The organism is Pseudomonas sp. C11 (assembly GCF_034683865.1).
Lineage (GTDB): Bacteria > Pseudomonadota > Gammaproteobacteria > Pseudomonadales > Pseudomonadaceae > Aquipseudomonas.
In genome coordinates this window covers 280,269-334,115 of sequence record NZ_JAWIIP010000005.1, presented here as the reverse complement: position 1 = coordinate 334,115, position 53,847 = coordinate 280,269, and the positions used below count along the sequence as shown (strand labels likewise).

General features: G+C 64.6%; 55 protein-coding genes (1 of these 55 cut by a window edge). 40 read left to right on the top strand and 15 right to left on the bottom strand.

The window, feature by feature from the left end; all coding sequences use genetic code 11:
* Nucleotides 1-420 precede the first annotated feature (420 nt).
* The 15 genes from VC352_RS11085 to VC352_RS11015 all read left to right on the top strand — a co-directional run bounded on the left by VC352_RS11085 (nucleotide 421) and on the right by VC352_RS11015 (nucleotide 15,821).
* Complete coding sequence (locus tag VC352_RS11085) at nucleotides 421-1,389, top strand: phosphate ABC transporter substrate-binding protein PstS (protein WP_322979612.1); 969 nt, start codon at nucleotides 421-423, stop codon at nucleotides 1,387-1,389.
* Nucleotides 1,390-1,565: 176 nt separating this feature from the next.
* The gene (locus VC352_RS11080; protein ID WP_322979611.1) at nucleotides 1,566-3,845 is read left to right on the top strand and encodes an ABC transporter permease subunit; all 2,280 of its coding nucleotides are present in this window, start codon (nucleotides 1,566-1,568) and stop codon (nucleotides 3,843-3,845) included.
* Nucleotides 3,846-3,861: 16 nt separating this feature from the next.
* Nucleotides 3,862-5,544, top strand: coding sequence for a phosphate ABC transporter permease PstA (gene pstA / locus VC352_RS11075; RefSeq protein ID WP_322979610.1), 1,683 nt, complete (start codon nucleotides 3,862-3,864; stop codon nucleotides 5,542-5,544).
* Nucleotides 5,545-5,633: 89 nt separating this feature from the next.
* Nucleotides 5,634-6,467 (top strand): phosphate ABC transporter ATP-binding protein PstB, encoded by an 834-nt coding sequence (gene pstB / locus VC352_RS11070; RefSeq protein ID WP_322979609.1) that lies wholly within the window; start codon nucleotides 5,634-5,636, stop codon nucleotides 6,465-6,467.
* A 115-nt stretch (nucleotides 6,468-6,582) separates the two neighbouring features.
* Nucleotides 6,583-7,308 carry a phosphate signaling complex protein PhoU gene (gene phoU, locus VC352_RS11065; RefSeq protein WP_322979608.1) on the top strand — a complete coding sequence of 242 codons (726 nt, stop codon included), beginning with the start codon at nucleotides 6,583-6,585 and terminating at the stop codon, nucleotides 7,306-7,308.
* 134 nt (nucleotides 7,309-7,442) lie between these two features.
* Entirely contained in the window at nucleotides 7,443-8,357 is a 915-nt protein-coding gene (locus tag VC352_RS11060; RefSeq protein ID WP_322979607.1) for a response regulator, read from the top strand.
* Nucleotides 8,358-8,505: 148 nt separating this feature from the next.
* Entirely contained in the window at nucleotides 8,506-9,402 is an 897-nt protein-coding gene (locus VC352_RS11055) for a peptidoglycan DD-metalloendopeptidase family protein (RefSeq protein ID WP_322979606.1), read from the top strand.
* A 238-nt stretch (nucleotides 9,403-9,640) separates the two neighbouring features.
* The gene (gene fliD, locus VC352_RS11050) at nucleotides 9,641-10,936 is read left to right on the top strand and encodes a flagellar filament capping protein FliD (RefSeq protein WP_322979605.1); all 1,296 of its coding nucleotides are present in this window, start codon (nucleotides 9,641-9,643) and stop codon (nucleotides 10,934-10,936) included.
* Entirely contained in the window at nucleotides 10,936-11,334 is a 399-nt protein-coding gene (fliS, locus tag VC352_RS11045; RefSeq protein ID WP_322979604.1) for a flagellar export chaperone FliS, read from the top strand. Before fliD ends, fliS begins: the two co-directional genes overlap by 1 nt.
* The gene (locus tag VC352_RS11040) at nucleotides 11,318-11,635 is read left to right on the top strand and encodes a hypothetical protein (RefSeq protein ID WP_322979603.1); all 318 of its coding nucleotides are present in this window, start codon (nucleotides 11,318-11,320) and stop codon (nucleotides 11,633-11,635) included. Before fliS ends, VC352_RS11040 begins: the two co-directional genes overlap by 17 nt.
* 12 nt (nucleotides 11,636-11,647) lie before the next feature.
* Nucleotides 11,648-12,733, top strand: coding sequence for a flagellar hook-length control protein FliK (locus VC352_RS11035; RefSeq protein ID WP_322979602.1), 1,086 nt, complete (start codon nucleotides 11,648-11,650; stop codon nucleotides 12,731-12,733).
* A 26-nt stretch (nucleotides 12,734-12,759) separates the two neighbouring features.
* Entirely contained in the window at nucleotides 12,760-13,230 is a 471-nt protein-coding gene (locus VC352_RS11030; RefSeq protein ID WP_322979601.1) for a flagellar basal body-associated FliL family protein, read from the top strand.
* 44 nt (nucleotides 13,231-13,274) lie between these two features.
* Nucleotides 13,275-14,009 (top strand): FliA/WhiG family RNA polymerase sigma factor, encoded by a 735-nt coding sequence (locus VC352_RS11025; protein ID WP_322979600.1) that lies wholly within the window; start codon nucleotides 13,275-13,277, stop codon nucleotides 14,007-14,009.
* Between the two features lies 1 nt (nucleotide 14,010).
* Nucleotides 14,011-14,883 (top strand): flagellar motor stator protein MotA, encoded by an 873-nt coding sequence (motA, locus tag VC352_RS11020; RefSeq protein ID WP_322979599.1) that lies wholly within the window; start codon nucleotides 14,011-14,013, stop codon nucleotides 14,881-14,883.
* Nucleotides 14,880-15,821, top strand: coding sequence for an OmpA family protein (locus VC352_RS11015; protein ID WP_322979598.1), 942 nt, complete (start codon nucleotides 14,880-14,882; stop codon nucleotides 15,819-15,821). The genes motA and VC352_RS11015 overlap by 4 nt, the downstream gene beginning before the upstream one ends.
* 7 nt (nucleotides 15,822-15,828) lie before the next feature.
* Here VC352_RS11015 and VC352_RS11010 read toward each other — a convergent pair whose 3' ends face one another.
* The 12 genes from VC352_RS11010 to glcD all read right to left on the bottom strand — a co-directional run bounded on the left by VC352_RS11010 (nucleotide 15,829) and on the right by glcD (nucleotide 29,528).
* Nucleotides 15,829-16,302, bottom strand: a complete 474-nt coding sequence (locus VC352_RS11010; protein WP_416340145.1) for a hypothetical protein — start codon at nucleotides 16,300-16,302, stop codon at nucleotides 15,829-15,831.
* A complete protein-coding gene (locus tag VC352_RS11005) occupies nucleotides 16,302-17,135 on the bottom strand; it encodes a winged helix-turn-helix domain-containing protein (protein WP_322979596.1) in 834 nt (277 codons plus the stop codon). Before VC352_RS11005 ends, VC352_RS11010 begins: the two co-directional genes overlap by 1 nt.
* Before the next feature lie 297 nt (nucleotides 17,136-17,432).
* A complete protein-coding gene (gene lafA / locus VC352_RS11000; protein WP_322979595.1) occupies nucleotides 17,433-18,344 on the bottom strand; it encodes a lateral flagellin LafA in 912 nt (303 codons plus the stop codon).
* A gap of 139 nt (nucleotides 18,345-18,483) precedes the next feature.
* On the bottom strand, nucleotides 18,484-19,320 hold the full coding sequence (lafA, locus tag VC352_RS10995) for a lateral flagellin LafA (protein ID WP_322979594.1): 837 nt from the start codon (nucleotides 19,318-19,320) through the stop codon (nucleotides 18,484-18,486).
* Nucleotides 19,321-19,454: 134 nt separating this feature from the next.
* Nucleotides 19,455-20,294, bottom strand: a complete 840-nt coding sequence (gene lafA, locus VC352_RS10990) for a lateral flagellin LafA (RefSeq protein ID WP_322979593.1) — start codon at nucleotides 20,292-20,294, stop codon at nucleotides 19,455-19,457.
* Nucleotides 20,295-20,512: 218 nt separating this feature from the next.
* Complete coding sequence (locus tag VC352_RS10985) at nucleotides 20,513-20,680, bottom strand: rubredoxin (RefSeq protein WP_003242223.1); 168 nt, start codon at nucleotides 20,678-20,680, stop codon at nucleotides 20,513-20,515.
* A 113-nt stretch (nucleotides 20,681-20,793) separates the two neighbouring features.
* Entirely contained in the window at nucleotides 20,794-22,494 is a 1,701-nt protein-coding gene (locus VC352_RS10980; protein WP_322979592.1) for an L-lactate permease, read from the bottom strand.
* A gap of 293 nt (nucleotides 22,495-22,787) precedes the next feature.
* Nucleotides 22,788-24,965 carry a malate synthase G gene (locus VC352_RS10975; RefSeq protein ID WP_322979591.1) on the bottom strand — a complete coding sequence of 726 codons (2,178 nt, stop codon included), beginning with the start codon at nucleotides 24,963-24,965 and terminating at the stop codon, nucleotides 22,788-22,790.
* 127 nt (nucleotides 24,966-25,092) lie between these two features.
* Nucleotides 25,093-25,491, bottom strand: a complete 399-nt coding sequence (locus VC352_RS10970) for a heme-binding protein (protein ID WP_322979590.1) — start codon at nucleotides 25,489-25,491, stop codon at nucleotides 25,093-25,095.
* Nucleotides 25,492-25,752: 261 nt separating this feature from the next.
* The gene (gene glcF / locus VC352_RS10965) at nucleotides 25,753-26,970 is read right to left on the bottom strand and encodes a glycolate oxidase subunit GlcF (protein ID WP_322979589.1); all 1,218 of its coding nucleotides are present in this window, start codon (nucleotides 26,968-26,970) and stop codon (nucleotides 25,753-25,755) included.
* Nucleotides 26,971-26,973: 3 nt separating this feature from the next.
* Complete coding sequence (gene glcE / locus VC352_RS10960) at nucleotides 26,974-28,029, bottom strand: glycolate oxidase subunit GlcE (RefSeq protein ID WP_322979588.1); 1,056 nt, start codon at nucleotides 28,027-28,029, stop codon at nucleotides 26,974-26,976.
* Nucleotides 28,029-29,528 (bottom strand): glycolate oxidase subunit GlcD, encoded by a 1,500-nt coding sequence (gene glcD, locus VC352_RS10955; RefSeq protein ID WP_322979587.1) that lies wholly within the window; start codon nucleotides 29,526-29,528, stop codon nucleotides 28,029-28,031. Before glcD ends, glcE begins: the two co-directional genes overlap by 1 nt.
* A gap of 238 nt (nucleotides 29,529-29,766) precedes the next feature.
* On the opposite strand from glcD, the gene glcC reads away from it, so the two are divergent.
* Nucleotides 29,767-30,540 carry a transcriptional regulator GlcC gene (gene glcC, locus VC352_RS10950; protein ID WP_322979586.1) on the top strand — a complete coding sequence of 258 codons (774 nt, stop codon included), beginning with the start codon at nucleotides 29,767-29,769 and terminating at the stop codon, nucleotides 30,538-30,540.
* Between the two features lie 323 nt (nucleotides 30,541-30,863).
* Here the strand turns inward: glcC and flgA are convergent, their stop codons facing one another.
* Complete coding sequence (gene flgA / locus VC352_RS10945; protein WP_322979585.1) at nucleotides 30,864-31,673, bottom strand: flagellar basal body P-ring formation chaperone FlgA; 810 nt, start codon at nucleotides 31,671-31,673, stop codon at nucleotides 30,864-30,866.
* A gap of 74 nt (nucleotides 31,674-31,747) precedes the next feature.
* On the opposite strand from flgA, the gene VC352_RS10940 reads away from it, so the two are divergent.
* From VC352_RS10940 to madM, 23 genes are all read left to right on the top strand, one after another.
* Nucleotides 31,748-32,101: a flagellar basal body protein gene (locus tag VC352_RS10940; RefSeq protein WP_322979584.1), complete on the top strand. Its 354-nt coding sequence runs from the start codon at nucleotides 31,748-31,750 to the stop codon at nucleotides 32,099-32,101.
* A 2-nt stretch (nucleotides 32,102-32,103) separates the two neighbouring features.
* Nucleotides 32,104-32,532 (top strand): flagellar basal body rod protein FlgC, encoded by a 429-nt coding sequence (gene flgC / locus VC352_RS10935; RefSeq protein ID WP_322979583.1) that lies wholly within the window; start codon nucleotides 32,104-32,106, stop codon nucleotides 32,530-32,532.
* Nucleotides 32,532-33,209, top strand: coding sequence for a flagellar hook assembly protein FlgD (flgD, locus tag VC352_RS10930; RefSeq protein ID WP_322979582.1), 678 nt, complete (start codon nucleotides 32,532-32,534; stop codon nucleotides 33,207-33,209). The genes flgC and flgD overlap by 1 nt, the downstream gene beginning before the upstream one ends.
* A gap of 35 nt (nucleotides 33,210-33,244) precedes the next feature.
* Complete coding sequence (gene flgE, locus VC352_RS10925; protein ID WP_322979581.1) at nucleotides 33,245-34,432, top strand: flagellar hook protein FlgE; 1,188 nt, start codon at nucleotides 33,245-33,247, stop codon at nucleotides 34,430-34,432.
* Between the two features lie 9 nt (nucleotides 34,433-34,441).
* Nucleotides 34,442-35,173: a flagellar basal body rod protein FlgF gene (locus tag VC352_RS10920; RefSeq protein ID WP_322979580.1), complete on the top strand. Its 732-nt coding sequence runs from the start codon at nucleotides 34,442-34,444 to the stop codon at nucleotides 35,171-35,173.
* A gap of 161 nt (nucleotides 35,174-35,334) precedes the next feature.
* On the top strand, nucleotides 35,335-36,120 hold the full coding sequence (gene flgG, locus VC352_RS10915) for a flagellar basal-body rod protein FlgG (protein WP_322979579.1): 786 nt from the start codon (nucleotides 35,335-35,337) through the stop codon (nucleotides 36,118-36,120).
* 5 nt (nucleotides 36,121-36,125) lie between these two features.
* Nucleotides 36,126-36,788 carry a flagellar basal body L-ring protein FlgH gene (gene flgH, locus VC352_RS10910; RefSeq protein WP_322979578.1) on the top strand — a complete coding sequence of 221 codons (663 nt, stop codon included), beginning with the start codon at nucleotides 36,126-36,128 and terminating at the stop codon, nucleotides 36,786-36,788.
* A 12-nt stretch (nucleotides 36,789-36,800) separates the two neighbouring features.
* Nucleotides 36,801-37,895: a flagellar basal body P-ring protein FlgI gene (locus VC352_RS10905; protein ID WP_322979577.1), complete on the top strand. Its 1,095-nt coding sequence runs from the start codon at nucleotides 36,801-36,803 to the stop codon at nucleotides 37,893-37,895.
* A 3-nt stretch (nucleotides 37,896-37,898) separates the two neighbouring features.
* Nucleotides 37,899-39,056, top strand: coding sequence for a transglycosylase SLT domain-containing protein (locus tag VC352_RS10900; RefSeq protein WP_322979576.1), 1,158 nt, complete (start codon nucleotides 37,899-37,901; stop codon nucleotides 39,054-39,056).
* Nucleotides 39,053-40,420 carry a flagellar hook-associated protein FlgK gene (flgK, locus tag VC352_RS10895; RefSeq protein WP_322979575.1) on the top strand — a complete coding sequence of 456 codons (1,368 nt, stop codon included), beginning with the start codon at nucleotides 39,053-39,055 and terminating at the stop codon, nucleotides 40,418-40,420. The genes VC352_RS10900 and flgK overlap by 4 nt, the downstream gene beginning before the upstream one ends.
* Nucleotides 40,421-40,446: 26 nt before the next feature.
* On the top strand, nucleotides 40,447-41,361 hold the full coding sequence (gene flgL / locus VC352_RS10890) for a flagellar hook-associated protein FlgL (protein ID WP_322979620.1): 915 nt from the start codon (nucleotides 40,447-40,449) through the stop codon (nucleotides 41,359-41,361).
* 13 nt (nucleotides 41,362-41,374) lie between these two features.
* A complete protein-coding gene (locus VC352_RS10885; protein ID WP_322979619.1) occupies nucleotides 41,375-42,409 on the top strand; it encodes a hypothetical protein in 1,035 nt (344 codons plus the stop codon).
* A 293-nt stretch (nucleotides 42,410-42,702) separates the two neighbouring features.
* Nucleotides 42,703-43,485 (top strand): type IV pili methyl-accepting chemotaxis transducer N-terminal domain-containing protein, encoded by a 783-nt coding sequence (locus VC352_RS10880; protein ID WP_322979574.1) that lies wholly within the window; start codon nucleotides 42,703-42,705, stop codon nucleotides 43,483-43,485.
* Between the two features lie 78 nt (nucleotides 43,486-43,563).
* Nucleotides 43,564-44,535, top strand: coding sequence for a sensor domain-containing diguanylate cyclase (locus VC352_RS10875; RefSeq protein ID WP_322979573.1), 972 nt, complete (start codon nucleotides 43,564-43,566; stop codon nucleotides 44,533-44,535).
* A 105-nt stretch (nucleotides 44,536-44,640) separates the two neighbouring features.
* The gene (gene mdcA, locus VC352_RS10870; protein WP_322979572.1) at nucleotides 44,641-46,302 is read left to right on the top strand and encodes a malonate decarboxylase subunit alpha; all 1,662 of its coding nucleotides are present in this window, start codon (nucleotides 44,641-44,643) and stop codon (nucleotides 46,300-46,302) included.
* Nucleotides 46,302-47,180, top strand: coding sequence for a triphosphoribosyl-dephospho-CoA synthase (locus tag VC352_RS10865; protein ID WP_322979571.1), 879 nt, complete (start codon nucleotides 46,302-46,304; stop codon nucleotides 47,178-47,180). The genes mdcA and VC352_RS10865 overlap by 1 nt, the downstream gene beginning before the upstream one ends.
* Nucleotide 47,181: 1 nt before the next feature.
* Nucleotides 47,182-47,481, top strand: coding sequence for a malonate decarboxylase subunit delta (locus VC352_RS10860; protein WP_322979570.1), 300 nt, complete (start codon nucleotides 47,182-47,184; stop codon nucleotides 47,479-47,481).
* Nucleotides 47,474-48,325, top strand: coding sequence for a biotin-independent malonate decarboxylase subunit beta (locus VC352_RS10855; RefSeq protein WP_322979569.1), 852 nt, complete (start codon nucleotides 47,474-47,476; stop codon nucleotides 48,323-48,325). Before VC352_RS10860 ends, VC352_RS10855 begins: the two co-directional genes overlap by 8 nt.
* A 2-nt stretch (nucleotides 48,326-48,327) precedes the next feature.
* Nucleotides 48,328-49,134, top strand: coding sequence for a biotin-independent malonate decarboxylase subunit gamma (gene mdcE / locus VC352_RS10850; RefSeq protein WP_322979568.1), 807 nt, complete (start codon nucleotides 48,328-48,330; stop codon nucleotides 49,132-49,134).
* A 78-nt stretch (nucleotides 49,135-49,212) separates the two neighbouring features.
* Nucleotides 49,213-49,848, top strand: coding sequence for a malonate decarboxylase holo-ACP synthase (locus VC352_RS10845; RefSeq protein WP_322979567.1), 636 nt, complete (start codon nucleotides 49,213-49,215; stop codon nucleotides 49,846-49,848).
* Nucleotides 49,845-50,771 (top strand): malonate decarboxylase subunit epsilon, encoded by a 927-nt coding sequence (mdcH, locus tag VC352_RS10840; RefSeq protein ID WP_322979566.1) that lies wholly within the window; start codon nucleotides 49,845-49,847, stop codon nucleotides 50,769-50,771. Before VC352_RS10845 ends, mdcH begins: the two co-directional genes overlap by 4 nt.
* A gap of 62 nt (nucleotides 50,772-50,833) precedes the next feature.
* The gene (madL, locus tag VC352_RS10835) at nucleotides 50,834-51,235 is read left to right on the top strand and encodes a malonate transporter subunit MadL (RefSeq protein WP_322979565.1); all 402 of its coding nucleotides are present in this window, start codon (nucleotides 50,834-50,836) and stop codon (nucleotides 51,233-51,235) included.
* Nucleotides 51,236-51,240: 5 nt separating this feature from the next.
* Complete coding sequence (gene madM, locus VC352_RS10830) at nucleotides 51,241-52,005, top strand: malonate transporter subunit MadM (protein ID WP_322979564.1); 765 nt, start codon at nucleotides 51,241-51,243, stop codon at nucleotides 52,003-52,005.
* A gap of 82 nt (nucleotides 52,006-52,087) precedes the next feature.
* Here madM and VC352_RS10825 read toward each other — a convergent pair whose 3' ends face one another.
* Nucleotides 52,088-52,999: a LysR substrate-binding domain-containing protein gene (locus tag VC352_RS10825; protein ID WP_322979563.1), complete on the bottom strand. Its 912-nt coding sequence runs from the start codon at nucleotides 52,997-52,999 to the stop codon at nucleotides 52,088-52,090.
* Nucleotides 53,000-53,167: 168 nt separating this feature from the next.
* On the opposite strand from VC352_RS10825, the gene VC352_RS10820 reads away from it, so the two are divergent.
* Nucleotides 53,168-53,773, top strand: a complete 606-nt coding sequence (locus VC352_RS10820) for a glutathione S-transferase (RefSeq protein ID WP_322979562.1) — start codon at nucleotides 53,168-53,170, stop codon at nucleotides 53,771-53,773.
* Nucleotides 53,774-53,782: 9 nt separating this feature from the next.
* Here VC352_RS10820 and VC352_RS25420 read toward each other — a convergent pair whose 3' ends face one another.
* On the bottom strand, nucleotides 53,783-53,847 hold the end of the coding sequence (locus VC352_RS25420; RefSeq protein ID WP_416340144.1) for a methyl-accepting chemotaxis protein. 799 nt of this gene lie beyond the right edge of the window; 65 of the gene's 864 nt are visible here — the last part of the coding sequence; the start codon falls outside the window, past its right edge; its stop codon occupies nucleotides 53,783-53,785.

The window sequence follows — 53,847 nt, the reverse complement described above, 5'->3', positions numbered from 1 at the left end:
GAGGAGTCCTCTGCCAGGTTAAAAACTGTTACCCATGTGCTTGAACCGATTTGTCACCTATGTGGGTGAGTCGTACCGCCAAGACCTTTTGCCTTCTTTTGTGGCGTTTGACAAAAGAAGGTCGCCGGGAGGCGAAACGGGAGCCATCAGCAGAACACCGATAAGCGGCCTAAACACCGAAAATAACAGCACATCCCTACAAACTTGCCAGCCCGGTATCAAACAAGCCGCCCCTCAAAGAAAGGTGCGCTTTTCATTCAAGCTTCCTACAAACCTACATCAAGCAACCCACCACCACCCACCTCATCCACAAACCCAGCGACGTTCATCTAACTGTCACATTGGTTTCATAGAGTGTTCACAAGGCCTGCTGATACTTGGGCCCGTTCCATCCAACACTAATCCTGCTAGGAGCAAGGCATGAAACTGAAGCGTTTGATGGCGGCCCTGACGTTCGCCGCTACCGGCGTAGGCGCCGTAACCGCAATGGCTGCCATCGACCCGGCTCTGCCGACCTATGAAAAGACTTCCGGTGTATCGGGTAACCTGTCCAGCGTCGGTTCCGACACCCTGGCCAACCTGATGACCCTGTGGGCAGAGGACTACAAGAAGCTCTACCCCAACGTGAACATCCAGATTCAGGCCGCTGGTTCCTCCACCGCGCCACCCGCTCTGACCGAAGGTACCTCCAACCTCGGCCCGATGAGCCGCAAGATGAAGGACAACGAGCTGCAGGCCTTCGAAGAGAAGTACGGCTACAAGCCGACCGCCATCCCGGTCGCCATCGACGCCCTGGCCGTGTTCGTGCACAAGGACAACCCGATCAAGCAGCTGACCATGCAACAGGTCGATGCCATCTTCTCCAGCACCCGTCTGTGCGGTGAAGCCAAGGAAATCAAAACCTGGGGCGACGCTGGCCTGACCGGTGACTGGGCGGCCAAGCCGATCCAGCTGTTCGGTCGTAACTCGGTATCCGGCACCTACGGTTACTTCAAGGAAGAAGCCCTGTGCAAAGGTGACTTCCGCTCCAACGTCAACGAGCAGCCGGGTTCGGCTTCCGTGGTGCAGTCGATCTCCAGCACCGTCAACGCCATCGGTTACTCGGGTATCGGTTACCGCACTGCCAGCGTTCGCGCCGTTGCCCTGGTGAACAAGAAGGGTGAGGTCGAAGAGGCTACCGAAGCCAACGCCCTGTCCGGCAAGTACCCGCTGTCGCGCTTCCTCTACGTCTACGTCAACAAGGCGCCGAACAAGCCGCTGGATCCGCTGGAGGCCGAGTTCGTGAAGATGGTGCTGTCCAAGCAAGGCCAGGAAATCGTGGTCAAGGATGGCTACATCCCGCTGCCGTCGAAAGTGGTCGAGAAGACCAAGAAAGAACTGGGCCTGTAATTCAGCCCGGCAGGGCGCTGGCAGCGATGTCATGCGCCCTGTACGACACGCCCGCGACTCCTGTGAGTCGTGGGCGTTGTCGCGTCACTGCGCTGTAATTTTTCTGTCATACAAGCCCGATAGAGTGAAGCACCTCACAATGTGCGGGCGATGTCCGCCGTGCCCGAGACCTCCTCATGAATGACCTGGCCAATAACCGCATGAGCGCTTCCGATAGCCACCGGATCGACTTCGATACCCCCGTCCTGAAACGCAAGCGCCGGATTCGTGCGCTCAAGGATCGCGCCGCGCGCTGGTACGTTTCCATTGGTGGTCTGGCCGTACTGGCCTGCATCACCCTGATCTTCTTCTACCTCGCCTACGTCGTGGCGCCGATGTTCGCCGGTGCCGACATGGAGGCGCGCAAGGTTCAGCAGCCGGCCTGGCTGGCCGAGCAGGGCGAGCCGCTGATGCTGGCGCTCGAAGAGCAGAACAAGGTCGCCATGCGCCTGTCGCGCAGCGGCCAGGTGCAGTTCTTCATGCTCAAGGATGGTGCGGCGCTCAAGGCCATGCAGATCCAGTTGCCGGCAGGCGTCAGCATCGTCTCCCATGCCGAGGATCAACCCGGTAGCCATCGTGCCGTACTGGGCCTGTCCAACGGTCAGGTGCTGGTGTTCCAGGTTGCCTACAAGGTGACCTACCCGAACAACGTCAAGACCATCGAGCCGCAGATCCAGTACCCCTTCGGCGAGGCGCCGATCAGCCTCGACAGCCAAGGGCGTGCCATCGAACACGTGGCTATGAGCGAGAACGGCGAAAGCCTGATGCTCAGCGGCTCGGTCGGCGCCGAACTGCAACTGCTGAACATCAGCCGCGAAGAGAACATGATGACCGATGAGGTCACGCTCGAGGAAACGCGCATCGATCTGCCGCAGATCGCCGAGCCGATCAAGGCCATGGTCATCGACCCGCGTCAGCAGTGGCTGTTCGTGGTCAACGGCAAGGCCACGGTCGATGTCTTCGACCTGCGCAGCAAGTCGCTCAATGGCCGCTACACGCTGCTGCAGGGCGACGCCGAAGTGAGCACGGTCAATCCGTTGCTCGGCGGTATCTCGCTGATGATCGGTGACACTCGAGGCGGCATCGCCCAGTGGTTCATGGTGCGCGACGCCGACGGCAAGTCCGTGCTGACCCGCATCCGTGACTTCAAGCTGGGCAACGCCGCGATTACCCAGATCATCCCCGAAGAGCGCCGCAAGGGCTTCATTGCGCTGGATGCCGAGGGCCGCATGGGCATCTTCCACAGCACCGCACACCGCACCCTGCTGACCGAGAAGATCGCCGACGGCGCCAGCATCGGCGCTCTGTCGCCGCGTGCCAACCGCCTGCTGGTGGAGTCGGACGGCAAGCTGCAGCGCTTCTACATCGACAACCCGCACCCGGAAATCTCCTGGAGCGCGCTGTGGGGCAAGGTCTGGTACGAGAGCTATGACGAGCCCAAGCAGGTCTGGCAGTCGACTTCGGCCAACGGCGACTTCGAGCCCAAGCTGAGCCTGGCGCCGCTGACCTTCGGCACGCTGAAAGCCGCCTTCTACGCCATGCTCCTGGCCGCCCCGCTGGCTATTTGCGCGGCGATCTACACCGCCTACTTCATGGCCCCGGCCATGCGCCGCAAGGTCAAGCCGGTGATCGAGCTGATGGAAGCGCTGCCGACGGTGATCCTCGGCTTCTTCGCCGGCCTGTTCCTGGCACCCTACGTCGAAGGCCATCTGCCGGGCATCTTCAGCCTGCTGTTGCTGACCCCGGTCGGCGTGCTGCTGGCCGCCTATGGCTGGAGCCGCCTGCCGGAGCGCATCCGCCTGATCATCCCGGATGGCTGGGAAGCCGCGCTGTTGATCCCGGTGATCCTGCTGGTCGGTACCGGTTCGCTGGGCATGAGCGGTCACCTGGAGAACTGGTTCTTCGGCGGCGACATGCGCCACTGGATCAACCACGAACTGGGCATCAACTTCGACCAGCGCAACGCTCTGGTGGTCGGCCTGGCCATGGGCTTCGCGGTGATCCCGAACATCTACTCGATCGCCGAAGACGCCGTGTTCAGCGTACCCAAGAGCCTGACCTTCGGCTCCCTGGCCCTCGGTGCCACGCCCTGGCAGACCCTGACCCGTGTGGTGATCCTCACCGCCAGCCCGGGCATCTTCTCGGCGCTGATGATCGGCCTGGGCCGCGCCGTCGGCGAGACCATGATCGTGCTGATGGCCACCGGCAACACGCCGATCATGGACATGAACATCTTCGAGGGTCTGCGCACGCTGGCCGCCAACGTCGCGGTGGAAATGCCCGAGTCCGAGGTGGGCAGCACCCACTACCGCGTGCTGTTCCTCTCCGCGCTGGTGCTGCTGAGCTTCACCTTCGTGATGAATACCTTGGCGGAGCTGATCCGTAACCGTCTGCGCAAGAAATACGCGTCGCTCTGAGAACTGGGGAAGACAGATGTCCTTGAAAAGCAAAGAGCAAAACTTCGCCACCTGGTTCAAGGGTGGCTCGCCCTGGGTGTGGATGACCGCCAGCGGCGTGTCGATCGCGGTGATCGTCACCATCGGCCTGCTCGCCGTGATCGCCGTGCGCGGCCTCGCTCACTTCTGGCCGGCCGACGTGATCGAAGCCACGTATCAGGTGCCGGGCGAAGCGCCGCGCGTGATGGCGGGCGAGCTGGTGCAGGAAGAGCTGGTGCCGCGTGCGCGTCTGGCCGATGCCGGCCTGCCGGTGGACGTCAACGGCGGCGAGTTCCTTACCCGTGAGTTGTTCAAGGTGGGTAACCGCGAAGTCTACGGTGCCGACTTCAGCTGGGTCGTCGCCGAGTGGATGAAGGATCTGCGCACGCCGCAGGCGCTGCTGGTGCTCGAGCGCCGTGAGTGGGGCAACTTCTACGGCTACCTGCTCGAGGTCAAGGAAAGCGGCCAGGTGGTGGCCCAGGGCGATGCCGCCTGGGCCGAGCTGCAGCAGCGCATCGCCCGTGTCGATGGCCTGCAGAGCAAGCTGGCCGCGTTGCAGAAGAGCGATATCGGCAGCATCAACCACGGTCTCGAACAGCTGCGCCTGCAGGCGCGCCGACTGGAATTGGGCGGTAAGCTGGACGCCGCCGCACAGGCCGACATGGACGCCCGTCGTGCCGAACTCGATGCGCAGTACAAGGTGCTCGAAGGCCAACTGGTCGACCTCAACCAGCAACTGGCGCGCGACAGCATCCGGGTCAAGACCGTCGATGGTCGTGAGCAGGACATCGCCCTGAGCAAGGTGGTGCGGGCCTACCAGCCCAATGCCATGGGCACCGGCGCCAAGCTCGGCTTCTATTTCGCCAAACTGTGGGAGTTCGTCAGCGACGAGCCACGCGAGGCCAACACCGAGGGCGGCATCTTCCCGGCCATCTTCGGCACCGTGATGATGACCCTGATCATGGCCGTGATCGTCACCCCGTTCGGCGTGCTGGCGGCCATCTACCTGCGTGAGTACGCCAAGCAGGGCACCCTGACGCGCATCATCCGTATCGCCGTGAACAACCTGGCGGGCGTTCCGGCCATCGTCTACGGCGTGTTCGGCCTGGGCTTCTTCGTTTACGTGCTGGGTGGCTCGATCGACCGCCTGTTCTTCCCCGAAGCGGCGCCGGCGCCGACCTTCGGCACGCCAGGCTTGCTGTGGGCTTCGTTGACCCTGGCGATCCTCGCCGTGCCGGTGGTGATCGTCGCCACCGAGGAAGGTCTGGCACGTATCCCCCGCGCCCTGCGCGAAGGTTCGCTGGCGCTCGGGGCAACCAAGGCCGAGACGCTGTGGAAAGTGGTGCTGCCGATGGCCAGCCCGGCGATGATGACCGGCATGATCCTCGCCGTGGCCCGTGCCGCTGGCGAAGTGGCGCCGCTGATGCTGGTCGGCGTGGTCAAGCTGGCGCCGAGCCTGCCGGTCGATGCCAACTACCCGTATCTGCACCTGGATCAGAAGATCATGCACCTGGGCTTCCACATCTACGACGTCGGCTTCCAGAGCCCCAACGTCGAGGCCGCCCGCCCGCTGGTGTACGCCACCGCGTTGCTGCTGGTGCTGGTGATCGTCCTGCTCAACCTGAGCGCCGTCTTCATCCGTAACCACCTGCGCGAGAAGTACAAGGCGCTGGATCACTAATTCTGCTGCAGGCCGCACGCTGCAGGCGTCAGGCACAAGCCGACCTGCAGCCTGCCGCTTGAAGCCTAGGGCCTCCGAAGGAGACTGTTATGCAACACGAAGTACACACCCACGGTATCGACATGGCCGCTCTTGGCCGCCAGAAGCAGGGCCTGAAACTGGCCGACGAGACCGTCGCCCTGGAAGTGCCCGGCCTGAACCTGTTCTACGGCGACAAGCAGGCGCTATTCGACGTGTCGATGAACATTCCCAAGCAGCGCGTCACCGCCTTCATCGGCCCGTCGGGCTGCGGCAAGTCGACCCTGCTGCGTACCTTCAACCGCATGAACGACCTGGTCGATGGCTGCCGCGTCGACGGCGAGATCCTCCTCGACGGGCAGGACATCTACCAGAAGGGCGTGGACGTCGCCGAACTGCGTCGTCGCGTCGGCATGGTGTTCCAGAAGCCCAACCCCTTCCCCAAGAGCATCTACGAGAACGTGGTCTACGGCCTGCGCATCCAGGGCGTGAACCAGAAGCGTGTGCTCGACGAGACCGTCGAGTGGGCCCTGAAGAGCGCGGCGCTGTGGGACGAAGTGAAGGATCGCCTGCATGACTCGGCACTGGGCCTGTCCGGCGGTCAGCAGCAGCGTCTGGTGATCGCCCGTACCGTGGCGGTGCAGCCCGAAGTGCTGCTGCTCGACGAACCCTGCTCGGCGCTCGATCCGATCTCCACGCTGAAGGTCGAAGAGCTGATCTACGAATTGAAATCCAAGTACACCATCGTCATCGTCACCCACAACATGCAGCAGGCGGCGCGGGTCTCCGACTACACCGCGTTCATGTACATGGGCAAACTCATCGAGTTCGGCGACACCGATACGCTGTTCACCAACCCGGCCAAGAAGCAGACCGAAGACTACATCACCGGTCGTTACGGTTGAGGGCAGCGGCAAGCTACACGCCGCAAGCTGCCAGCCAGCTCGCGGCAACCAGACACTTCACCGATCGGCTTGCAGCTTGGAGCTTGCCGCTTGAAGCTTTCGCGGAGCGAATTTCATGAACAAAGACAACCTGACCCAGCACATCTCCCAGCAATTCAACGCCGAGCTGGAGGAAGTTCGCAGCCACCTGCTGGCCATGGGTGGCCTGGTGGAAAAACAGGTCAACGACGCCGTTACCGCCCTGATCGACGCCGACTCAGGTTTGGCCCAGCAGGTGCGCGAGATCGATGATCAGATCAACCAGATGGAGCGCAACATCGACGAGGAGTGCATCCGCATCCTCGCCCGTCGCCAGCCGGCAGCCTCCGACCTGCGTCTGATCATCAGCATCTCCAAGTCGGTGATCGACCTCGAACGCATCGGCGACGAGTCCACCAAGATCGCCAAGCGCGCCATCCAGCTCAGCGAAGAAGGCGAGGCGCCGAAAGGCTACGTGGAGATTCGTCATATCGGCGACCAGGTGCGCAAGATGGTGCGCGATGCGCTGGACGCCTTCGCCCGCTTCGATGCCGAACTGGCCCTGGCCGTGGCTCAGCACGACAAGACCGTCGACCGCGAGTACAAGACCGCGCTGCGCGAACTGGTCACCTACATGATGGAAGACCCGCGCTCGATCTCCCGCGTAATCAACGTGATCTGGGTGCTGCGTTCGCTGGAGCGGATTGGCGATCATGCGCGCAACATCGCCGAACTGGTGATCTACCTGGTGCGCGGCACCGACGTTCGTCACCTGGGCCTGACCCGCATGCGTGAAGAGGTCGAGGGCAAGCCAGGGGCCTGATACCTGGCGCTGAACAAACGGCCCGCCTATGCGGGCCGTTTCGTTTACGCGATTTGCATGTTGTCCGACGTTTTCCGTTGGCCTTTGGCGACTGGCCATGACTATGCTTAGCGTCATTGATACAGGAGTAGCCGATGAGCAAAGTCAGTGTGCTGGTAGTGGACGACGCGACCTTCATTCGAGATCTGGTCAAGAAGGGGTTGCGCGACAACTTTCCCGGCGTACAGATCGAAGAGGCAATCAACGGTCGCAAGGCCCAGCAGATGCTGACGCGCCAGGCGGTCGACCTGATCCTGTGTGATTGGGAAATGCCGGAGATGTCTGGTCTCGAACTGCTGACCTGGTGCCGTGAGCAGGAAAGCCTCAAGGGCGTTCCGTTCATCATGGTGACCAGCCGTGGCGACAAGGAAAACGTGGTGCAGGCCATTCAGGCCGGGGTCTCCGACTTCATCGGCAAGCCCTTCTCCAACGAGCAACTGGTCACCAAGGTGAAGAAGGCCATGAGCCGCGCTGGCAAGCTGCAGGCGCTGGTTTCCGGTGCCGCGCCCAAGATGCTCGGCAGCGGCGCGCTGGCCAATGATTCCCTGGCCGCCTTGACCGGTGGCAAGGCCGAGGTGGTCAAATCGACTGCCAAGCCTGCCGCCAGCGCGGATGCCGCCGCCGTGTTCGCCAAGCCGGCAGCGCCTGCGGCCAAGGCGTCCGCGGCGCCGAGTGGCCGTGGTCAGGGCCAGTTGCGCCTGCCCGGCGGCAGCATGCCCTGCGTGATCAAGGCGCTGAGCCTCAAGGAGGCACTGCTGCTGGTCAAGCGCGTCGAGTTGCTGCCGCAGGTACTGGAAAGCGCCGTGCTCGATCTGGAGCAGGGCGAGGCGGCGGAAACGGCGCGCCTCAACGGTTACCTGCATGCGGTGGTGGCCCATGAGCCCAAGCCCGACAGCGAGTGGCTGCAACTGACCTTCCGCTTCGTCGACCGTGACCCGCAGAAGCTCGATTACCTGTCGCGTCTGATCGCGCGCGGCACGGCGCAGAAGCATTTCGTCCCCGGCGCGTAGCTCGGACGCAATCCGGCGCTCCTTCGCATCAGGCTGGGCCATGGCGGTGAGCCGGTTCACAGCCTGACGGTCGGTAGCTCGCGCCAGCCCTTCAGCGCTGCTAGTCTTTCCAACCCGGATATCAAAAAGCCATTCGATCCGAGTAGTCATGCTAGGGCGTCTGATTCTTCTCTGCAGTCTGCTGGCCCTGAGCGGCCAGGTGGCTGCCCTGACCATCTACAAGTACGTCGACAAGAACGGCGTGGTCACCTATAGCGACCAGGCCGCGCCCGGCGCGCAGGTGTTCGTGTTCAACGACCGCATGGTCGAGCGCCTCGATACCCAGGTGAAGCTGGAAACCAAGAAGCACGAGGCCGGTGAGACCTTGCTGGTGCGCAACGACCTGTTCGCCCCCGTGGAAGTCGAGTTGAAGCTGGAGCAGGTGCAGAACGCCGTCGGCGCACCGGACAAGCCGATTCGCTGGGTGCTGCCGCCGCGCAGCCACATCCGCCTCGCCACGCTGACCGCCGAAGACCCATCCAAGCCCCTGCGCTACAAGCCCAAGCTGCGCTACGCGCTGGGTGATCCGCGCCTGCAGCCGAGCATTCATCGTTATCCGCTGCCCTGGCGTGGCGGGCCCTTCCGCCTGACCCAGGGTGCCAACGGCACCTACAGCCACTTCACACCCAAGGGCCGCTACGCGGTCGACATCGCCATGCCCGAGGGCACGCCCATCGTCGCCGCGCGCGGCGGTGTGGTGGTCAAGACCGAGGGCCAGCAGAGCGGGCGTGGCAACAACCCGGCCGGCAACTTCGTGCGCATCCTGCATGACGACGGCACCATGGGTGTCTACCTGCACCTGATGCGCGGCTCGGTCAGTGTCAAGGAGGGCCAGCGCGTGGAGACCGGCACCCTGCTCGCACGCTCCGGCAACACCGGCAACAGCACCGGCCCGCATCTGCACTTCGTGGTGCAGCGCAATGTCGGCCTGGCCGTCGAGTCCATCCCGTTCAACTTCCGCCAGCCGGTGGACAGCCTGCCCAATTTCGCCGTCGGCGGCGAATAGCCCCGCCGCCGTTCAATCGCGTCTCCCCGACTTAAGCCCCTCGATCCGAATGTCGCCTGTGTAAAGGGCACCTCCGTCGTGCGCGCCGCACGGGCGGAAGGTGTCTTTCCGCTCGTCTTCCGCTGCCGTGCGGGCGGAAATGATTTTTCACCGACTGCCAAGGCCAAACCCTTGTGAATCAAGGGTTTCAGCTGTTGGCACCGCTATTGCTATCTCACAGGAAAACGGGTGTCCGACTATGGCTATCGATACAGACTACGTACAGAGCATGGCGACCCAGCTGGCCCAATATGAAGTACAGGGCCAACTGGCCAAGGCCGATCGCAACCAGGCCGCTTATAAGGCCCAGCTCAACGCCTTGACCACGCTGGACACGGCGCTGAAGGCGTTCAAGTCCAGCGCCAGTGGCCTGAAGAGCGCTGGCAGCAGCATGCTGATCAACAGCGCCACGTTCAGCCAGGAGGGTTATGCCACCGCGACGGTCAGCAGCAAGGCGGTCAGCGGCAGCTACGACTTCTTCGTCGAGCAGCTTGCCAGCAAGAGCCAGCTGGCGCTCGAAGGCCTGCAGGATTCGGATCTGGGCAGCGGTAGCCTGACCCTCGGTCAGGGCAGCGACTCGTTCACCATCGACCTCAGCGCCACCAGCACGCTCGACCAGGTGGCCGCCGCCATCAACGGCGCGGCTGACAACACCGGGGTCAAGGCGACGCTGGTGCGCAGCAACGGCCAGGTCAATCTGGTGCTGACCAGTGAAAAGACCGGTGCCGATCAGGCCATCAGCCTGTCCGCCAGCGGCAATGCCGCGGTGCAGAACGCGGTGGCCAACAAGCGCGAACTGTCCGTGGCCAAGGACGCCATCGTGCGTCTGGGCGGCGAGGCTGGCATCGAATTGCGCAGCAGCAGCAACACCTTCGACAACGTCATCGACGGCGTCAGCCTGACTTTCAGCAAGGCTCAGCAGAGTGGCGACGCCCCGATCAGCGTCGACATTGCCCAGGATCAGAAGGCCACCAAGGAAAAGGCGCAGTCCTTCATCACCGCCTTCAACACCCTGATGAGCAGCTTCGACTCGCTGACCGCCAGCGGTGGCGAAAACGGCACCCGTGCAGCCCTGGCCGGTGATGCCAGCGTGCGTGCCATCGAAGGCATGCTCAACCAGATGATTCGTACCTCGTTCGGTGGCGTCAGCCTGATCGAATACGGCATCGCCGCCGATCGCAACGGCAAGCTCACGCTCGATGCCGCACGCTTCGAGAAGGCCATCGCGGCCAACCCCGAAGGCTTCGACAAGCTGTTCAGCGGCAAGGGCAACCTGCTCGAAACCCTGGACAAGAACCTGGCGGCCTACACCAGCAGCGCCGGTGGCCTGCTCACCGACCGCAAGGACAACCTCAACAACCAGCTGCGCCGTGTCGACGAGCAGCTCGACACCATCCAGAAGCAATACGACTCCTACTACAACCGCTATCTCCGCCAGTACACCAGCCTGATGCAGACCATGGCGGCGATGGAACAGACATCCGGAATGTTCTGATGAGCGCCTATACCTTCAACGAAAGCTACGACAACTACCGCACCGTCGACCTCGAGGCGCGCGCTGCCGCCGCCTCGCCCTACGAGCTGGTGCTGGTGCTGTTCGACGGTCTGCTCGACGAGCTGGCGCGCGCCCGTGGCCATATCGAAGCCAAGCGCTACCAGCAGAAGGGGCAGTCGCTGGAGAAGTGCCTGAACATCCTCGGTGGTCTCAACGGCGCGCTCGATTACGAGAACGGTGGCGAGGTGGTGCAGGGCCTGGCGCGTCTCTATGACTACTGCATCTATCGCCTCTCGGACGTCAGCGTGACCCTCTCGCTGGAAGGTCTCGACGAAGTCGTCGGCCTGGTCGGCGTGCTGCGCGAGGGCTGGGAAGGCGTGAATGCAGCGCGCAAGTGAATTGCGCGCCCTGGAGCAGTTGCATGAGCAGTTGGACGAAGCACTGCGCCAGGGCGACTGGACACGTATCGCCGAGATCGATTCGGTGATCCGTGCCTGCCTGCAGTTGCTGACCGGCCTGCCGTCGCTCTCCGCCGAGGTGCGTGCGGCCAAGCACAGGCTGCAGCAGTTGCACAGCCAGGCGCTAAGCGCCTGTGCCGAAGAATGCGAACGGGTGCGGCGGATACTCCTGACGCATCTTGAATACGCCGAAGGGCGCAGTGCCTACATGCACGTCGATCTGTTCCAGGGTGGGAGTTAACAGGTGTTGCAGATGATCCCCAGCAGTGCGCAGAGCACGTCCGGTGCAGCCGGTGGCGAGACCTTGCCGGCCGGTTTTGCGCAGGCCCAGACGGCCAGCGGCGAGGGCGTGCTGCCGGTATTCGACCTGCAACTGGCCAGTACGCCAGAGGCGCAGGCGATCACGGTGCATGCGCTGAGTGCTCCGGCCGCAGAGGCTGAGGTTGCCGAGATTGCAGCCGAGCCGAATGTCGAGCAGTGGCTGCAGGGCATGCTGGATCAACAGCAGGTGCAGGTGGAGGCGCGCGAAGGCCAGCCAGAGGTCGCCGTGCGGGATAGCGAGGAGCAGGCGCCTGAGCCACTCGACGCCGAGCCTGTGGTGAATCCGCAGGCGCCGGTGCTGCAACGCCAGGCCGAGCCGCTGCCGGCAGCGGCCAATGAACCTGTGCCGAAGTCTCGGGTGGTGCTGCCGGGCGTCGCCAACGCCGTATCTGTGCCGGCGCTGGCCCTACCGGTACACGACAAGAGCGTGGTACTGCCGACGGAGCTGAGCGAGGCCGGCGATACGGCCCTGGATTTCAGCCTGCTGGAACGCAGCAGTGCCACCCACCAGGACGCCGACGGCAGCACGCCGACCACCAGCAATCCACCCGCACCCGCCTCGCAGGCGGTGACCGGCGAGCGCGCCCTGCGTCTGCACGGTGCCCCGGCACAGTGGGGCGAGCAGATGCTGCAAAGCCTGCGCGAGCATGTCGACCTGCAGATCAACCAGCGCATCCAGAACGCCACCATCCGTCTCGACCCGCCTGAACTGGGCAGTCTGGAGATTTACCTGAGCCACGAATCCGGTCGTCTCAGCGTGCACCTGTCGGCGGCCAACGGTGACGTTGCCAGGCTGCTGCAGCAGACCAGCGAGCGTTTGCGCCAGGAACTGGTCGGGCAGAACTTCGTGCAGGTCAACGTGCAGGTCTCTGCCGACGCCCAGGGTGGTCGTCAGCAGGGCCAGACGCCGCGCCAGGCCTGGGCCGCCGATGAACAGGTGGCGGCAGCCAGCATCCTGCCGAGCGAAAACGAGCGCAACACCACGGAGTCGACCCGCGATGTGCTGGTCACCGTCTAATCCTTGCAAGTGAATCGAGAGTAGTTATGACAGCGCCGCGGATCCTCCTCCTGCTGGTTATCCTCAACACCCTGGTGGTGATCGGTAGCACGGTTTTCAATTACACCCAGATCAAGGCTCTGCAGTCCGGCCAGAGCGCGACCGGTGCGGCACCTGCCGAAGCTGAAGGCGAAGGCGAGAAGGTCGAGTATCAGTTCTTCCCCATCGAGAAGGTCATCGTCAGCCTCAAGGGGCAGACCCGCGAGCATTACTTCGTCCTCGATCTGGTGCTGCAGACCGACATCGAAGCGGATCCGAAGAAGCTCGAGCAGATCGACCCGATGGTGCGTAACTCGGTGGTCGCTCACCTCTCGGCGATGACCTTCGAGCAACTGCGCGCGATGCCCATCCCGGAATTGCAAAGCACCCTGGAGCGCGCGCTGTTCGACGACTTCGCCAGCAAGAAGCTGGCGATTCCCTTTGCCAACGTGCTGGTCAGCAAGCTGATCGTCCAGTAGCGCGCCGCCACGCGGCGATGCCGAAACCGGAGCAGACCTTAACCATGAACGCCACCTGCGCCATCGACTACCGCTACGCCGCCGAACAGGGCGGTGCGGCCCTGTTCGCCCCTGGCGCCGAGCAGAAGTGGTTGCTGCAGTACCTGCCGCTGGTCAAGCGCATCGTCCGCCAGCTGTCGCTGCAGGCCAACCAGGTGCTCGACCGCGAGGACATGGAGCAGATCGGCCTGATGGGCTTGCTCGACAGCCTGCGTCGCTACGGCACGCCGGACGAGCAGTTCGGCCGTTTCGCCGCGCTGCGCGTGCGCGGTGCGATTCTCGACGAGCTGCGCCGCCAGGACTGGCGACCGCGCCAGGTGCGTCAGCAGACGCACAAGATGCGGGATGCCATCCGCCAACTGACGCGCCAGCTCGGGCGCATGCCGCAGGACGAGGAAATCCTCGCGGCCACCGGCATGAGTGCCAAGGATTATCAGGATTTCCTCCAGGCCGATGCCTGCGAGGCCATCGAGAGCCTCGACGAGTTGCTGCAAAACGGTCACGAGGCCTTTATCGAAGGGGGCAGCGCCGTCGAGGAGCGTGTGCTCAAGGAACGCCTGCTGGCGCAGGCCCTGAGCCAGCTCAGTGAGCGCGAACAACTGGTGCTGACCCTTTACTACCAACACGAGCTGAGCCTCAAGGAAATCGCCCTGGTGCTGGAGTTGAGCGACGCGCGCGTCTGCCAACTGAGCAAGCAGGCGATCGCCAAGGCCAGCCGCTACCTGAACGAGAGAGGCTAGGGTGCAGAAGTTACTCGGTGCATTGATCATCGTCGCCTGCGTGCTGGGCGGCTACATCATGGCGCACGGCCAATTGGCCATGCTCTGGCAGCCGGCCGAGGTGATCATCATCCTTGGTGCCGGTCTGGGCGCCCTGGTGGTGGCCAACCCCAAGGACGTGCTGATGGAAATGCTGCACCAGATCAAGGACGTGTTCGTCTACAAGAAGCGTGGCGAGGAATTCCAGCGCCAGTTGCTGATGCTGCTCTACGAGCTGCTGGAAATGGTCGAGGTCGGCGGCCTCAAGGTGCTCGATGCGCACATCGAGGAGCCCGAGCAGAGCGACCTGTTCGCCAAGTACCCCTTGATCCGTCAGGAAAAGAACCTGATGGCCTTCATCGCCGACAACTTCCGCCTGATGGCCATGGGCAAGATCAGCGCGCACGAACTCGAAGGCTTCCTCGAGCAGGAACTGGAGGCCATGGAGCACGTGCTGCTGCAGCCGTCGCGCTCGCTGCACAAGATCGGTGAGGCCATGCCCGGCTTCGGCATCCTCGCGGCGATCCTCGGCATCGTCATCACCATGGGCAACATCGGTGGCTCGGTGGCCGAGATCGGCGCCCACGTGGCCGCGGCGCTGGTGGGCACCTTCCTCGGCATCTTCATGTGCTACTGCGTGATGGATCCGCTGTCGAGCGCCATGGGCCAACGCATCAAGACCGAGATGTCGGCGCTCGAATGCGTGCGCACCACCCTGGTCGCCCACGTCGCCGGCAAGCCGACGCTGCTGGCGGTGGACGCCGGGCGCAAGCTGATCGAGCAGGACGTCAAGCCGGCCTTCAAGCAGCTGGAGATCTGGGTCAACCGCTACGAGGATGAAAGGGACGCGGCATGAAGAAGCGTGGCGGCGAAGAACACGAGATCATCGTCAAGCGGCGCAGCAAGAAGGGCGGCCACGACGAGCATGGTGGTGCCTGGAAGGTAGCCTTCGCCGACTTCACCATGGCCATGATGGCGCTGTTCATGGTGCTGTGGATCATTCAGCCGCAAACCCAGGAAGCCAGCCGCGCCAATGCCGACATGATGAACAACCCGCTGGTCGACGGCGGTGCTGGTGTCTTCGACGGCAACAGCACCACGCCGCTGGATCTCGATGGCGTGCCGGTGCAGGTCAGCCCGCGCCAGGATCGCGAGAACCAGGCGCGCACGCCAGACGAAGACCCCGGCGCGAGCATGGACGATGCGACACCAGGTGCACCGCGCCGGCCGCACTATGACGACCCGGAGCAGATGCAGGAGCTGGCCAAGCTGATGCAGGAACTGGCGCTGCAACTGGACGCCGAGGCCAATGTCGAGATCAAGGTCGTGCCACAGGGCCTGCGCATCCTGATCAAGGATGACCAGAAGCGTTTCATGTTCAACCGTGGCAGCTCGCAGCTCGATCCGCAGTTCGAGATCCTCCTCAAGCGCCTGGCCGGCATTCTGGCCAAGGTCGATAACCACCTGATCATCAGTGGCCACACCGACTCCACGCCCTACCGAGGTATCGTCGGCGGTTACAACAACTGGAACCTGTCCGGCGACCGTGCCCTGCGCGCGCGCAACGTGCTGGTCGACGGCGGGCTGCCGGGTACTTCGGTGCTGCAGGTCACGGCCCAGGCCGACGGCATGCCGCTGCTACCGAACGATACGCAAAATGGCGCTAATCGCCGCATCGAGCTGCTGCTGCTGACCACGCGGGCCGAGGGGCTCTATCGGCAGCTGTTCGGCGAGCAGCAGGCGCGTGTCGAGTATCGCGAAAAAGGCGCGCGCTTCAGCGCGCCGGAGGGCTGACGGCGTGTCAGGGGCGTTGCGGGCGTTTGGCGGGGCAATACAGCTGGCGCGTTTCCAGGGCGTAGAGGCATTCATCGACGCGTGTCAGGCGGATGGTCGCGCCCTTGTGCCGGCCATAGAGCAGGTTGAACACCAGTTCGTCGTCGGTATCGCTGCTCAGCCCGGTGACTTCGCCGTCCTCCACGCGCAGGCGGTAGTTGCCGAGAAAGCCGTACTCCACCTCGCCGGAGGTTTCCAGAATGCTGTCGCCCTGGCGGGTCATGGCATAGAAGCGTCCATCGTTGATCTGCAGGCTGTGGCTGATGTCCAGTACCTGGCCAGTGCTCAACTGCACCTGGCCATATGACTGGTAACGGCCGTCGAGCTCGGCGCTGGAGCGAAAGTTCAGCCATAGCGCCAGCGTGCTCAGCAGCAGTACCAGAACGCACAGAAACGCGCCCAGCAGCCAGCGCTGGCTCGGCTGCAGCCGTGTGCGGGGCATCATGGCAGGCACCTGCGCAGTTGCGTGTCGGCGATGTGGTGCAACTGACTTTCATGGAACATCAGCGAGCGAGCGCCGCCGCCGGGCTGCAGGCAGAGCAATTCGTAGAAACCGCCGTGCAGGCCGAGCATCAGCGTGGCCGGTTTGTCGGCCAGTACGGACAGCCGGCTGGTCAGGGCATGGGTCTGCAGGATCAGTTGCTGCAGGCGCTGTTTGTCCGGGTCGATGTAACGCATCTTCAGTTGACCCTGGGTCATCTCGCTGCTGAATACGCGTTCGGGCTGGCTGACGGCGTATAAATAGGCGAACAGGCCGATGCCCAGCAGGCTGCTCAAGGCCAGCAGAATGATCCAGGGGGCACGCTGGCGCCCATGGTGCTGCAGGAAGGGCGCATTGGGCGGCGCAGGGAGCGCCTCTGCGGGCTCCTCGGGCTCGTCGACGCTCGGCGGGCAGACCAGATAACTGGGGTTGAGCAGGTAGCCGCGGCGCGGCAGGGTCTGGATGATCTCGCGGCTTTTTTCGTCGCCGAGCACCTGGCGCAGGGTGTAGATCTGCTGGTTGAGGCTGCCCTGGCCCACGATGCGATCGGCCCAGGCGTAGCTCATCAATTCTTCGCGTGACACCACCTCACCCGGCTCTCGAAGCAGGCGTTCGAGCAGGCGGCTGCCGGAATAGCCCAGGTCGATCTTTTCCTCGATGCCGCCTTTGATCAGCGTGAGCTGGTACAGCGCCGGATAGAAGTGCGCAAGGCAGTCATTACGTCCTGTCTGGATGATCAGGCAGGCAATGGCACTTCCCGGTTCGGCTGGTAGCGTCTCGGTGCTGTTATTCATGCGTTCCTGCAGGTGAGCAGCATTTCCGTGAGGTATTTCAAGGCGACAAACGGTCGGCATTCTGGCGTCAGGATCTTGCAGTGGCAAGTCTTGTGCCATCACTGGCTTGGCTGAATGTGATCGACAGGCGTGCGGACGTTCGCATGAAAACCCCAGCTTCGTCATCGTGCATGGCAACAATGACAGTCTTGCAGGCTTGTGCGAAGAGGGGGCGCGAACGGCGCCGAAATGAAAACGCCCCGCGAGGGCGGGGCGTTCGGGGGTGGGGCGATCCTTCGCCCGCGGATGACGTGCGGATCAGCCCAGCAGGGACATGACCATGCCGGGCATCTGGCCGGCTTGCTTGAGCATGGAGATGCCGGACTGCATCAGCATGCTGTTCTTGGTCATGTTGGCGCTTTCCTTGGCGAAGTCGGCGTCCATGATGCGACCCTTGGCCATGTCGGTGTTGTCCTTCATGTTGGCCAGGTTATTGGACGTGTGGTTCAGGCGGTTGATGTTGGCACCGAAACTGGCACGCAACGCACCAATGTCGTCCAGCGCGTCGCTCAGGGTGTCGACCATCGCGTTGGCGTTGGTGTTGAGCGCAGTGGTCGGATCCTGGGTGGTGGCCAGTTCGGTACCCGGGGTGCCGGCGGTGGTGTAAGTGTCGGAAATGGCGGCCAGGGAGGTGCCCAGTGCGGTCAGCTTGCCGCTGACGTCCAGGGCTAGAGTTTCGGCCGAGCTGGAACCGATCTGGAAGTTCATCGCAGCGGACAGCTTGCCGCCGGCACCCGTCACGGTGGTGCCGTCGCTGAACAGGTTCTCGCCAGCGTACTTGGTGTTCTTGACGATGTTGGCCATTTCCTTGCCGAGTTCGTCGTACTCGTTCTGCAGGGCGATCAGGTCGGCGCCGCTGTTGGTGGCGTTGGAGGCCTGAGTGGCCAGATCCTTCATGCGCTGGACGATGTCGGTCATCTCGCTGAAGGCGCCTTCGGCGGTCTGCAGCAGGGAGATGGCATCGCCGGTGTTGCGCATGGCCACGTCCATGCCGCGCGATTGAGCGTTGAGGCGGGTGGCGATCTGCAGGCCGGCGGCGTCGTCGGCGGCGCTGTTGATGCGCAGGCCGGTGCCCAGGCGCTGCTGGTTGGTGCCCAGGGCGTTGTTGGTCTTGCCCAGGTTGGTCTGGGTGACGAGCGAGGAGTAGTTGGTATGAATCGAGAGAGCCATGATCGTAATCCTTCGTGCGTGAACGCCTGGAAGCGGTGCTGTAGGAACAGGGCGACCGTCTTCGCGAATGCCTTAAGGGCGTTGGCGTTCAATCGTGAAATGGGAGTGGCGCAGTCCCTTGCGCCGTCGCGGCCTGGGATCAGCCCAGCAGGGACATGACCATGCCGGGCATCTGGCCGGCTTGTTTGAGCATGGAGATACCGGACTGCATCAGCATGCTGTTCTTGGTCATGTTGGCGCTTTCCTTGGCGAAGTCGGCGTCCACGATGCGACCCTTGGCCATGTCGGTGTTGTCCTTCATGTTGGCCAGGTTGTTGGAGGTGTGGTTCAGGCGGTTGATGTTGGCACCGAAACTGGCACGCATCGCACCGACATCATCCAGCGCGCCTTCCAGTGCGGTCATGGCCGCGCCGGCGTTGGCAGCCGTATCGAGGGTCAGGGCGGCCACGTCGGTATTGAGTGTGGTGTCCAGTGTGCCCAGATCGGTGCTGACGTCGAAGCTCAGGGTTTCTGCCGAGCTGGAACCGATCTGAAAGCTGACCGCAGCGGCGAGCTTGCCGGTGAACAGCGCTTCGCCCGCGTACTTGGTGTTGTTGAAGATATTGGTGATTTCTTTGGCCAGCTCGTCGAACTCGGACTGCAGGGAGGTGCGGTCGTCGGCGGAGTTGGTGTCGTTCGCTGCCTGGGTTGCCAGATCCTTCATGCGCTGCAGGATATCGGTGGTTTCGTTGAACGCACCTTCGGCGGTCTGCAGCAGGGAGATGGCATCGCCGGTGTTGCGCATGGCCACGTCCATGCCGCGCGACTGGGCGTTGAGGCGGGTGGCGATCTGCAGGCCGGCGGCGTCGTCGGCGGCGCTGTTGATGCGCATGCCGGTGCCCAGGCGCTGCTGGTTGGTGCCCAGGGCGTTGTTGGTCTTGCCCAGGTTGGTCTGGGTGACGAGCGAGGAGTAGTTGGTATGAATCGAGAGAGCCATGATCGTAATCCTTCGTGCGTGAACGCCTGGAAGCGGTGCTGTAGGAACAGGACGACCGTCTTCGCGAGATTCTTAAGGGGCGTTCAATCGTGCAATGGGAGGGGCGCAGTTTCCTGCGCCGGCTAAGCGCGTGATCAGCCCAGCAGGGACATGACCATGCCCGGCATCTGGCCGGCTTGCTTGAGCATGGAGATGCCGGACTGCATCAGCATGCTGTTCTTGGTCATGTTGGCGCTTTCCTTGGCGAAGTCGGCGTCCATGATGCGACCCTTGGCCATGTCGGTGTTGTCCTTCATGTTCGCCAGGTTGTTGGACGTGTGGTTCAGGCGGTTGATGTTGGCGCCAAGCTGCGAACGCAGGGTGCCCACGGCGTCCAGAGCGGTTTCCAGCTCGTCCATGGCGCCACCAGCGTCGGCGGCGGTGGCCAGGGTCTCGGCCTTGATGGTGGTGATCGCGCCGGTGACGGCGGTGAGGTTGGCGGTGGCGTTGAACGTCAGGGTTTCAGCGCTGCTGGAACCGATCTGGAAGGTCATCGCTGCGGTCAGCTTGCCACCGGCCGCGAACAGGGCTTCGCCAGCGTACTTGGTGTTGCTGATGATGTTGGTCAGCTCGTTGCCCAGTTCGTCGTACTCGGACTTCAGCGAGGTACGGTCGTCGGCGGAGTTGGTGTCGTTCGCTGCTTGAGTGGCCAGATCCTTCATGCGCTGCATGATGTCGGTCATCTCGCTGAAGGCGCCTTCTGCGGTTTGCAGCAGGGAGATGGAGTCACCGGTGTTGCGCATGGCTACGTCCATGCCGCGCGATTGAGCGTTGAGGCGGGTAGCGATCTGCAGGCCGGCAGCATCGTCGGCGGCGCTGTTGATGCGCAGGCCGGTGCCCAGGCGCTGCTGGTTGGTGCCCAGCGAGTTGTTGGTTTTACCCAGGTTGGTCTGGGTGACGAGCGAGGAGTAGTTGGTATGAATCGACAAGGCCATGATCGTAATCCTTCGTGCGATGAGCGCGGAATGAAGCTGGCTGTGATTGCCTGCTGAAGGTGAAGGGCGACCGACCTTTGGCGTGGATTAAATGGCGTTGTCGATTTTCTGAGCGTGATACGTCCATTGGCGAGGGGCGGCTGGCGGAGCCGATACCCGCGCAGCACAAATGAAAACGGCGACCCGAAGGTCGCCGTTTTCATTTGGCCAAGGCCGAATCAGCCGATTTCGATCATCTCGAAATCCATCTTGCCGACGCCGCAGTCGGGGCACAGCCAGTCTTCCGGCACGTCTTCCCAGCGGGTGCCGGGAGCGATGCCGTCATCCGGCCAGCCCTGGCTCTCGTCGTAAATCAGTCCACAGACCACGCATTGCCACTTCTTCATATCGACCTCGGGTGAATCTCACGGTGTCGGCACGCTACCGCAATTGCTCGAAGGCGCCAAGCTGGCGGAAGGCAATCGCCGCCCGCCAGTGGCCAACCAAAGTCGGGTTGGCCTTATCGGGCGCTCAGAAGCGGGTCACCGATGCCCATGACATACATGCTGAACAGGGCGATGCCGCCGGCCATGGCCAGGTAGTACAGCGTCGGCAGGATGGTCTTGCGCAGGGTGATGCCCTCGCGCCCGAGCAGGCCGACGGTGGCCGAGGCCGCCACCACGTTGTGGATGGCGATCATGTTGCCCGCCGCCGCGCCAACCGACTGCGCGGCCACCATCATCGCCCCGGAAACCCCCAGCAGTTCGGCAGCGTTGAACTGGAACTGCGACAGCATCAGGTTGGACACGGTGTTGGAGCCGGCGATAAAGGCGCCCAGGGCGCCCACTGCCGGGGCGAAGAACGGATAGATGGCGCCGACGCTGTCGGCCACCAGTTGCGCCATGGCCACCGGCATCGAGGCCAGGTCACTGCCGTTGACCCCCGAGTTGATCAGGATGCGCACCATGGGAATGGTGAAGATCAGCACGAAGCCGGCACCGAGCAGGGTCTTGCTCGACTCGCCCACTGCCGCCTTGAGTTCGGAAAAGCGCATGCGGTGCAGGAAGAAGGTCACCAGCACCACCATGCACAGGATGCCCCCCGGCAGGTACAACGGCTCGATGGTGCCGGACACGCCGGTTTCACCAAGGATGTCCTTCCAGCCAAAGGTAAAGCTCATCAGTGCCGCTTTCACTTCGGGGAAGGTACGCGAGATCACCAGGAACACCGCCAGTAGCAGGTACGGCGCCCAGGCCATGGGCACCGAGATCGGCGCCTTGCCCGCCACCTCGTCCAGCTTCATCTCGATCTTGCCCATCCACTCCGCAGGCCAGTCCTTGGCCTCGGCGAAGTCCCAGGTGTCCTTCGGCAGCAGGAAGCCGGCCTTGGCGGCCGGTACCACGATGGCCAGACCGACCAGGGCGCCGATCATCGAGGGGAACTCCGGGCCGAGGAACACGCCGGCGGCCATGTACGGCAGGGAGAAGGCGAAGGCGGTGAAGATGGCGAACGGCGCAATGGCCAGGCCCTCCTTCCAGCTCTGATTCTTGCCGAAGAAGCGCGTCATGATCATCACCATGATCAGCGGCATCAGCAGGCCGATCAGGCCGTGGGTAATGGCCACGCGCGAGTAGATCAGGTGGAAGAAGGTTTCCCAGGTACTGCTGTTGGCCACCAGTTGCTCGGTCAGGCCGGTCTTGTCCAGGCCGGCGCCGACGCCCACCAGAATCGGCGTGCCCACCGCACCGAACGACACCGGCGTGGATTGCACCATCATCCCCAGTACCACCGCAGCCAGGGCCGGGAAGCCCAGGGCCACCAGCAGCGGTGCAGCCACTGCAGCCGGGGTACCGAAGCCGGATGCGCCCTCGATGAAGCAACCGAACAACCAGGCGACGATCAGCGCCTGCACGCGGCGATCCGGACTGATATTGGAGAAGCCCCGGCGAATCGCGGCGATGCCGCCGGAGTGCTTGAGGGTGTTCAGCAGCAGGATCGCGCCGAAGATGATCCACAGGATCGCGGCGGTGAGTATCAGCCCCTGCAGGCTGGAGGCGATGACCCGGTTGAGGGACATGTCCCAGGCCAGCAGGCCGATCAGGGCGGTGAGGACGAACACCAGCGGCATCGCGTACTTGGCCGGCCAGCGAAAGCCGATCAGCAGTACACCCGCCAGTACCAGTGGCACGAAGGCCAGGATGGACAGCAGCGTTTGACTCATGGGTTGGTTCCTTCTTTTTCTTGTGAACCACAGTTTTCCGGGGACACCCGGCGCCACGCATCTGGAAGGGCCGGGCGCTACGGCGCCGACCTTTCCGTGAGCCGCGACGGCAGCCGCCGCGCTCATGCTCGAAAGCCCCGACGACCAGAAACCGTCAGGGCTTGTTGCTGCTCCGTGAGGGCGTCAAGAGCCATCCACGGTCGTGAACTCACTTGTGTAGGAGCCCCGCCCCGGGGCGAAGCTTTTCTCCAGCTTCGCGGCGAGGCGCCGCTCCTACGGGTACGGTGCGATGCTCAAACCTCCTCTTTGAAACGCAAACGCCAGGCATGCAGCAGCGGCTCGGTGTAGCCAGACGGCTGCTCGCGGCCCTTGAACACCAGATCACTGGCGGCGCGGAAGGCGTGGGATTGCTCGAAGTTCGGCGCCATCGGCCGGTAGGCCGGATCGCCGGCGTTCTGCCCGTCGACCACCTGCGCCATGCGCTGCAGCGTCTCGCGTACCTGGGCCTCGCTGACCACGCCGTGGTGCAGCCAGTTGGCGATGTGCTGGGCAGAGATGCGCAGGGTGGCGCGGTCTTCCATCAGGCCGACGTTGTGGATATCCGGCACCTTGGAGCAGCCAACGCCCTGCTCGACCCAGCGCACCACGTAACCGAGGATGCCCTGGCAGTTGTTGTCCAGCTCCTGCTGGATATCGCTGGCGCTCCACGGCCGCTCGGCGCTGACCGGCACGCTGAGCAGGTCATTCAGCAGGCTGTCGCGTTGGCTGGCCAGGTCGATCAGTTCCAGTTCGGTCTGCACCGCCTGCACGTCGATCTTGTGGTAGTGCAGTGCGTGCAGCACTGCGGCGGTCGGCGATGGCACCCAGGCGGTGTTGGCGCCGGCTTTCGGGTGGCCGATCTTTTGTTCGAGCATGGCCGCCATCAGATCCGGCATGGCCCACATGCCCTTGCCGATCTGCGCCTTGCCACGCAGGCCGCAGGCCAGGCCGACCAGCACGTTGTTGCGCTCGTAGGCCTGAATCCAGGCGCTGGATTTCATGTCGCCCTTGCGCAGCATCGCGCCGGCTTCCATGGCGGTGTGCATCTCGTCGCCGGTGCGGTCGAGGAAACCGGTGTTGATGAAGGCCACGCGTGCGCTGGCCGCCTCGATGCAGGCCTTGAGGTTGACGCTGGTGCGCCGCTCCTCATCCATGATGCCCATTTTCAGGGTGTTGGCCGGCATGCCCAGCAGCTGTTCGACGCGACCGAACAGCTCGTTGGCGAAGGCCACTTCGAACGGCCCGTGCATCTTCGGTTTGACGATATAGACGCTGCCGGTACGCGAGTTGCCGCGACGCTTGAGGTCATGCAGGGCGATCAGGCTGGTCACCACCGCATCGAGGATGCCCTCGGGAATCTCATGACCTTCGCCGTCGAGAATCGCCGGGTTGCTCATCAGGTGGCCGACGTTACGCACGAACAGCAGAGAACGACCGTGCAGGGTCAGCTCGTTGCCATCGGCGGCGGTGTAGATGCGATCCGGGTTGAGGCGGCGGGTGATGCGTTTGCCGCCCTTGTCCAGTTCCTCGGCCAGGTCGCCTTTCATCAGGCCCAGCCAGTTGCGGTAGACCACCACCTTGTCGGCGGCGTCGACGGCAGCCACGGAGTCCTCGCAGTCCATGATGGTCGACAGCGCCGCTTCCATCAGCACGTCCTTCACCCCGGCGGCGTCGGTGCGGCCGATGGGGCTACCCGCGTCGATCTGGATCTCGAAGTGCAGGCCGTTGTTCTTCAGCAGCACGGCGCTCGGCGTGGCAGCCTCGCCCTGGAAACCGACGAATTTCTCCGGCTGCGCCAGGGAGGTCTGTACGCCGCTGCTCAGGGTCACCTGCAACTGGCCGGCGACCACGACATAGGCGCTGGCGTCGGCGTGCGAGCCCTTGGCCAGCGGCGCCGCCTGGTCGAGGAAGGCGCGAGCGAAGGCGATCACCTTGGCGCCGCGTACTTCGTTGTAGCCGGGGCCCTTGCTGGCGCCACCCTCTTCGCTGATGGCGTCGGTGCCGTACAGAGCGTCGTACAGCGAGCCCCAGCGGGCGTTGGCGGCGTTGAGCGCGTAACGTGCATTCATTACTGGCACCACCAACTGCGGGCCGGCCTGGGTGGCGATCTCGCTGTCGACGTTGGCAGTGGTGGCCTTGACCTTGTCCGGCTGCGGCAGCAAATAGCCGATGGAGCCGAGGAAGGTGCGGTAAGCGTTCATGTCGCGGATCGGCCCGGGGTTGGCGCGGTGCCAGCTATCCAGCTCCGTCTGCAGACGATCACGCTCGGCCAGCAGGGCGCGGTTGCGTGGCGCCAGGTCGTGCACCAGCGCGTCGAAGCCGCTCCAGAAGGCATTGGCCTCGATACCGCTGCCGGGCAGCACTTCGCTTTCGATGAATTGCTTGAGCTCGGCGGCTACCTGCAGGCGCTGACATTGCACGCGTTCGGTCATGTTGCTGTTCTCCTGTCTAATCGCTTGCTAGAGGGGCCAGTCGTTGTCTGTTGGAACCCTCTTCCGTCACTTCGTGACACCTTCTCCCAGAGGGAGAAGGTCATCAGTTGGCGGCTACGCCGCATGTTTAAAGGGCCGCAATCCCTGCCTTGGCCACCTGCGCATCCTGTTCGGCCTTGACCCCGGATACACCGACGGCGCCGATCACCTGACCGTCTACCAGCACCGGTACGCCGCCCTCCAGCGAGGTGATCAGTGGCGCACTGACGAAGGCGGTGCGACCGCCATTGACCATGTCCTCGTAACCCTTGGTTTCACGGCGGCCGATGGCGGCGCTGCGCGCTTTCTCGGTGGCGATATAGGCGCCGACCGGCGCGCAGCCGTCGAGGCGCTCCAGGGCCAGCGGATGACCGCCATCGTCGACCACGGCGATGGCCACGGCCCAGCCCTGTTGCTGCGCTTCGCTGCGAGCGGCCTGGAGGATCTGGCTGACTTCGGTCTGGCTGAGAACGGCTTTGCTGTGCATGGCATACCTCGTGTTCTGGGTTTCGTAGCCCGGATGCAATCCGGGATTTGCGTCATGGGTTTTCCCGGATTTCATCCGGGCTACCGGGAAATCACCGTGGGAGCGGCTTCAGCCGCGATAAAAGCTCGCCGCTAAAGCGCCTCCCACAGGCGGGCTCATCGCTGCGGTACATCTGTAGCTGTAGGGTGGATGTCGCTTTTTACATCCACCGCTTTGGTGGATCGATGAAGCGTGATCCACCCTACGGTTAGCGTTCGATGGTCAGCCCATCGCCTCCTCGACGATCTCGATCCAGTGCCGCACCGGCGTACGCCCGGCGCCGTCCAGATGGGTCTGGCAGCCGATATTGGCGGTGACGATGGCGTCCGGTTTGCCGCTTTCCAGTGCGTTCAACTTGTTGTCGCGCAGTTGCCGCGACAGCTCCGGCTGAGTCAGCGAATAGGTGCCGGCCGAGCCGCAGCACAGGTGGCCGTCCGGCACGGTGGTGAGGCCGAAGCCGAGGCGTGTGAGCACGCCTTCCACCGCGCCGCCAAGCTTCTGCGCATGCTGCAAGGTGCAGGGGCAATGGAAGGCCAGGCGCTGCTCGGCACGTACCTGCAACTGTTCCAGCGCCTCGCCTTGCAGCACTTCGACCAGATCCTTGGCCAGGGCGCTGACCCGCGCCGCCTTGCTCGCATAAGCCGGGTCGTTGGCGAGCAGGTGGCCGTAATCCTTGACGAAGGCGCCGCAGCCGCTGGCGGTCTGCACGATGGCTTCGGTGCCGGCTTCGATGGCCGGCCACCAGGCGTCGATGTTCTGCCGCGCGCGCTGCAACCCTGCTTCTTGAGCGTTGAGGTGGTAGTCGACGGCGCCGCAGCAGCCGGCTTCGCGGATCGGCGTGACGCTGATGCCCAGGCGATCCAGCACGCGCGCGGTGGCGGCATTGGTGTTGGGCGACAGCCCCGGCTGCACGCAGCCTTCGAGCATCAACACGCGGCGCGTGTGCTGCTGCGTCGGGCGTGGCTTGGCCGGGCGAATCTCGCGTGGCAGCTTGGCCTTGAGCGTGGCCGGTAGCAGCGGGCGCAGAGCCAGGCCGGTCTGGGTCAGCGCCTTGAACAGCGCCGGGCGCGGCACCACAGCGCGCAGGCCCTGGCGCAACAGGCGTTCGTTCAGTGGTCGCGCTACCTGGCTTTCGGCGACCTCGCGGCCTATATCCAGCAGGTTGTGGTACTGCACGCCGGACGGGCAGGTGGTCTCGCAGTTGCGGCAGGTCAGGCAGCGATCCAGGTGCTCCTGGGTCTTGGCCGTCACCTCGCTGCCTTCGAGCATCTGCTTGATCAGGTAGATGCGCCCGCGCGGGCCGTCCAGCTCGTCGCCGAGCAGTTGGTAGGTCGGGCAGGTGGCATTGCAGAAACCGCAGTGCACGCAGGAGCGCAGGATGCGTTCGGCTTCCTCGGCGCGCGGCAGGCGCTTGGCCTGTTCACTCAAATTGGTCTGCACGTCTTATACCTCGGCGTACATGCGGCCAGGGTTGAAGATGCCCTGGGGATCGAGCTGGTTCTTCAACTGGCGCTGGTAGCGCAGCAGCGGTGCCGCCAGCGGCTGGAAGGGATTGGCCTGGCCGGCGGTGAAGCAGGTGGCGTGGCCGCCGAGCTTGGCCGTCACACGCTGGATCAGCTCGCCGTCGGCGTCCGTTTTCAGCCAGCGCTGTGCGCCGCCCCAGTCGATCAGTTGGCGACCGGGCAGGTCGAGCAGGCCACTGTTGGCCGGCAGCGACAGGCGCCAAAGCGTGCCGCTGGCGCTGAAGAATGGCAGGCGCTGTTCGCGCAGCGCCTGCCAATAGGCGTTGTCGATCTCCTCGCCACCCAGGCGCTGGCGCGCGGCCAGAACCGAGCCTTCGCCACCTTCCAGGCGCAGATGCAGCGCCGCACCGTCATGGCTGGCGGCGCTGATCGGCAGCGGCTGCTGGCCCCATTCGGCGAGCTTGTTCAGCGCATGCAGGGCGTCCACCTCCAGGCGCAGGCTGAGCACCTGGCGCGGCTTAGGCAGCACCTTGAGCGACACCTCGGTGAGCAGGCCAAGGCAACCGAAGCTGCCGGCCATCAGGCGTGACAGGTCGTAGCCGGCGACGTTTTTCATCACCTCGCCGCCGAAGCGCAGCAGCTTGCCCTGGCCAGTGATGACACGAGTCCCCAGAACGTGATCGCGCACTGAGCCGGCCCAGGGCCGACGCGGGCCGGACAGCCCGGCTGCGACCATACCGCCGAGGGTGGCGCCATCGCCCAGATGTGGCGGTTCGCACGGCAACATCTGGTTGTTCGCCTCCAGCGCGGCCTCGATCTCGACCAGCGGCGTGCCGGCGCGGGCGCTGAGCACCAGTTCGGTGGGGTCATAGCTGACGATGCCGCGATGTTGGCGGGTATCGAGCACCTCGCCGCTGGTGGCGCGGCCCAGATGGGCCTTGCTGCCGCTGCCCTGGATGCGCAACGGAGTGGCGCTGTTGAGCGCGTGGTTGACCTGTTCCAGCAGCGCGGCGCTGGCGTCGAAATCATGCGACATCAGAAACGCTCCAGTTCCGGGAAGGGCAGTTGGCCGTGGTGCACATGCATGGCGCCGAACTCGGCGCAGCGGTGCAGGGTGGGAATGTTCTTGCCCGGATTGAGCAGGCCGCTGGGGTCGAACGCCGCCTTCACCGCATGGAACAGGGTGATCTCGTCGCTGTTGAACTGCGCGCACATCTGGTTGATCTTCTCGCGGCCCACGCCGTGCTCGCCGGTGATGCTGCCGCCGACCTTGACGCAGAGTTCGAGGATCTTGCCGCCGATGGCCTCGGCGCGCTCCAGTTCGCCGGGCACGTTGGCATCGAAGAGGATCAGCGGGTGCATGTTGCCGTCGCCGGCATGGAACACATTGGCCACGCGCAGGCCGTATTCGGCGGACAGCTCGGCGATGCCACGCAACACGCCGGGTAGCTCGCGACGCGGGATGGTGCCGTCCATGCAGTAGTAGTCCGGCGAGATGCGCCCGACCGCCGGGAAGGCGTTCTTGCGCCCGGCCCAGAATTTCACCCGCTCGGCCTCGTCGCGGGCCAGGCGCACTTCGGTGGCACCGGCTTTCTCCAGCACGTCACGGACGCGCTCGCAGTCGTCGGCGACGTCAGCCTCCACGCCGTCCAGCTCGCAGAGCAGAATGGCTTCGGCCTCCACCGGGTAGCCAGCGTGGATGAAATCTTCGGCGGCGCGAATGGCGAGGTTATCCATCATCTCCAGGCCGCCGGGGATGATGCCGGCGGCGATGATGTCACCGACCGCGCGGCCGGCCTTTTCCACCGAGTCGAAGGCGGCCAGCAGCACCTTGGCCACCTGCGGCTTGGGCAGCAGCTTGACCGTCACTTCGGTGACGATGCCGAGCATGCCCTCGGAGCCGGTGAACAGCGCCAGCAGGTCGAAACCCGGCGCGTCCAGGGCGTCGCTGCCGAGGGTCATGAACTCGCCTTCGACGGTGAGAATGTCGACCTTGAGCAGGTTGTGCACGGTCAGGCCGTACTTCAGGCAATGCACGCCGCCGGCGTTCTCGGCGACGTTGCCGCCAATGGAGCAGGCGATCTGCGAAGACGGATCAGGGGCGTAATACAGGTCGAACGGCGCAGCGGCCTGAGAAATCGCCAGGTTGCGTACGCCAGGCTGGACGCGGGCGAAGCGACCTTCGCGGTTGATCTCGAGAATCTGGTTGAAGCGCGCCATCACCAGCAGGATGCCCTGCTCCAGCGGCAGTGCGCCGCCGGACAGGCCGGTACCGGCGCCGCGCGCCACCACCGGCACGCCACGGGCGTGGCAGAGCTTGAGCAACTGCTGCACCTGCTCGATGCGTTCGGGCAGCACCACCAGCATCGGAGCGGTGCGATAGGCGGACAGGCCATCGCACTCGTAAGGCTTGAGGTCTTCCTGGGTGTGCAGGATGTCGAGATCGGGCAGGCGCTGGCGCAGCTCGGCCAGCAGGGCGGCCTTGTCGACCTCGGGTAGCGCGCCGTCGACGCGCTCGTCGTACAGAATGCTCATGGCAGGCTCAATCGTGAACGTTGTTGTTATTGGCGGTCATGCCGCGACCTTGGCCTGCATGTTTAGGCGGCTCGACGGGCTGCGTCCATCGCGATACATGCTGGTATGACCAGTTTCTTTCGCCTGCCTTTCAACAAGTTCGTGCGCAGGGGCTTATGATTCTTGGGGCTTCGCGTATTGCTCGAAGCATTCCCGCACAATCTTCTGCACTGGTACGACCAGTTTTGGTGAGGTGAAAATGGACACCGAACAGGGCACGACGAGGCGCCAGGTGAGTGATGTGGTGGCCGAGCGCATCGAGCGGCTGATCGTCGATGGCGTGCTCAAGGTGGGCCAGCCGCTGCCGTCGGAGCGACGCCTGTGCGAGAAGCTGGGCATCTCTCGCTCGGCGCTGCGTGAAGGGCTCAAGGTGCTGCGTGGGCGCGGCATCATCGAGACGGCGCAGGGACGTGATTCGCGGGTGGCCAAGCTCAGCGGCGAGCGCGATGCCAGCCCGCTGATGCACCTGTTCGGCTCGCAGCCGCGCACCCTCTATGACCTGCTGGAAGTGCGCGGCCTGCTCGAAGGCGAATCAGCGCGCCTGGCGGCGCTGCGTGGCACCCAGGCAGACTTCGTCATCCTGACCCGGCGCTACGAGGAGATGCTCGCCGCCCATGCCCAGGAGCAGCCGGTCGATCCACGCGAGCATGCGCGCCTCGACCACGCCTTCCACCTGGCGATCTGCGAGGCCTCGCACAACCCGGTGCTGGTGCACACCTTGCAGTCGCTGACCGATCTGATGCTCAGCACCGTATTCGCCTCGGTGAACAACCTCTATCACCGCCCGGCGCAGAAACGCCAGATCGACCGCCAGCATTCACGGCTGTACCACGCGGTGATCGAGCGCCTGCCGGAGCAGGCCCAGCGCGCGGCGCGCGACCATATCAACAGCATTCGCGACAACCTGCAGGAGATCGAGCAGGAAGAGCAGCGCCTGGTGCGCGCCACCATGCGCCTGGAAGGTTGGACGTAGGGCGGTTGCAACCCGCCATAAGGGCTACCCGTGGATGAGTGGCGTTGGTGTCTCCGACACGGATAAAGGGTGTGCGCCGCGTAACACACCAGGCAATGGTGAGGTGTCACGCCGATGCTTCGGGCGTAGGGCGGGTGCAACCCGCCATAAGGCGCCGGCGGGTTTCACCCGCCCTACGGGCTACCCGTGGATGAGCGGCGTAGGTGTCTCCGACACGGATAAAGGCTGTGCGCCGCGTAACCCACCAGGCAATGGTGAGGTGTCACGCCGATGATTCGGGCGTAGGGCGGGTGCAACCCGCCACCAGTGCCCGGCGGTACCGCTTAGCGAAAGGTGCTGGTCACCACCCCTTCTTCCACCACCTGCGCCTCGATCACCTTCTGGCTACCGAGGTTGCGCACGCGGATCACCTCGCCGGCGCGGCCGTGGGCCAGTGCTTCTCCTTTGACCGAGGCGGAAATGCCGTCCTGGCTGGCGACGATAGTCACCTGCTGGCCACGCCGCACCAGCAGCGGCTCGCTGAGCAGGTTGGGGGCGATCAGTTGGCCGTTGCGGATGCGCCGTTTGGCGCCCTGGCCGATCACGTCCTGCGGGTCGTTATAGAAGCCGCGCACGTTGCGCGCGATGTTGACGTTCTGCAGTTGCAGTTGTTCGGCGCTGATGGTTTGGCCGCGCTCGATCACCGTCGCGGCGTGTACCACGGGCAGCTGTACGTTTGCCTGCACCAGGGCCACGACCTGCCAGCCGGCCTGATCGGCACACTTCACTTCCAGGCGTTGGCGCTCCAGTGGCGAGGGATCGTCGCTGCGGCGTTCGACCTGTAGGGGCTGGCTGCAGGGCGCAAGCTGTTCGGCGTTGTTCAGCAGCGTGGTGCTGAGGCTATGGCGCATGCCTTTCCAGGCCTCGCGCCTGGCCTGCGCGTCCAGTTCCTGCTGCATGTGGCTGGCGATGGCCTGGTCGATCTGCTCAGCGGCCGTAGGCGCTGCCTGGGCGTTCGTGATGGCCAGCAGGAGTAGGAAGACGCAGGCGGAAAAAGCGCTTCCGCATTTCCCCGGCAACGCGCGTCGATGCGGAAACCGGGCGACGCCGCGAGACCCTGGAGAATCGGTGAAGCCTTTGTAAATCAAGAACATATACAAGCCTTTGGGGTTGGGCACGCTTTGTGCTGAAGGCCCTGCATGCAAAACCTTGGTAAGGGTGTCGGCCGATGAGTATACGGATTGATGATGTGGTGGGCCTGCATTCGCGCGCACTCGAACTGCGCATGCAGCGCAGCGAGATTCTCGCCGCGAACCTGGCGAACGAAGACACCCCTGGCTTTCAGGCGCGGGACATCGACTTCGCCGGCGAGATGCAGCGGCTCGATCCGCAGCAGCCGTTCACTGCCAGCACGGCGGATCTCAAGTACCGCGTGCCGACCCAGCCATCGCAGGACGGCAATACCGTCGAGCTGAGCGTCGAACAGACCGAGTTCTCCAAGAACTCCATGGATTTCCAGACCAGCCTGACCTTCATCAGCATGAAGCTGCGCGGTCTCAAACAAGCCATCGAGGGGCGTTGAGCATGGCGTTCGATTCCATCTACCGCATCGCCGGCTCGGCCATGAACGCGCAGACCGTGCGCCTCAATACCGTGGCCAGCAACCTGGCCAATGCCGACTCGGCTGCTAGCAGCGCCGAGGACGTATACCAGGCGCGCCGCCCGGTGTTCGCTGCCGTCTACAACAACGACCAACTGACCCGCAGCGCCGGCATGGGCGGCGCCCATGTGCAGGTGCTCGACGTGGTCAGCGAGACCCGCGAGCCGGTACGCCGCTACGAGCCGGACAACCCGCTGGCGGACGACCGCGGCTACGTGTTCTACGCCCCCGTCGACCAGATCGAGGAGATGACCGACATGATGTCGGCCACCCGCAGCTTCGAGACCAACGTCGAAGTGCTCAACCGCCTGAAGAGCATGCAGCAGGGCCTGCTCAAACTCGGAGAATCCTGATGGCCACCGTCAGCAACGATACGCAGCAAAGCGCCGTCTACGGTATCGACGAAGCGGTGAAGCAGTCGGTCAACGTCAGTGACGCGACCCAGTTGGAAAACAACTTCCTCACCTTGATGGTTGCGCAGATCCAGAACCAGGATCCGACCAAACCGGTGGACAGCACCGAGTTCCTCAACCAGTTCGCCGCCATGAGCCAGGTCAAGAGCCTGGAAAACATGGCGTCAATGAGCAAGAGCAACCTGGTGTTGCTGGACAACCTGCAGACCCTCACCGCTGCCGGCCTGGTCGGCCAGGAAGTGAAGGTGGCGGCCGAGCAGTTGGAGCTGGGCAAAGACAAGGTCAATGGCGAGATCAACCTGGAGCACGCGGCCGGCAAGCTGAGCCTGGTGCTCACCGACAGCAACGGTGTGAAGAAGGAGATCAGCCTCGGCAGCCAGGAACCGGGACGCGTGCCCTTCGCGGTGGATCCTGTCGCCCTGGGCCTGGCGCCGGGTAGCTACAAGGTCGAGGTCAAAAGCGATAGCGGCGAATACCCCAAGGTCGAGGTGGCCGGCCGCGTCAACCAGGTACGCGTCAGCGCCGAAGGCCCCGTGCTGGACGTTGCCGGCGTCGGTTCCGTGCCCTTCTACACCATCACCGAATTTGGCCAGACGCAGACCGCCGGTCTGCTCTGAACCGTTTTTCCAGCTTCTGCAAAGGTCTAGTCGCCATGAGTTTCAATATCGCCATGACCGGCCTCAGTGCCGTCAACGAACAGCTCAACACCATCAGCCACAACATCGCCAACGCCGGCACCACCGGCTTCAAGTCCTCGCGCACCGAGTTCGGCAGCATCTACGCCGATAGCCAGGCGATGGGCGTGGAAGTTCTGGGCACCACCCAGAGCATCAGCCAGGGCGGTTCCCTGGTGACCACCGGGCGCAGTCTGGATCTGGCCATCTCCGGCGGTGGCTTCTTCGTCACTCAGGGCAGCAATGGGGACATCAGCTACACCCGTGCCGGGGTGTTCGGCGCTGACAAGGACAACTTCATCGTGAATGCCGCCGGGCAGAAGCTGCAGGGCTACGCGGTAGACGCCGCCGGCAACCTGCAGGTCGGCGCCATGGGTAACCTGCAGCTGCAGAATGCCAACCTGCCGGCCAAGGCCACCGACACCCTCCAGTTCTCCATGAACCTGGACGCCAACGAGGATGTACCGACGGTCACGCCGTTCGACCCGGCCAACGTCAACAGCTACAACTCCACCTACACCACCAAGGTGTTCGACTCGCAGGGCAAGGAACACACCCTGACCCAGTACTTCGTGAAGACCGCGGACAACAACTGGGACGCTCATTACTACGCTGACGGCGCCTCCGTAGCCGGTCCGCAGGCCATGACCTTCGGCACCAACGGCGCGCTGGCCACCCCGGCGGCTCCGGTTACTGTCGCGTTCCCTCTGCCGGGCGTCGATGCGATGAGCATCGCCATCGACTACAGCACCTCCAGCCAGTACGGCTCCGATTTCGTCGTCACCACCAACCGCGCCAGCGGCTATGCGGCAGGCGAGCAGACCGGCCTGTCGGTGGAGAAGGACGGCATGGTCTATGCCAACTACAGTAACGGCCAGCGCATGCTGCAGGGCCAGGTTGCCCTGGCCAACTTCACCAATGCCGGCGGGCTGAAGAACGTCAGCGGCACCGCCTGGGTGGAAACCGCCGATTCCGGTGCGGCGCTGATCGGCGTGCCGGGTGTCGGCCCGTTCGGCGAGCTGGTGGCCGGGTCGCTGGAGAACTCCAACGTCGACCTGACCCAGCAACTGGTCGGCCTGATGGAAGGCCAGCGCAACTACCAGGCCAATACCAAGGTGCTGACCACCAATAAAGAACTCACCCAAGTGCTGTTCAGCGCGATCTGAGGCTGACCCATGGACCGTCTTGGTTACACCGCGATGACCGCCGCCAGCCGCACCATGAGCTCGCTCACGGTACGCGCCAACAACCTGGCCAACGTCAACACCCCCGGCTTCCGTGCCGATCTGGAGCAGGCCCAGGCCGTTGCCGTCGAGGGCTACGGCTACGACAGCCGGCACCTGGCGCAGGTCAAGAACAACGGCGTGAGCCTCGCCCCCGGTGCCCTGATGGCCACCGGTCGCGACCTCGACGTGGCGCTCCAGGGCCCCGGCCTGTTCGTCGTCGAAGGTGACGACGGCACCGAGCGCTACACCCGCAACGGCGCCCTGCAGGTCGACGCCGAGCTGCGTCTGACCCTGAACGGTCGTCCGGTAATGGGCGAGGGTGGCCCCATCGTGCTGCCCGAGTACGACAGCCTGAGCGTCGGCCGTGATGGCACTGTATCGATTATCCCGCGTGGCGACTTCGTCACCGCCGAGGTCGATCGCATTCGCGTGGTCGACATCGAGGCCGGCGCCCTGAGCAAGGACGCCAGTGGCCTGCTGTCGCGTACCGACGGCCAGCCCGCCGAGGATCTGGAGACGCCGCTGGTGGTGTCCGGTTACCTGGAGTCCAGCAACGTCGGCGCCATCGACCAACTGGTGGCGACCATGAGCCTGAACCGCCTGTTCGAGACCCAGGTGAAGATGATGAAAGCGGCCGAGGATCTCTCCGATGCTGGCAACCGCATGATTCGCGGCGGTTGATGGGAACGGCAGTAGGGTGGGCTTCAGCCCACCATTGCCGAATGAACCAGGTGGGCTAAAGCCCACCCTACGGGTGACCGAACACGACGAGTAGCCCGGATGCAATCCGGGAACGATTTCCCCGGATTGCATCCGGGCTACAGACAGACGAGGTAACGCACATGAGTTCCGCACTGTGGGTCAGCAAGACCGGCCTGGCCGCCCAGGACAAGGCGATGACCGCCGTGGCCAACAACCTGGCCAACGTCAACACCACCGGCTTCAAGAGCGACCGCGTGGTGTTCGAGGATCTGTTCTACGCCATCGAGAAGCAGCCCGGCGCTCAGGCTGACCAGGTCAACACCGTACCGTCGGGCATCCAGCTCGGCAGCGGCGTGCGCGTCGCCGGTACGCAGAAGGTGTTCACCGAGGGCAGCATCCAGACCACCGGCCAGCCGATGGATCTGGCCATCATCGGCAGCGGCTTCTTCCAGGTGGAAGCGCCCAACGGCGACATCTACTACACCGAGAGCGGTCAGTTCCAGCTCAACGCCGAAGGCATGATCGTCAACGCCCAGGGCCTGCCGCTGACGCCGAACATCGAAGTGCCGGCTGGCAGCAGCCGTTTCACCGTGGGCAGCGATGGCACCGTGACCGCCGTGCTGGCCGGTGACACCCAGCCCAGCGAGCTGGGCCAGATCACCCTGGTTAACTTCCCCAATCCGGGTGGCCTGGAAGCGCTGGGCGGCAACCTCTATCGCGAAACCGTGGCCAGCGGCGAGCCGGCCGAAGGTGCGCCAGGCGAGGAGGGCCTCGGCAACCTCAAGCAGGGTGTACTGGAAGGCTCCAACGTGCAGGTGGTCGAGGCCATGGTCAACATGATCTCCATCCAACGCGCCTACGAGGCCAACGCCAAGGTGCTCGACGCCGCGTCGGGCATGCAGCAGTTCCTCAACCAGACCGTGTGATTGCCATGATGCGCCTGCTCCCGTTCGTCCTGCTGTCGTTACTCGGCGGTTGTGCCAGCTTCAACGAAATGCTGCCCGACGAGGACTCCAGCCAGTACCAGCCACTGGAGTTGGACTACAGCGTGCCGCCGACCTCGCGCGGTGGCCTGTTCCGCAGCGGCTACAGCGGCTCGCTGATCGGCGACAAGCGCGCGGTACGGGTCGGCGACATCCTCACCGTGGTGCTCGACGAGTCGACCCAGTCGAGCAAGAGCGCCGGCACCAGCTTCGGCAAGAACGCCAGTGCCGCCATCGGTATTCCCACGGTATTGGGCAAAACCTACGACCGCCTGGAAAGCTCCGCCGAGGCCGAGCGTGATTTCGACGGTTCGGCCAAGAGCTCGCAGCAGAACACCCTGCGTGGCTCCATCGCCGTGACCGTGCACCAGGTGCTGCCCAACGGCACCCTGCTGATCAAGGGCGAGAAGGCTCTGCGCCTGAACCAGGGCGACGAATACATCCGCCTGGTCGGCCTGGTACGGGTCGACGACATTGACCGCAGCAACCAGATTTCCTCGCAGAACGTGGCCAACGCGCGCATTTCCTACTCCGGGCGCGGCGTGCTCAACGACAGCAACTCGGCAGGTTGGCTGACGCGCTTCTTCACCAGCCCGCTGTTTCCTCTCTAAAGGCGCTCCAGCATGCTCAAACGTCTTCTCGTGGCCTGCATCCTGATCTGGCCCGTATCCTCCAGGGCCGTACCGCTGATGGATCTGGTAGACATCGAAGGCATCCGTGGCAACCAGTTGATCGGCTACGGCCTGGTGGTGGGCCTCGATGGCACTGGCGACAAGAACCAGGTGCGTTTCACCAGCCAGTCGGTGGCCAACATGATCAAGCAGTTCGGCGTCAACCTGCCGCCGAACGTCGACCCCAAGCTGAAGAACGTCGCCGCGGTCACCGTCACTGCCGAGATTCCGCCGTCCTACAGCCCTGGGCAGAGCGTGGACGTCATCGTGTCCTCGCTGGGCGATGCCAAGAGCCTGCGCGGTGGCCAGTTGCTGATGACGCCGATGCAGGGCGTCGATGGCGAGACCTATGCGCTGGCCCAGGGTGCCGTGGTCGTCGGCGGCCTGAATGCCACTGGCCAGAGCGGCTCCAGCGTGGCGATCAACTCCGCCAACAGCGGCCGCATTCCCAACGGCGCCACGGTCGAACGCATGATCCCCAGCGACTTCGCCACCCGCGACGAGGTCATGCTCAACCTGCGCCAGCCCAGCTTCCAGACTGCCGCCAAGGTGATCGAGGCGGTCAACGGGCGTTTCGGCAGCGGCACCGCCACGGCGCTGGACTCGACCAAGATTGCCATTCGCGCGCCGCTCACCAGCACCCAGCGCATTGGCTTCATGGCCATGCTCGAAGGCCTGGATGTCGAGGAAGGTCGTGAGCGGCCGAAAGTGGTGTTCAACAGCCGCACCGGCACAGTGGTGGTCGGCCAGGGCGTACGGGTGAAAGCCGCTGCCGTGGCCCACGGCACGCTGACCGTGACCATCAGCGAGAACCCCCAGGTCAGCCAGCCCAACGCCTTCTCCGGCGGTCAGACCGCCGTCACGCCGAGTTCCGATGTGGCCGTCAGTCAGGACAAGAACGCCATGTTCAAGTGGCCCGATGGCGCCAGCCTCGACAGCATCATCAATACCGTCAACAGCCTGGGCGCCACCCCGGATGATGTCATGAGCATCCTCCAGGCGCTGGAGCGCGCCGGTGCCCTCAACGCCGAACTGATCGTGATCTGAGCCATGAGCATCGTTTCCCTCGCGCAACACATGAACAGCCAGCGTGGCGCTGCTGACGGCATCGGCGCCGCCCGTGAACAGCAACTGCAGGCTGCGGCCGAGCAGTTCGAGGCGCTGTTTTTGCAGCAGATCCTCAAGCAGATGCGCAAGGCCAGCGACGTGCTCGCCGAAGGCAACCCGATGCGCAGCCGCGAGATGGACACCATGCGCGACTTCTACGACGAAGTGCTGGCCGAGACCCTGGCCGGGCGCAAGCAGACCGGCATCGCCGACATGCTGGTCAAGCAGCTGTCCGGCGGCGCCGACAGTGCCCCCGATCTTGATGGTGCAGCGGCTGCGGCACGTTCGGCCGAGCTGCCTGCACGCACCGGCAGCAGCCTGCTGGAGCCGCTACGCGCCACCTGGCAGCGTGGCCTCGACAGCCTCGGTCGGGCCTGGGACAAGGGCTCGGCCGGTTTCGTCGCGCTGGTCGATGGGGTCATCCGCCAGGAGTCCGGCGGTCGTGTCGATGCCGTCTCGGCCAAGGGCGCACGCGGCTTGATGCAATTGATGCCTGATACCGCGCGGGACATGGCCGCCGAACTGGGCCTGCCGTTCGACGAGGCGCGCCTGACCACCGACGCTGCCTACAACAAGCGCCTCGGCACGGCCTATCTGGACAAGATGCTGCAGCGTTACGACGGCCACCAGGCGCTGGCGTTGGCCGCCTACAACGCCGGCCCGGGACGTGTCGACGAGTGGCTGAAGGTCAATGGCGACCCGCGCAGTGGCGAGATCGGCACCGGCGCCTGGATCGAGCGCATTCCCTTCCAGGAAACCCGCGACTATACCCGGCGCATCCTCGGCGATCTGCTGCGTGCCGAGGCACCGCGTGCCGCGCCCATCGAGGCGCAGAGCCAGGCGCCCTTGAGCGCGCAGACCCGCCAGCAACTGGCCAGCGCACTCAGCGCCGGCAGTGGCGTACTGCTGGGCAGCGTTGCCAGCCGCAACATCCTCGGCAACGAGCCCGATGCCCGGCGCGAGCCGGCATTTAAGTCCGCTGCAGATTCCGTCGCCCATACATCGGTAACAACGGAATCCACCGCCGTCGGTGCCCAGGGCGCCAGTCTGGCGGCCTTTGCTCAGCCGATGCGGTTCGAGCGCCAGGAGAGCAAGTCGTGAGCACCCTCAACCAGATCGCCATGAGCGGCGTGCGTGCCAGCCAGGTGGGCATGGCCACCACCGGGCAGAACATCGCCAACGTCAAGACGCCGGGCTTCAGCCGCCTGCAGACCGTCACCGGTTCACTGGCCGGGCAGGGCGGCCTGAGCGTCGGCGGCGGTGTCGAGGTGATCAGCATCCGCCGCATGACCAACGAATTTCATAGCCAGCAACTGTGGCGCGCCACCACCGAAGAGCACTTCTACGATGCCTCGCAGCAGTACCTGACCGCGCTCGAAGCGCTGATGTCCGGTACCGGTTCGAGCATCAGCGCCGGCCTCGATCAGTTCTTCGCCGCGCTCAGCGAGGCCAGCGCCACGCCGGGCTCCATCGCCCTGCGCCAGCAGATCATCAGCGAGTCCGGCAACCTGGCGCAGCGCTTCAATGGCCTGAGCAGCAACATCGATGCGCAGATCAAGGCGCTGCAGGAGCAGCGCACGGCCATGGCCACCGAAATCAACGGCCTGACCGCGAACATCGCGCTGCTCAACAAGAAGATCGTCGAGACCGAGTCGGTCAAGGGTGACAGCACCGCGCTGCGCGATCAGCGCGAGAGCCTGCTGGGCGACCTCACCCAGTACGCCAAGCTGCGCATCAACGAAACGGCGGATGGCTCGGTCAGTGTCGCCCTGGCCAACGGCCAGCCGCTGGTGGCCGGGCCGACTGCCGGCCAGCTCAAGGTGAGCATGACCGCCAGTGGCGAGCAGGAAGTCAGCCTGGCCTTCGCCGGCACCAGCTTCCCCCTGCATCAGGATGGTTTCGGCGGCGCCTTCGGCGGCCTGCACGATGTCGAGTACAACAGCCTGCGGCCGAACCTGACCGCCCTGCACGACATGGCCAGCCAACTGGCGCAGATGGTCAACGACGTACTGGCTACCGGCTTCGACCTCAATGGCAACCCTGGCCAGCCGCTGTTCGTCTATGACGCCAGCAGCACCACGGCGCTGCTGCGTATCGAGCCGCTCACCGCCGAACAGCTGGCGTTCTCCTCGGCGGCTGGCGAAAGCGGCAACAACGAGGTGCTGCTCGATCTGCTCGAGCTGAAGAACCAGACCATCACCCTGAACGGCAGCCAGGTCACGCTCAACGACGCCTACGCCGGGCTGCTCGGCAAGGTCGCCAGCGACAGCCGGCAGAACCAGGCCGACCTCAAGTCCGCGATCACCGTGACCCAGCAGGCGCAGGCCCAGCGCGACAGCGTCAGCGCCGTCAGCCTGGACGAGGAAGCCGTCAACCTGATGACCTATCAGCAGGCCTATCAGGCCAACATGAAAGTGATCAGCACCGCCAACCAGTTGTTCGACGACATGCTCGCCGCGTTCTGACGCGCCGATAAGAGAGCCCGACCATGATGCGGATCACCAACTCGCAGATCACCGCGATGATGCACAACTCGATGAACGCCAGTTCCGCCGAGTTGAGCAAGCTGATGCAGCAGATGGCCACCAGCCAGCGCATCCTGCTGCCGTCCGACGACCCCATCGCCAGCGTGCGGGTGCTGCGTGTGCAGCGTGAGGAGGCGAGCCTGGAGCAATACGCGAAGAACATCGCCAACGTCTCCGGCAACCTGTCGACTCAGGAGGCCAACCTCAAGTCCACTTCCGACGCCATGCTCAACGTGCGTGACCTGTTGATCTGGGCGGGCAACGGCGCCAATACCAGCGAAGACCTGGCGGCCATGGCGGGTGAACTGTCGATCATCGAAGACACCCTCTTCAGCTTCGCCAACGTGCGCGACGAAGAGGGCCGCTACCTGTTTTCCGGCACCCTCAGCGACACCCCGGCGCTGAGCTTCGATGCCGCGACCCAGACCTACAGCCTGACCGGCAATGACAAGCACCGTCAGGCCGCCGTGGCCAACGGCGTGCTGGTCGACGAGAACGTCACCGCTGCCAGCGTCTACGGCACCGGCGTGGACATGCTCAACCAACTGCGGGGGCTGCTCAACACCCTGCAGGATCCGGCCCTGGACTCCAGTGATCCGGCGGTACGCCAGCAGATCAGCGACATGATCGACACCCTCGACGACAGCCACGGCCGCGTGCTCGGTGCCATCACCGAACTGGGTGGCCGGCAGAACGCCCTGACCCTGCTGACCGACAGCAACGAAGAGGTGTCCCTGGTCAATCGGAAGATCGAGGGCGAGCTGTCGCAGCTGGACTACGCGGGCGCGTCCATCGACCTGAACAACTACCAGTTGGCCCTGGGCGCGACCCAGAAGACTTACCTGAAGATCAACGAGATGTCGTTGTTCAGCCTGCTGTAAGGAGTCTGCGGTGATCAAGGTCGACAAGCAGCTCCCAATCCTCACCTCCCTTGACCCGCAAGGCCGTCGCCCGGTGCAGGGCGAGCCGTCAGCGCCGCGCGTGCGCCGTGGCGAGGCCAATGCCGAGCAGGCTCAGGCGCAGGCCCAGGTGCGCAGCAAGAGCGCCAGCTTCAACCTGCAGCTCAACCAGCAACTGACCTCGATGCAGGCCGCCGACAGCTACCTCGGCGAACTGGCCGGGCGCCTCGGCCAGCTCAAGCTCAGTCTCAGCCGTGAGCTGAGCAATGCCCAGGCTGGTGATCGCGATAACCTCAAGCGTGAGCTCGATCAGGTGCGCAAGCTGCTCGCCGAACGCAGCCAACGCTCCGGCCAGTCCCTGGATGCCAGCTTCAGGCTGCGCCTCAATGAACCGGTACGCAGCCGCTTCACCCTCGAAGGGCTGGACTCCATCGCCGCCCTGCAGCAGGCCGGCAAGGAAACCCTGCTGTTCAGCGCCGGGCGCAAGCTCGACGAGCCGTTGGCCGTGGTGCTGGAAGAAGGGCTGAGCGAGCAGCAGATCCTGCGTCGCTTCAATGCCGGGCTCGGCCAGGCCGGTATCCGCGCCGAGCTGGATCATGGTGGTGGCCTCAAGTTCAGTGCCCGCGAGAGCGAGTGGCAGGAACTGCGCGGCGAGTTGCGCGTGCAGGGCGAAGGCACGCTGGCGAGCAAGACCCAGACACCCGTGGTGAGCCACGAGGAGCAGATGCTGCGCCTGCCCGATGCGGCGCGTCTGGACAGCGCGCGCGAACTGCGTCGCGCCCTCGACGAGGTCGTCACGGCGCTGGACAAGATCGGCTCGCTGCGCGAGCAGCTCAGCCATCGTCAGGATGAAATCCGCGACTTCCTCGCCCGTCATGCCGAACAGAACGAACGCGAATGGGCGCGCGACTTCGCTGGCGAGGTGTTCAACCTGATGCGGCGCAGCCCCAGCAGCTATTCGGCCGTCACCCAGACCGTCGTCGCCCAGGCCAACATCAGCCGTACCACGGTGGTCAGCCTGCTGTCCTGATCACCACCCGCTTGACTGCCGGCCGCCTCCCCCACTCCGGCGGTCGGTGGTCTTTTTACCGCGTGGCATCCTGCTCTGCGCGAGTGACCACTGATCCGAATCTTGACCCGCTGCGCAGAATGATGGCGTTTTAGCAGCTATCATCGCGCCCTTTTTCGCAGTACCGGGATGCCGCGTTCGCGTTTCCTGTCTTTACTCATTCCTATAAAAACCCAGCATTCAAGGGGTTGACCCGCTACCGACGGCAAGGGCCGACCGGTGCATGCCTCATTCTCGAATTTGGAGTACCCGACGTGTTGAAGAAGTATCTGATCCTCCTCGCCCTGGGCTTTTCCGCCCTGGTGCATGCGCCTGCCTGGGCCCAGACCACGGACTCGGAGGCCATGAACATGGCCGGTCTGCAGCGCTCCCTGGGCCAGCGCATGGCCAAGGACTACCTGATGCTGGGCGCCGACGTGCGCGTGGACGCCGCCCAGCGTCAGCTCAAGGAAACCGTCGAGCGCTTCGACGCCAGCCAGAAGGCGCTCAACGCCTATGCGCCCAACCCCGAGATCAAGGCCGCGCTGGCCAAGGTCGACGCCACCTGGGCCGTCTATCGCCAACAGGTCGAGGCCAAGCCGGATCACGCCAAGGCCGTCGAGCTGCTAGCCACCAGCGAAACCCTGCTGCAGCAGACCCAGGCCGTTACCGACGCGATGGCCAAGCACCTCGGTGAGATGGGTGCGACCGTCAACCGCAGCGGCTGGGCACGCGTGCAGACCCAGCGCATCGCCATGCTCTACATGGCCCAGACCTGGAACGTGCCGATGCCGGATCTGAACGCCAAGCTGGAGAAGTCGGTGCAGGACTTCGAGACCATCCTCGCCGAACTGGAAGCCCGTGGTACGCCGAACGAAGAAATCGCCGCAGCGCAGCGCCGTGCTCGCGCCCACTGGGGCTTCACCGTCAAGGGCATCGACCTGAAGAACACCCAGGCCGTCGTACCCACCGTGATCACCGTCAGCACCGACTCGCTGTTCCGCCAGCTCAACGAGCTGACCCGTCTGTACGCTGGCCTGAAAGCCGACGAGTCCTGATGGGGATTCGCTAGCCCGTCACCTTGGCGACCCACTTTTGCGCTATAAACAGGCGCTAGTCGGGCTGAGGTGACGAGCATGAGCGAAACAACTGATCAGGCGGTCTACAAGACCCTGCTGGAGTCCACCCGGGCGATCCCCTGGAAGATCGACTGGAAGAGCATGACCTTCGCCTATATCGGCCCGCAGATCGAGACACTGCTGGGCTGGTCGCAGGCCAGCTGGGTCAGCGCCGAGGACTGGGCGGCGCGCATCCACGCGGATGATCGCGACAGGGTCGTGGAATTCTGCATCTCGCAATCGCAGAACGGTGTCGACCATGAGGCCGACTACCGCGCGCTGACCGCCGCTGGCGACTACGTATGGATTCGCGACGTGGTGCATGTGGTGCGCGACGACAACGGCGAGGTGGAATCGCTGATCGGTTTCATGTTCGACATCAGCGAGCGCAAGAAGACCGAGGAACAGCTGCTGACCCTGCAGAAGCAGCTGGAAGAATATTCCTACAAGGACGGCCTCACTGGCGTCGCCAACCGGCGCATGTTCGACAGCGTGCTGGCCACCGAGTGGGCCAATGCCCAGCGCACTTTGCAGCCATTGTCACTGATCCTGCTGGATATCGATCACTTCAAGCAGTTCAACGACCATTACGGCCATATCCAGGGCGACGATTGCCTGAAAAGCGTCGGCCAGGCGCTGAGCCTCGCCGCCAGCCGGCCACGGGACTTCCTCGGCCGTTTCGGCGGTGAGGAGTTCGTCCTGGTGCTGCCGGAAACTGACGAGGCTGCCGCGCGCCATATCGCTGAGCGCTGCCGCCAGCAGGTGCGCCAGCAGCGCATACCGCACGAGCGCTCGTCGGTATCGTCCATGCTCACCATCAGCCTCGGCGTGGGCACCATCGTGCCGGGCGCGCATGATCGTCCGCTGGATTTCCTCAACGCCGTGGACAAGCTGTTGTACCAGGCCAAGCAACTTGGTCGTGACCGCTCGCAGGTGGCCAAGGTCGCCTCCCAATCGTTCCCCGACAAGGCTGCTGACGCCCGTGCTTGAGCAACCGTTAACCTGAGCGTAACGATTACTCGGCCTGCTTGATTGATGACCTCTTGGTCACGCCCCTAAGGTGCCTCCACGACAGCGGAACTCGTGGAGTCTTCAATGACAACAACAATATCCCCACCGCCGCAGTGGTCGCGTCGTCGCGCTGAAAAAGCGCGGCGACTCGATCAGGTGCGCAACCTCGCCGATGGCGTGGTGTTGCCCAGCGACAAGATCGTCGCGGCGCTCGAAGCGCTGATCGCCCCCGGCGATCGCGTGGTGCTCGAAGGCAACAACCAGAAGCAGGCGGACTTCCTTTCCCGCTCGCTGGCCAAGGCCGACCCCGGCCGCCTGCACGACCTGCACATGATCATGCCCAGCGTCAGCCGCGCCGAGCACCTCGATCTGTTCGAGCGCGGCATCGCGCGCAAGCTCGACTTCTCCTTCGCCGGGCCGCAGAGCCTGCGCATCGGCCAGCTGCTCGAAGACGGGCAGATGGAAGTCGGCGCCATTCACACCTATATCGAGCTGTACTCGCGTCTGCTGGTGGATCTGATCCCCAACGTCGCCCTGGTGGCCGGCTTCCAGGCCGACCGCCACGGCAACATCTACACCGGCCCGAGCACCGAGGACACTCCGGCGCTGGTCGAGCCCACGGCGTTTTCCGACGGCATCGTGATCTTCCAGGTCAACGAGATCGTCGACGAGCTGCCGCGCGTGGACATCCCCGCTTCCTGGGTCGACTTCGTGGTGGTGGCCGACAAGCCTTTCTATATCGAGCCGCTGTTCACCCGCGACCCGCGCCATATCAAGCCGGTGCATGTGCTGATGGCGATGATGGCGATTCGCGGCATCTACGAAAAACACAACGTGCAGTCGCTCAACCACGGCATCGGCTTCAACACCGCCGCCATCGAGCTGATCCTGCCGACCTACGGCGAGTCGCTGGGCCTGAAGGGCAAGATCTGCCGCAACTGGACGCTCAACCCGCACCCGACGCTGATCCCGGCCATCGAAACCGGCTGGGTGGAGAGCGTGCACTGCTTCGGCACCGAACTGGGCATGGAGCACTACATCGCCCAGCGCCCGGACGTGTTCTTCACCGGCCGTGACGGCTCGATGCGTTCCAACCGCATGATGTGCCAGCTGGCCGGGCAGTACGCGGTCGACCTGTTTATCGGCGCCACCCTGCAAGTGGACGGCGATGGCCATTCCTCCACCGTGACCCGTGGCCGCCTCGCCGGCTTCGGCGGCGCGCCGAACATGGGCCATGACCCGCGCGGTCGGCGTCATTCGACACCAGCCTGGCTGGACATGCGCCCGGGTGACAGCGAAGCGCCGCTGCTCGAGCGTGGCAAGAAGCTGGTGGTACAGATGGTCGAGACCTTCCAGGAAGGCGGCAAACCCACCTTCGTCGAGCAGCTCGATGCGGTGGACGTGGCGAAGAAGGCCGGCATGCCGCTGGCGCCGATCATGATTTACGGCGATGACGTCACCCACCTGCTCACCGAGGAAGGCATCGCCTACCTGTACAAGGCGCGCTCCCTGGAAGAACGCCAGGCGATGATCGCCGCGGTGGCTGGCGTCACCGCCATCGGCCTGCGGCATGACCCGAAAAACACCGAGCGCATGCGCCGCGAAGGGCTGATCGCCCTGCCCGAAGACCTCGGCATTCGCCGCACCGATGCCAGCCGCGAACTGCTCGCGGCCAAGAGCATCGCCGAACTGGTCGAGTGGTCGGGCGGCCTGTACAACCCGCCTGCCAAGTTCAGGAGCTGGTGATGAATGCACTCACTGCAATTCAGCCCCAGCTTTCATTAGGGGATTGGCTGGCCGACCTGGCGGTCGACGCACTGATCGACGAGGCCGACCTGTCGCCCAAGCCGGGGCTGGTCGACCGCCGTGGCAGCGGCGCGCACACTGACCTGCACCTGGGCCTGATGCACGCTTCGGCGCTGGCCCTGTGGCCAAGCTTCAAGGCCATGGCCGAGGCTGCCCAGCAACGTGGTGCCATCGACCAGGCACTGCGTGAGGACGTGGGCCGCATTGGTCGCGAGGGCGAGCAGGAGATGCTGCGCGTCACCGGCGGCGTCAACACCCATCGCGGTGCGATCTGGGCGCTGGGTTTGCTTAGCGCTGCTGCCGCATTGGATGCCAGCGAGTTGGCTCCGGCGCAGGTTGCCCTGCGTGCAGCACGTCTGGCCCTGCTCAACGACCGTGCCGCGCCTGTCACTGGCGACAGCCATGGCGCGCAGGTTTGCCGTTTGTACGGCGTGCATGGCGCCCGTGAGGAAGCGCAGTTGGGCTTCCCGGCAGTCATCCAGCAGGCGCTGCCGCAACTGGCGCGCAGCCGCGCCGCCGGGGCCGGGGAGCAGAACGCTCGTCTCGATGCCCTGCTGGCGATCATGACTCAGCTGGCCGACACCTGCGTGCTCTACCGCGCCGGCATGGCCGGGCTGACCCGCATGCAGAGCGGCGCCCGTGCGGTGCTCGCTGCCGGCGGTTGCGCCAGCCTAGACGGTCGCCGTCTGCTGCGTGATCTCGAACGCGACATGCTGCACCTGCGTGCCTCGCCTGGCGGCGCTGCCGATCTGCTCGCCGCCACCCTGTTCCTCGACCGCCTGCAGCATGGCCTGCCGGCGCAGCTTGGGAGTCTGTGAAATGGAAACCCTGTCTTTTCAATTCCCCGCCGGGCAACCGGCCAAGGGCCGCGCGCTGGTGGGCTGCGTTGGCTCCGGCGACCTCGAAGTACTTCTCGAACCCGGCCAGGCCGGCACCCTGGCGATTCAGGTGGTGACCTCGGTGAACGGTAGCGCGCCGCGTTGGCAACTGCTGTTCGAGCGCATGTTCCGCGAACAGCAACTGCCTGCGTTGAGCATCGCCATTCATGATTTCGGTGCTACGCCGGGTGTGGTGCGCCTGCGCCTGGAACAGGGCCTGGAGGAACTCAACCATGGCTGAGCAAAACATCCAGCGCCTGCTGGCGCAGCGCAGCTTTACCGAACTGGGTGCTCGCGAGCGTGCTCGGGCATTGCTCGATGCCGGCAGCTTCCGCGAGCTGCTCGACCCCTTCGCCCGGCTGATGTCGCCCTGGCTGCCCAAGCAGGGCATCGTGCCGCAGGCCGATGACGGCGTGGTGGTGGCCAAGGGCCTGATCGACGGCCAGCCTGCGGTGGTGATCGCCATCGAAGGTGCCTTCCAGGGCGGCAGCCTCGGCGAAGTGGGTGGGGCGAAGATCGCCGGTGCCCTGGAGCTGGCGGCTGAAGACAATAAGGCCGGTACGCCGACCCGCGCCGTGCTGCTGCTGGAAACCGGCGGCGTGCGCCTGCAGGAAGCCAACCTGGGCCTGGCGGCCATCGCCGAAATTCAGGCCGCCATCGTCGAGCTGCGCCAGTACCGGCCGGTGATCGGCCTGGTCGCCGGCCCGGTTGGCTGCTTCGGCGGCATGTCCATCGCCGCCGGGTTGTGCAGCTACCTGCTTGTGACCCGCGAGGCGCGCCTGGGCCTCAACGGCCCGCAGGTGATCGAACAGGAAGCCGGGCTGGACGAATACGACTCGCGCGACCGTCCCTTTATCTGGAGCCTGACCGGCGGTGAGCAGCGCCACGCCAGCGGTCTGGTCGATGGCTACGTGAGTGATGACGTCGAGGCCATTCGCCGCGAGCTGCATGGGCTGTTCGCCAAGGGCAAACCGGCGCAGGAGCGCAGCCGGCGCCACGCATGGTTCCTGCCGCGTCTGCGCGCCGTCGACACCACCGTCCAGGCCGATGCCGCTGCCGTGCGCAACGCCTACCAGGGAGCATGAACATGAGCACAGTCCAAGAACAACGCGGCCTGCACTGGTTCCAGGCCCTGGCTGGCGATGCCCAGCCGAAACAGGGTTTGCCGGCCTCGCTGCGCGTCGCCGACGGTGAGCTTGCCGGCCAGGCGGTGCGCTATCTGGCGGTGATCGCCGATGCCAACAATCCATTCCCCCGTGCCCGCAACGGTGAGGTCGGTTTGCTCGAAGGCTGGGGCCTGGCCCAGGCCGTGGATGAAGCCATCGAGGCGGATCGCGATAACACGCACAAGCGCGCACTGATCGCCATCGTCGACGTGCCGAGCCAGGCCTACGGGCGTCGCGAAGAGGCCTACGGCATCCATCAGGCGCTGGCCGGCGCGGTGGACGCCTATGCCCGAGCCCGCCTGGCCGGGCATGCGGTGATCGGTCTGCTGGTGGGCAAGGCCATGTCCGGCGCCTTCCTCGCCCACGGCTACCAGGCCAACCGCCTGATCGCCCTACGCGATGCCGGGGTGATGGTGCATGCCATGGGCAAGGCCGCCGCCGCGCGCATCACCCTGCGCAGCGTCGACGAGTTGGAGGCACTGGCCGCCACGGTGCCGCCGATGGCCTATGACCTGGATAACTATGCCTCGCTCGGCCTGCTGGCGGAGGTGCTCGATGTGCAGCAGGTGACGCAGCCCACGGCGGCTGACCTTGCGCATGTGAAGAACGCCCTGAGTCGCGCCCTGGCCGATATCGCCGCCAGCCCGCGTGACCTGCGCAACCGCCTGGGCGCCGCCAACCGCGCGGCGTCCAGTCAGGTACGCGAGGCGCTGCGTGCGCAGTGGTGAACCGTAGGGCGGGTGAAACCCGCCAACTCTGAATCACGTGAAATGGCGGGTTGCACCCGCCCTACATAGGAAATACCGATGCACTCCACACCCCGTCCACATGATCTGCTCTGGGGCCTGCGTCCCGAGCAACTGCCGCAGGAGGCGCCGGCCTGGGCTCGTGCCGCCCTGGGCGGGCATGTGCCGGTGGTGGTGCGCCGTGCGCCGGCCGAGTCCGGCTGGGTCGCGGTGGGTATTCGCGGAGCCGCGCGTGAACAGCGCTATGCCACCTGGATGTGCCTGAGCGATATCAGCCGTCTGGTCACCCCGCAGGCAGTCGCCCGCGCCGGGCGCTGGCGCAACCATGCGCAGTCGCATTGGCCGGCGCTGCGTGCCCTGAGTGAGCTGGCGCCACGTCTGGATGCCTTGGGCCTGGCCTGGGGCGTGACCGGCAGCCTGGGTTTCGAGTTGGCCAGCGGCATCGCCGCCGCGCATCCGGACAGCGATCTCGATCTGTCGCTGCGCGCGCCGTATCACCTGCCGCGCGAGTGGGCACGCACCCTGTGCCGCCTGCTGGACGAGGCGCCGGGGCGCGTCGATCTGCAACTGGAAACCCCATACGGTGCTGTGGCGCTGCGCGAGTGGGCCGGCGAGGCGCCACGCGTCTTGCTGAAAACCCAGCACGGCCCGCTGCTGATCAGCGACCCGTGGCAGCGCCAGCAGGTGGCGGCGTGAGCACGCTCTGGGCCTTCCCCGGCCAGGGCGCGCAGCAGCCCGGCATGCTGCAGGCTTTGCCTGATGCGCCGGTGGTGCAGGCCTGTATCGAGCAGGCCAGCGCCGCCCTGAATGAAGATGTGCGTCGGCTGGATTCGGCCGAGGCGCTTCAAGACACCCGCGCCGTGCAGCTCTGCCTGTTGATCGCTGGCGTCGCCGCCGCGCGCCTGCTGAGCGAGCGCGGACATCGTCCGGACTATGTGGCAGGTCTTTCCATCGGTGCCTATGCCGCCGCCATGGTGGCCGGCGCGCTGGAGTTTGCCGATGCCGTGCGCCTGGTGGCCCTGCGCGGCGAGCTGATGCAGCGCGCCTATCCCAGCGGCTACGGCATGACCGCCATCCTCGGCCTCGACCAGGGCCGCGTCGAACGCCTGCTGGCCGAAGCCGAAGGCCAGGTCTACCTGGCCAATATCAATGCCGAAACCCAGTTGGTGATCGCCGGTAGCGATACCGCCATGGCGAAGGTCGCCGAACGTGCTCGCGCGCTCGGTGCTGGCGCGGCAAAACGTCTGTCCATGAGCGTGCCGTCGCACTGCGAACTGCTCGATGCACCGGCTCGCGAGTTGGCTGCCGCCTTCGCCAAGGTCGAGCTGCGCGCCCCGCAAGTGCGCTACCTGAGCGGCAGCTCGGCGCGCCTGATTCGTGATCCCGAAACCCTGCGTGACGACCTGGCTTACAACATGAGCCGCGTCGTCGACTGGCAGGCCACGCTCGTCACCGCCTATGAACGCGGCGTGCGCCTGCACCTGGAACTGCCACCCGGCGGCGTACTGACTGGCCTTGCCCGTCGCGTTTTCGAACCCGCCCAGGCCATCGCCTTCAGCGGTGCCCGTCTGGATACACTCGACGCCATGTTGCGTCAGGAGGTAAGCCGCGACCGCTGAGCCGTAGCGTTTACCGAAGCACAAAAACAACAACTTCGATACGTAAGACGAGGACAACAACAATGATTATCTACGGTGTCGCCTTCCTGGCGTTCTGCACCCTGGCGGGCATCTTCATCGGTGAACTGCTGGGCAAACTCATCGGTGTGCCCGCCAACGTCGGCGGCGTCGGCATCGCCATGATGCTGCTGATCTTTCTCGGGAGTTACCTGAACAAGCGCGGTCTGTTCACCGGCAAGTCGGAACAGGGCGTCGAATTCTGGAGTGCCATCTACATCCCCATCGTGGTCGCCATGGCCGCTCAGCAGAACGTCTACGGCGCCCTCAAGGGCGGGCCGATGGCGATTCTCGCCGGCACCGCTGCAGTCGTGATCGGTTTCGCCCTGGTACCGGCACTGAGCCGTATCGGGCAAAAGAAGCCTGAAACCGACGTTGCCCCCTCCCTGACCAAAGCGCCACGGTGATTGCCATGTACGAATCTTTGATGAAGGTCATTACCAGTTACGGCCTGCTCAGCGGCTTCGCCATCATCGGCATCACCATGTGGGTGTCGTACTGGATTTCCGACAAATTCACCAAGGGCCGTCTGCACGGCTCGGCCATCGCCATCCTGCTCGGCTTGCTGCTGTCCTATATCGGCGGTGCCTATACCGGCGGCCAGAAAGGCCTGGTGGACATTCCCCTGTTCGCCGGCGTCGGCCTGCTCGGCGGCGCCATGCTGCGTGACTTCGCCATCGTTGCCACCGGCTTCGGCGTCAGTGTCGAGGAGCTCAAGCGCGCCGGGTTCGCCGGCGTGCTGGCGCTGTTCGTCGGCGTGTTCACGTCCTTCATTGCCGGCGTGGCGGTGGCCATGGCCTTTGGTTACACCGACGTGGTCAGCCTGACCACCATCGGCACCGGCGCGGTGACCTATATCGTTGGCCCGGTCACTGGCGCAGCGATTGGTGCCAGCTCCGATGTGATGGCGTTGTCCATCGCGGCGGGTCTGATCAAGGCGATTCTGGTGATGGTGGCCACCCCCTTCGTCGCTCCCTATATCGGCCTGAACAACCCGCGCAGCGCGGTGATCTTCGGCGGCCTGATGGGCACCTCCAGCGGCGTGGCCGGCGGCCTGGCGGCGACCGATCCCAAACTGGTGCCGTACGGCTGCCTGACGGCGGCCTTCTACACCGCCCTGGGCTGCCTGCTCGGCCCATCCTTGCTCTACTTTCTGATGCGCGGCCTTCTAGGCTGACCTTTCGCCCGCCCTTGTGGCGGGCTTTTTATTCCGGCTCAAGCGCGCCTTGTGGGAGGCGCTTCAGCGGCGACACCTGCCGTTACGACTGGCGACTGTACATCCGGCACTCGGCCAATAGCGCCAGCAAGTTGGGGTCGCGCTCCTTGGCCTTGAGGAACACCACGCCGATATGCTGCTGCAGGTGGTACTTGGCCTGCAGCGGAATCAGCTTCACCCGGTTCTCGTACACCGCCGCCACTCGCCCTGGCAGCAGGGCGTAGCCGACGCCGGAGCTGACCATGCTCAGCAGGGTGAAGATGTCCTTCACCTGCATCGCCACCTTCGGTTCGAAACCGGCCTGCTGGAATACCCGTGCGCCATCGCGGAAGGTGGCGTAGCCCTGGGTCAGGGTAATGAAGGTCGAGTCGCGCAGGTCGGCCAGGTCGACCTCGGTCTGTTCGGCGAAAGGCGAGTCGTTGGGTGCGGCGAGGAAGATGTCATCGGAGAACAGGGCCAGTTGCTCGCAATCCGGGTCGCTGATGCTGTCGTCGAGGGCAATCAGGATGGCGTCCAGTTCCATGTTCTTCAGCTTGTACAGCAGGTCGACGTTGGAGCCGAGTACCAGATCGATGTTCAGCTCGCTGCGGCGCAGCTTCAGGCCCATGATCAGTTGCGGCACGGTTTTCACCGTCAGCGAATAGAGCGCGCCGAGCTTGAAACGCTCGGCACCGAAGCCGGCCGCCTCGCGGGTCAGGCGCACCATTTCCTGGGCATCCTGGATCAGTTTCTGTGCTTTCTCTTCCAGCACATAGGCGCTTTCCAGCGGGATCAGGTTGCGCCCCTCGTGCTTGAACAGCGGGCAGCGCAGCGCACTCTCCAGCGAGTGGATGGCGCGGTGCACGCTGACATTGCTGGTCTGCAGCTCGCTGGCGGCACGCGCCAGGTTGCCGCTGCGCATGAAGGCGAGAAAGACCTCCAGTTTTTTCAGCGTCAGTTCTTCATCGATCAGCATCGGCCTGTCCTTTTCCAGCGATGGCCGATTGTGCCGCATCTGCAGGAATGAGCGGTGTACCGGCGTGCGACTTTGCAGGCATTTCCAGATAGCGCGGATGACCTTGGCGGAAGAACTGTGCTGTAGTGCGGTGCTTCGTCCCATCTTCATGTGCTCAAGGGAGCTTCCATGCAATTGATCTACGCCGCCGCTTCACCCTTTGCGCGCAAGGTTCGCGTGCTGGCCGCCGAAACCGGCTTGCTGGCGCGCATCGAGCTGCTCGATACCGCCGTGCTGCCGACCACGCTGAACGAACGGGTCAACGCGCTCAACCCGCTGGGCAAGATTCCGGTACTGCTGACCGATGACGGTGAGGCGCTCTATGACAGCCGGGTGATCTGCGAATACCTCGACACCCAGCATCAAGGTACGAAGCTACTACCGGATGGTGCCGCGCGCTGGCCGGTGCTGCGTCTGGCGGCTCTGGCCGACGGCCTGATGGACGCCGCCCTGCTGGCGCGCTATGAGCGCGGCGTGCGACCAGCCGAACTGCAATGGCCAGCCTGGCTGGACGGCCAACTGGGCAAGGTGCAGCGGGCGCTGGCAGAACTGGAACGCCATATCGACCAGCTACACGGCCCGCTCGATCTGGCACAGGTCGGTGTCGCCTGTGCCCTGGGTTACCTGGATTTCCGCTTTGCCGACCTTGACTGGCGTGCCACTCATCCTGGCCTGGCAGCATTCCAGCAGGCCTTCGCCCAGCGCCCCTCGATGCAGGCCACTGCGCCGGTGTGAATCACAGGCTCAAAGACGGAAGCGCGTCAGCAGTGTGTTGAGCGCCACGGCCAGGCGCGACAGCTCCTGGCTCG

What these genes read in the sequence shown, in the direction of transcription:
- VC352_RS10970 (WP_322979590.1), bottom strand. Translation starts at nt 25,491, where the DNA reads ATGCACAGCAAAGCCGTTCTCAGCCAGACCGAAGTCAGCCAGATCCTC.
- pstB (WP_322979609.1), top strand. Translation starts at nt 5,634, where the DNA reads ATGCAACACGAAGTACACACCCACGGTATCGACATGGCCGCTCTTGGC.
- VC352_RS11010 (WP_416340145.1), bottom strand. Translation starts at nt 16,302, where the DNA reads ATGCCCCGCACACGGCTGCAGCCGAGCCAGCGCTGGCTGCTGGGCGCG.
- madM (WP_322979564.1), top strand. Translation starts at nt 51,241, where the DNA reads ATGTACGAATCTTTGATGAAGGTCATTACCAGTTACGGCCTGCTCAGC.
- VC352_RS11035 (WP_322979602.1), top strand. Translation starts at nt 11,648, where the DNA reads ATGATCCCCAGCAGTGCGCAGAGCACGTCCGGTGCAGCCGGTGGCGAG.
- VC352_RS11060 (WP_322979607.1), top strand. Translation starts at nt 7,443, where the DNA reads ATGAGCAAAGTCAGTGTGCTGGTAGTGGACGACGCGACCTTCATTCGA.
- VC352_RS11030 (WP_322979601.1), top strand. Translation starts at nt 12,760, where the DNA reads ATGACAGCGCCGCGGATCCTCCTCCTGCTGGTTATCCTCAACACCCTG.
- VC352_RS11025 (WP_322979600.1), top strand. Translation starts at nt 13,275, where the DNA reads ATGAACGCCACCTGCGCCATCGACTACCGCTACGCCGCCGAACAGGGC.
- flgE (WP_322979581.1), top strand. Translation starts at nt 33,245, where the DNA reads ATGAGTTTCAATATCGCCATGACCGGCCTCAGTGCCGTCAACGAACAG.
- pstA (WP_322979610.1), top strand. Translation starts at nt 3,862, where the DNA reads ATGTCCTTGAAAAGCAAAGAGCAAAACTTCGCCACCTGGTTCAAGGGT.
- VC352_RS10855 (WP_322979569.1), top strand. Translation starts at nt 47,474, where the DNA reads ATGGCTGAGCAAAACATCCAGCGCCTGCTGGCGCAGCGCAGCTTTACC.
- mdcE (WP_322979568.1), top strand. Translation starts at nt 48,328, where the DNA reads ATGAGCACAGTCCAAGAACAACGCGGCCTGCACTGGTTCCAGGCCCTG.
- lafA (WP_322979594.1), bottom strand. Translation starts at nt 19,320, where the DNA reads ATGGCTCTCTCGATTCATACCAACTACTCCTCGCTCGTCACCCAGACC.
- flgC (WP_322979583.1), top strand. Translation starts at nt 32,104, where the DNA reads ATGGCGTTCGATTCCATCTACCGCATCGCCGGCTCGGCCATGAACGCG.
- VC352_RS10875 (WP_322979573.1), top strand. Translation starts at nt 43,564, where the DNA reads ATGAGCGAAACAACTGATCAGGCGGTCTACAAGACCCTGCTGGAGTCC.
- VC352_RS11085 (WP_322979612.1), top strand. Translation starts at nt 421, where the DNA reads ATGAAACTGAAGCGTTTGATGGCGGCCCTGACGTTCGCCGCTACCGGC.
- VC352_RS10860 (WP_322979570.1), top strand. Translation starts at nt 47,182, where the DNA reads ATGGAAACCCTGTCTTTTCAATTCCCCGCCGGGCAACCGGCCAAGGGC.
- madL (WP_322979565.1), top strand. Translation starts at nt 50,834, where the DNA reads ATGATTATCTACGGTGTCGCCTTCCTGGCGTTCTGCACCCTGGCGGGC.
- VC352_RS11005 (WP_322979596.1), bottom strand. Translation starts at nt 17,135, where the DNA reads ATGAATAACAGCACCGAGACGCTACCAGCCGAACCGGGAAGTGCCATT.
- VC352_RS10825 (WP_322979563.1), bottom strand. Translation starts at nt 52,999, where the DNA reads ATGCTGATCGATGAAGAACTGACGCTGAAAAAACTGGAGGTCTTTCTC.
- VC352_RS11015 (WP_322979598.1), top strand. Translation starts at nt 14,880, where the DNA reads ATGAAGAAGCGTGGCGGCGAAGAACACGAGATCATCGTCAAGCGGCGC.
- VC352_RS11040 (WP_322979603.1), top strand. Translation starts at nt 11,318, where the DNA reads ATGCAGCGCGCAAGTGAATTGCGCGCCCTGGAGCAGTTGCATGAGCAG.
- mdcA (WP_322979572.1), top strand. Translation starts at nt 44,641, where the DNA reads ATGACAACAACAATATCCCCACCGCCGCAGTGGTCGCGTCGTCGCGCT.
- VC352_RS11055 (WP_322979606.1), top strand. Translation starts at nt 8,506, where the DNA reads ATGCTAGGGCGTCTGATTCTTCTCTGCAGTCTGCTGGCCCTGAGCGGC.
- VC352_RS10940 (WP_322979584.1), top strand. Translation starts at nt 31,748, where the DNA reads ATGAGTATACGGATTGATGATGTGGTGGGCCTGCATTCGCGCGCACTC.
- VC352_RS10905 (WP_322979577.1), top strand. Translation starts at nt 36,801, where the DNA reads ATGCTCAAACGTCTTCTCGTGGCCTGCATCCTGATCTGGCCCGTATCC.
- flgG (WP_322979579.1), top strand. Translation starts at nt 35,335, where the DNA reads ATGAGTTCCGCACTGTGGGTCAGCAAGACCGGCCTGGCCGCCCAGGAC.
- lafA (WP_322979595.1), bottom strand. Translation starts at nt 18,344, where the DNA reads ATGGCTCTCTCGATTCATACCAACTACTCCTCGCTCGTCACCCAGACC.
- glcE (WP_322979588.1), bottom strand. Translation starts at nt 28,029, where the DNA reads ATGTCGCATGATTTCGACGCCAGCGCCGCGCTGCTGGAACAGGTCAAC.
- phoU (WP_322979608.1), top strand. Translation starts at nt 6,583, where the DNA reads ATGAACAAAGACAACCTGACCCAGCACATCTCCCAGCAATTCAACGCC.
- VC352_RS10985 (WP_003242223.1), bottom strand. Translation starts at nt 20,680, where the DNA reads ATGAAGAAGTGGCAATGCGTGGTCTGTGGACTGATTTACGACGAGAGC.
- flgA (WP_322979585.1), bottom strand. Translation starts at nt 31,673, where the DNA reads ATGTTCTTGATTTACAAAGGCTTCACCGATTCTCCAGGGTCTCGCGGC.
- fliD (WP_322979605.1), top strand. Translation starts at nt 9,641, where the DNA reads ATGGCTATCGATACAGACTACGTACAGAGCATGGCGACCCAGCTGGCC.
- VC352_RS10975 (WP_322979591.1), bottom strand. Translation starts at nt 24,965, where the DNA reads ATGACCGAACGCGTGCAATGTCAGCGCCTGCAGGTAGCCGCCGAGCTC.
- VC352_RS10980 (WP_322979592.1), bottom strand. Translation starts at nt 22,494, where the DNA reads ATGAGTCAAACGCTGCTGTCCATCCTGGCCTTCGTGCCACTGGTACTG.
- lafA (WP_322979593.1), bottom strand. Translation starts at nt 20,294, where the DNA reads ATGGCCTTGTCGATTCATACCAACTACTCCTCGCTCGTCACCCAGACC.
- VC352_RS10865 (WP_322979571.1), top strand. Translation starts at nt 46,302, where the DNA reads ATGAATGCACTCACTGCAATTCAGCCCCAGCTTTCATTAGGGGATTGG.
- VC352_RS10845 (WP_322979567.1), top strand. Translation starts at nt 49,213, where the DNA reads ATGCACTCCACACCCCGTCCACATGATCTGCTCTGGGGCCTGCGTCCC.
- glcC (WP_322979586.1), top strand. Translation starts at nt 29,767, where the DNA reads ATGGACACCGAACAGGGCACGACGAGGCGCCAGGTGAGTGATGTGGTG.
- VC352_RS10920 (WP_322979580.1), top strand. Translation starts at nt 34,442, where the DNA reads ATGGACCGTCTTGGTTACACCGCGATGACCGCCGCCAGCCGCACCATG.
- VC352_RS10900 (WP_322979576.1), top strand. Translation starts at nt 37,899, where the DNA reads ATGAGCATCGTTTCCCTCGCGCAACACATGAACAGCCAGCGTGGCGCT.
- flgL (WP_322979620.1), top strand. Translation starts at nt 40,447, where the DNA reads ATGCGGATCACCAACTCGCAGATCACCGCGATGATGCACAACTCGATG.
- flgH (WP_322979578.1), top strand. Translation starts at nt 36,126, where the DNA reads ATGATGCGCCTGCTCCCGTTCGTCCTGCTGTCGTTACTCGGCGGTTGT.
- fliS (WP_322979604.1), top strand. Translation starts at nt 10,936, where the DNA reads ATGAGCGCCTATACCTTCAACGAAAGCTACGACAACTACCGCACCGTC.
- flgD (WP_322979582.1), top strand. Translation starts at nt 32,532, where the DNA reads ATGGCCACCGTCAGCAACGATACGCAGCAAAGCGCCGTCTACGGTATC.
- VC352_RS10820 (WP_322979562.1), top strand. Translation starts at nt 53,168, where the DNA reads ATGCAATTGATCTACGCCGCCGCTTCACCCTTTGCGCGCAAGGTTCGC.
- VC352_RS11080 (WP_322979611.1), top strand. Translation starts at nt 1,566, where the DNA reads ATGAATGACCTGGCCAATAACCGCATGAGCGCTTCCGATAGCCACCGG.
- glcD (WP_322979587.1), bottom strand. Translation starts at nt 29,528, where the DNA reads ATGAGCATTCTGTACGACGAGCGCGTCGACGGCGCGCTACCCGAGGTC.